Below are 57142 nucleotides of genomic sequence, written 5' to 3'. Positions count from 1 at the left end.
TGCTGGCCGCGCTCGTGGTCGCCGTCGCCCGGAGGTTCGGCCGGCTGCGGTTCTCCCGCCGGCCGCGACCGGGGGCCCCGCTGCCCGCGGCGCCGCCACGGCCCGGGGACGTCCTGGCCCTCGCCCTGGTCACCGGACGGCGCGCCCTGGTCGGCGACGACGCCCGGGCCGCCGTGATCGCCTGTTACGCGGCGATGGAGGGCTCGCTGGCGGTCTCCGGGGTGTCCCGGCGCGACTGCGACAGTCCGACGGAGCTGCTGGACCGTGCCGTTTCCCACGACGGGGTGGACCCCTTCCACACCCGGGCGCTCACCGCCCTGTTCCGCGAGGCCCGTTACTCCACCCACCCGATGGACGACACCCACGTGCAGCGCGCGCGGACGGCCCTCGACGCCGTCGCCGCGGGCCTGGAGAACCGGGCCGCCGCGCCCTCGGGCCCCACCGGACCGAACGGACCGAACGGGCCGGGCACGCCGGGCACGCCGGTCACGGCCACCGGGGCGGGCGTGACCGGTGCGCCGGGAGAGCACCGGTGAGCGCCGCCGGGCCCGAGCGGGCGGCACCGGAAGGACGACCGGAGGGCGCGCGGATCACGCCCGGCTCGATCCGGCACAGCCTGGTCGAGCTGGGCGCGGCGGCGGTCCTGGCCGAGATCCTGCTCGCCCTGGTCGGCGGCCTCCCCGCGGCCGGCGCCGGAGCGGTCGTACTGGTCGCGGCCGCCCTGGTCACCGCCCGCGTCGTCGCCGGCGCGGGCTTCGCGGAGGTGTCCCTGCGCCGCCGGCCCCGGCTGATGGAGAGCTACGGGCAGGGGCTCGGCGACTGGCGGTGGACCGTCCGCCAGGGGCTGGACCCGGAGGGGGACGGCCAGCTGCTGCGCCTGCGCCTCCAACGGCTGTTCGCCGCACGCCTCTCCGAGGCCCACGGTCTCTCCCTGGCCACCGACCGCGACCGGGTCGCCAAGTTGCTCGGGCCCCGGCTCTGGCCCTGGATCGACCCGGAGTCCCCGGCTCCGGCCCCGACCGTCCCCGCACCGGTCCTGCACGCCCTCGTCGACCGGCTCGAATCCCTGTAACCGCGCGGCGTCCCGGGCCACGGCCACACCCCGGGGCGCACCGTCCCCCCGGACCGGCGGCGGCGCCGCCGACCCGCCCCCACCACGACACCGCACCCATCAGCCTCTCAGGAGAGTCATGACCGCCGTTCCCCAGGCCACCGCCGACCCGGACGCCGCGCACGACCCGAACGGCCGCACCGGGACGGCCGTCCTGACACCGCACCAGGCGGGCGAGCGCGCACGCGAGGTGCTCCAGGAGGTCAACCGGGCGGTGGTGGGCAAGCCGGAGGCCCTCCAGCTGGTCATGCTGGGCGTCCTGGCCGGCGGTCACGTCCTGATCGAGGACCTTCCCGGCCTCGGCAAGACCCTCCTGGCGCGATCCTTCGCGACCACCCTCGGCCTGGACTTCCGCCGGATCCAGTTCACCCCCGACCTGCTGCCCTCCGACGTCACCGGCGCCCCGTTCTACGACCGGCGCAGCGGTGAGATGGTCTTCAGACCCGGCCCGCTCTTCACCCAGCTCCTGCTGGCCGACGAGATCAACCGCACCCCGCCCAAGACCCAGGCCGCGCTGCTGGAGGCGATGGCCGAGGGGCAGGTCTCCGTCGACGGCGCCACCCGGCGCCTGCCGCAGCCCTTCACGGTGATCGCCACCGCCAACCCGATCGAGTACGAGGGCACCTACGCCCTGCCGGAGGCCCAGCTCGACCGGTTCCTGCTGCGCGTCCGCATGGGCTACCTGTCCACCGGGCTGGAGGCGGACATGCTCCGGGCCCGCCTGGACCGGGCCACGCCCGAGCCGGTGCTGGAGCCCGTCAGCAGCCCGGCCGAGCTGCTCGCCATGCAGGCGGCCCTGGAGCGCGTCGAGGTGGACGACGACCTCGTCGCGTACGTGGTGGCGCTGGTCGACGCCACTCGCAGTGACCAGCAGGTCCAGGTCGGCTCCTCGCCCCGCGGCGGCCTCGCCCTGGTCCAACTGGCCCGCGCCCGAGCGATGTTGGAAGGCCGCGACTACCTGACGCCGGAGGACGTCAAGGCGCTCGCCGTGCCCGCCCTCGCCCACCGCCTCACGCTCCGGCCCGAGCTGTGGGTGCGCCAGGTCGAGGCGGACGACGTGATGGCCCGGCTGGTCGACTCGGTACCGGCCCCGCAGACCGTGCCGCGTGCGGCCGCAGGCCCGGGCGAGGGCCCGGGGCCCGGCGCCGTGGCCGCCCCCGGCGGCACGCGATGAGCGCGGCGCCACCCGCCGGCGGCCGGACCGGCACCGCGCGCACGTCCGCCGCCTCCCACGCCGCCGGCCTCCGGGTACTGGCCCGCAGCACCCGGGCCACCCTGGCCGGTCTGCCGAAGTCCCCGCCCTCCCCCCACTGGAGAGCCGGCGAGCGGACCCTGCGCCTGCTCACCGTGGCCGCCGCCGCAGCCGTCGCCGCCCTGGCCACCGGCCGCCCCTGGCTGCTCGCCCTGGCCGCCGGCCCCGCCGTCCTGCTCGTCCTCGCCGCCCCCGGGCCCGCCCGCCCCACGGAGCTCACCGCCGAGGCCACCGCCGAACCGCGCCGCTGCTTCGAGGGCGAGCAGGTCACCGTCCGGATCACCCTCCGGCACGACGGGCGGATCGGCCCGCTCGACCCGACCTTCTCCTTCGGCACCGGCCTCACCCCGGAAGCCCTCACCGTCGGCACCGACGGGATCGACCTGGTCCTCCGGACCGGCGCCTGGGGCCGCTGGACCCTGGGCGCGGTCGACCTCGACGTCTACGACGCCGGAGGACTCACCCGCCGCACCGTGCGCGCCGAACTGGGCGAGGTCGACGTCTTCCCGGTGCCCAGCGCCTCCCGGCTGACCCCGATCCCGGTCCGCCTGCCCGAGCGGATCGGCGAACACATCACCGCACACGAGGGCACCGGCGTCGAGGTCGTCGGCGTGCGCCCGCACGTACCCGGCGAGCGCCAGCGGCGCATCCACTGGCCGTCCACCACCCGCCGTGACGCGATCCAGATCAACCAGTTCGCCGCCGAACGCGCCGCCGACGCGGTCGTCCTGCTGGACACCCTCACCGACCTCCACGACGCGGCCACCGGCCTCTCCAGCCTGGACGAGACGCTGCGGGCGGCCGGCGGCCTCACCCGCGCCTACCTGCGGCGGCACGACCGCGTCGGGCTGATCGCCGTCGGCGGCCGGCTGCGCTGGCTCACCCCGGCCGGCGGGGACCGCCAGTTCTACCGCATGGTGGAGAGCGTGCTGGAGGTCCGCCAGGACCGGCGCCACCGCGGCCCCACCCTCCCCCGCCTGCCGCTGCCCGCACTGCCGGGCCACGCGCTGGTGTACGCGTTCACACCGCTGGCCGACCAGCGCATCCTCGACGTGCTCGGGCAGGTCCGCGAACGCGGCAACCCGCTCGTCGTGGTCGAGATCCCGTCCGGCGAACCGGCGACCGACCCCGGGGACGAGGTCGACGCCCTCGCCCTGCGCCTCTGGCACGCCGAACGCGAGGCGATGCGTTCGGCGTTGCGCGGCCGGGGCATCCCCGTGGCCCGCCACACCCCCGGCGAGGCACTCGACCTGGCGCTCGCTCCGCTGCTGCGCCGCAGGATCGGAGGACCCGCCCGGTGAACGCGTCCCGGACCACGCTCACGACCGACACCACCGCCGACACCACGACCGACGCGATGCCCGGCGCCGCGACCGGCCCGGCCCCGGGCCTCGACGCGACGGGGAGCGCGGCGGGGAGCGCGACGGCCGACCGACCGGGCCCGTTCGCCGCCTGGGCCCCCCGGCTCCAACGAGCCGCCGCCCGCTGCACGGGCGCGGCCCTCGCCCTGGCCGCCGCGCTCGGTGGCGCGGCCGACCGGTTCGGTCCCGCCGCCCCGGTGGCGGCCACCGCCCTCGCCCTCTGGGCCGCCGTTCCTCCCGAGGCCCCGGCGGCCCGACCGCTCACCTGGGCCGCCCGCCTCACGGAGGCCCGCACCACGGTGCTCGCCACCGGGTGCGTCCTGCTCGCCGCACTGGGCGAGCCGCCGTTCTGGCGGGCCCTGGCCGTCACCGTGCTGCTCGTCGGCCACCTGCTGCTGCTCGACGTCCTCGGCCCGCACGGCCGGGTCCTCGCACCGGCCCGCGCCCTGGTCGCGGTGGCGTCGTCGTGCCTGGTGCTGCCGGTGGCGTTCGCGCCGACGGCGGCGGGCGAGTGGTCCCGCCCCATCGCCCTGCTCGGCCTGTTCGCCGCCGCCTGGGGTGTCGGACTGGCCCTGTGGCCGCACCGCCACCGGCGTCCGCGCCGGTCCGGAACCCAGGACCGGGACCGGGACCGCGACCGGCCCGAAGGCCCGTGAACGGCGGCCGGTGGACGGCGGACGGCGCGTCAGGCGTCCACGCCCTGCCCGCCTGCGGAGCCCGACCCGGCCGCACCGGGGAGCCGGTGTGACGTCTGGCACCCGGTCCGGGGCGAACCCGGGCTGCCGCCTCCTCGTCGTGGTGCACGAGGACACTCCAGTGATGTGACGGACCGTGGGGGGACCATGGAGAGCAAGGCATCCGGTTCGAGAGCCGGTCTGGCCTGGACCGAGGACGAGGACGAACGGCTGCTGGAGGCGGCGTGCCGGGGGGAGTCCCTGGAGGACCTCGCCGCCCGGCACGGCCGTACCGTCGGCGGCATTCGCGCGCGTCTGAGCCGCTTCGTGCCGCTCACCGACGCCGGTGACGAGGAACTGCTGCAGTGGCTGCGGACCCATGCGGGCCCGGTCCGCGCGGCCGATCACACCGCTGGTCGCACCGCCGAACGCACCGCCGAACGCACCGGTGGTCGCGCCGGTGGTCGCGCCGCCCGCCGAACACCGGCCGCGCCGGACCCCCGCGCCGCCGACGTTCTCGCCGAGTGGCAGCACCTGACCGGGCACGAGCTGCGTCCCGATCGGCAGACGGCCTTCCTCGCCCGCCCCGTGGTCGGCACGCTGGCGGCCGCGGACCCGGCCGTCCGCCGGGACACCGGCCGACGGCTGTGGCAGGACACCCGGCAACTGCTCCTGGAGGACTGGGCGCTGGAGTGCCGGTGCCCGGGCGCCACCGCGCCGGCCCCGCCCTGGAGCGCCGTCGCCGGGCACGACGACGACACCGCGATGGCGCTGCGGGAACTCCTGGCGGCGGCCGTCGACGAGCTCCCCCGCGAGCGCCACCGCCGGATCATGACCCTCCGGCTCGGCGTGGGCGACCACGAAGCACAGACGCTGGAGACGGTCGCCGACGCCTTCGGCCTGTCCCGCGAACGCATCCGCCAGCTGCAACAGAAGGCCGTGAGCGCGCTGGCCCGCGCCACCACGCCCGCGGCCCGCAGGTTCCGGAGCCTGCTGTCCGAGCTCGGCCGCCCCGACGGGACCCCGACCGACGGCGAGGACGGACCGCCCGACGCCGAACGCCTCCTCGACCTGGCGCGGGTGCTGCTGCCGTCCGTCCCGCCGCGCCGGGCGGTCGCCCTGCTCGCCACCCTCGCCGGGGCCGGCAGGCTTCCGGCGGACAACCTCGCGGCCCAGGCCATGACGATCCGCACCCTGCGCCACGGCGCGGCCCGCCGCGAGGCCGCGCGGCAGGGCCGTACCGAGCGGGCCACCGTGCGGTGGAGCCGTCTGGAGGCCGACGTCCGGTGGGCCGGTACGGGCGGGAGCGCTCCCCCGCGCGCGGAGCTGGAGGCGCTGCGCGAGGCCGACGACGAGGATCCCCGCTCCGGGTCGTGGGAGTGCCCCAAGCTCGGCCGCGCGGTGGCGTACGAGTCGGAGACCGAGCTCCAGGTGATCCAGCTCCTCTCCTTCGCCTCGCAGGTCGCGTACTACCAGGAGCAGCCCCTCGCCGTCGGCTACGAGTTCGACGGGCGGGCGCGCACGTACTTCCCCGACCTGCTCGTCGCCACCACCGACGGGCGCTGCGTCCTCGTCGAGGTCAAGCCGGTCTTCGAGATGGCCACCGCCGTCAACGTCGCCAAGTACCGTGCCCTTGAGGCGCTGTGCCGCGACCACGGCTGGGGCCTGCTGGTCACCGACGGGTACCGCACCCGCTCGCTGGTGGAGAACCACCCGGTGGACCCGCGTCTTGCCGAAGCCATCGGCCCGCTGCTGACGGATGGCACGGTGCTGGGATGGCCGCACGTGCTGACCGCCGCGGGTGCGCAGCGCCCGGGTTCGCTGGACATCGCGGCCCTGGCCCTGCGTCACGGGTGGGAGTGGCGCACCCGGCCGTTCCGGCTCTCCGCCGGCCGGGCCGCGCCCGCACCGGTTCCCGTCGCCGTCCCGGAGCTCGCGCCCACGCCGACGCCCCTGCCCGTTCCGGACCTCGCGCCCGCGCCCGTTTCCGTTCCGGGCCCGGTACAGGAACCGGAACCGGGCCGCGGTCCGGCGGCCGTCCCCGGGCCCCGTCAGGAGACGCTTCCGGGGCAGGACGACCCGGCGCCCCCCTTTCCCGGCGAGCCGGTGTGCCCGACGCCCGAGGAGATCGAGGCGGCCCGGACCCCGGCCGGCGGGTGGCGTCGCAGCCAGCTCGCGGCCTGGGGCGTCCCGTGGCCTCCCCCGAAGGGCTGGAAGCAGCGGCTGACCGCCCGGTCGCGCTCCGGGAGGTCCTGACGGGACGGCCGCCCCGGTTCAGGGGTGCGGCCGGTCCGGGCCGGTCCGCAGGTCCTGCCGGTCGGTGGCGAGGTCGACGAAGAGGGCCGCGGACCAGCCGAAGCCGGAGGTCGCGCGCCTGCCGCGGGCACCGGTCAGGGGGTTCCAGTACTCGTAGAGGCCGCCGGCGCCCGCGACCATCGCCAGGGTGCGGCTTCGGAGCTCGTCGGCGGTCTCGGCGAAGCCCGAGCGGCGCAGGCCCTCGACGAGGAGGTAGTTGACGTTCAGCCAGACGGGGCCGCGCCACATCGCGTCCGGGTCGAAGGCGGGATCGTCGAACGCGACCGTCGGGACGGGGCGTTCCCCCCAGAAGGCGGCCGAGCGGAGGGTCCGCTCCAGGTGGGCGGCGATCTCGGCGGGCAGGCGGCCGGTGAACAGCGGCATCAGGTCGAGGACGGTCCGGGCGGGCACGTCCGCACCGTCGGCGAGGGTGCGGAAGCGGGTGCCGTCCCAGCGGCGTGCGACCAGCAGGTCGGTGTGGGCGGCGGCCCGCGTGCGCCACCGGGCGGCGTCCCCGGGCCGGCCGAGGGCGTCGGCGATGTCCGCCAGGCAGTCGGCCTCGTGGATCAGGTAGGAGTTGAGGTCGGGGGGTTCGGCGCGGGGGCCGTAGTCCCAGACGGGGCTGTCGTCGAGGCCGGACGAGTAGGGGTGCAGGTATTCGGGCAGCCCGTCGCCGTCCGGGTCGGAGGCGGCGAACCACCAGTCGTGCGCGCGCACGAGCCGGGGGTAGACGGAGGCGAGGAACGGGACGTCCGGGTGGCTCCGGTGGAGCTTCCGCACGGCCCAGGCGGCCAGCGGCGGTTTGGTGACCGGGACCGGATCCGCGGAGGGCAGGGCGCCGTTGGCCCGGCCGACGTGTTCGCTCAGGCGGGCGTGGTCCGACCGGGGGAGGTCGGTGGTCTCGGCGAGGACGCCGTGGTCGTGGACGACGTCCGGGAGGCGTCCGTCGGGGAGCTGGTGGTCGAGGACCAGGAGGATCTGGTCGCGGGCGAGGGCGGGCGAGGCGTGGCGCAGGCCGACGGCGTGGAAGAGGGCGTCCCAGTTCCAGACGCCCACGTAGCCGTACTTGGAGGGGACGAGTCCTTCGCGGCCGGCGATCGGCAGCAGGTTGACGGCCAGGGTCCACCAGGCCGTCCGGGCGCGTTCCGCCAGGTCCTCCGGGACGGGCGGCATCCGGGCGAACCACGCGTCCCAGCGGGCCTCGGACGCGGCGCGCACGGCCGCTTCCGACCACCGGCCGGGCGGGCCGACGAGGACGTGGCAGCCCGCCAGGGCGAGGGTGTGCTCCGTCCCGTCGGGCCGCCGCCAGGAGGCCCGGGCGCGGTGTCCGGCGATCACCAGCGTGGCGGGGTCGGCGAACAGCAGCGACACCCCGCCGGCGAACACCACCTCGGTGGGCGTCGCGGAGACGACGGGGAGGTCCTTCCCGGCGGGGTCGCGGACGACCAGGGCGGACAGCTCGGTGGTGCGGGCGAGCGGGGTCTCGTACGCGGCGCGGGCGATCCGGAGGCCGTCCGGGTGGGCGGTGACGAGCAGGCGCGAGCCGCGTTCGGTGAACGGCCGCTCCACGAGGTCCAGCGTGAGCATCAGCGTCCTCCCAGGCCCGAGGAGGCCATGCTGTTGAGGATCTTGCGCTGCCCGACCAGGAACGCGATCAGCATCGGCACCACGGTCATCGCCGACAGGGCGGCGGTCAGTCCGTAGTCGACGCCGCCCCGCTGGGAGTGGAAGGAGTCGAGCAGCAGGGGGATGGTGAACAGGTCCGGCGTGTTCAGGAACACCAGCGGGAAGAAGTAGCTGTTCCAGCTGGCCAGGAAGACGATGATGCCGAGGGTCCACAGGCCGGGCCTGATGTTGGGCAGGATGATCCGCCAGAAGATCGTCCACCGGCTCGCGCCGTCGATCCGCGCCGCGTCCTCCAGCTCGACCGGGACGGCCCGGATGAACTGGCGCAGCAGGAACACCGCGAACGGGTTGGCGACGGCCGGCAGGATCAGCGCCAGGTGCGAGTCGATGAGTTGGAGCTTGGCGAGCATGATGTAGAGCGGCACGATCGTGACCTGGGCGGGGACCATCTGGGTCGCGAGGAAGAGGCCGAACAGCGGCCCCGAGCCGCGGAACGGTATCCGGGCGAAGGCGTAGGCCGCCATCGCCCCGGTCAGCAGGGTCGCGACGACGGTGACGGCCGCGATGTACATGCTGTTCCAGTAGGCGCGCCCGAGCGGCACCTCGCCCAGGACGTCCGGGTAGTTCTGCGGGCGCCACGGCCCGGGGAGCCAGGCGAGCGGGTCGTTGATCATCTGGGTGGCGCCCTTGAAGGAGGTCAGCATCATCCAGATGAACGGGAACAGCATGACCAGGCCGCCGGCGGTGAGGCCGGTGTGCAGGAGGATCCGTCTGCGGTTGCTCATGGCGGCCTCACGACTCGTAGTGGACGAAGCGCTTCTGCGCCTTGAACTGGACCGCCGTGACGAGGAGTGTCAGGAGCAGCAGGATCAGGGCCGCGGCGCTGGAGAGGCCGAAGTGGAACTCGCGGAAGCCCTGTTGGTAGACCTTGTAGACGATGGTCTGGGCGCCCTCGTTGTGGTCGGGGTTGACGAGGACGTAGATCAGGTCGAAGGCCTGGAAGGAGCTGATCACCGAGACCACCACGGTGAAGAAGACCGTGGGTGAGAGCATCGGCAGGGTGACCGAGCGCAGGGTCTGCCAGGGGCCGGCGCCGTCGATCCGGGCGGCTTCGAGCAGGTTCGTCGGGATGGTGGCGAGTCCGGCGAGGAAGATCACGACGTTGAGGCCGAGGGACGACCAGATCGTGACGACCGCGATGGCGGGCACCACCCAGGTCGGGTCGGCCAGCCAGTCCGGCAGGGTGATCCCGAAGACGTCCTGCACGGTGCCGTTCAGGATGCCGTCGGCGCCGCCGCCGAGGATCATCTGCCAGATCACCGACACCGCGACGGAGCTCGTCACGACCGGCAGGAAGTAGACGACCCGGTAGGCGGTGCGGCCTCGCACGCCGTGCAGGGCCAGGGCGAGCAGGAGGGCCAGGACGAGGCCGCCCGGCACGGTGATCAGGCCGATCTTGACGGTGTTCCACACCGCGCGGCCGAAGGCGGGGTCGGTCAGCTGGGCCCGGAAGTTGTCCAGTCCCACCCAGCTCGCGTCACCGAGCCCGTCCCACTCCATGAAGGACAGGACGACGGCGAACCCGAGCGGGCCGACCAGGAACACCAGCAGGCCGAGCAGTTGGGGGGCGAGGAAGACCACGGCCCACCGGCGGTCCCGGCGCCGCCAGAGCGGCTCGCGGCCGCTCCGTGCGGGGCGGGACCGCCGGCGTGCCACGGCCTGGGAGACGGCGCTCAACCCTTCGGGCCCTTCATCCCGTCGACCAGGCTCTGGAGCTGGGTCATCCCCTCGTCGAACCCGACCTTGCCCTCCCAGATCTTCATGAGGTGGTCGTTGATCGCCTTGGTCAGGCCGGGGACGGCGACCTCGTCGGGGTAGTTGGCGAAGCCCTTGTCGCGGACGTCGAGGAAGGTCCGGGCGTGCGCGGGGTAGTTCCCCTCGGTCACCAGGTTCTCGGCACCCTTGATCGACGGCACGGCGCTGCCGCCCTTGAGCCGCAGCTGCTGGCCCTCCTTGCTGACGAACTCGCTCAGGAAGGTGAAGGCCTCCTTCGGGTGCTTGGTGTCCTTGTTGAGGGTCAGGTAGGACGCGGCGACCGCGCCGGGGATCGGTTCCCCGGTCTGCGAGGGGAACGGCACGACGTCGTAGCTCTCGCGGTCGCCGCCCTTGTCGATGCCCTCGATGACCCAGCGGCCCCCGGCGTAGAAGCCGGCCTTGTGCTTGACGAACTGGGTGGCCGCGCTGTTGCCCTCGGGCAGCAGGTCCGCGGAGGCGAAGGTCTTGTCCCGGTAACCGTCGGCGAGGGTCCTGAGCGCCTGCCGGGCCTTGGGGTGGGACGGTGCGACGAACGTGCCGTTGTCCCAGACCTTGCCGCCGAAGCCGTTGACGAGGCTGTAGTTGGCGCCGTACCAGTTCCAGAATATGGAGCCGTACCGGCCGGAGTCCTTGAGCTTGGCGTTCATCTCCAGGTACTTGGCCATGGTCCACCGGCCGGCCTCGTTCAGGGCGGCCGGGTCCTCGGTGATGCCGGCGGCGGCGAGGGCCTTCTTGTCGAACCACAGGACCTCGGGGTTGGTGTCGTTCGGGACGCCGAACGTCACACCGCCCTTCTTCGCCCCGCCGTAGATGCCCTCGAAGAAGTCCGTCGGCCTGCTCTTGCTGAGGGGGCCGGCGAGTTGCTCGTCGAGCGGGGCGAGCACGCCGTCGGCGACGAGCTTGCCGATGTAGTCGTCACCGACGTAGAACACGTCGGGGGCGGTCCTGGAGGTGAGCTGGGTGATCAGCTTGGGGTGGTAGTCCTCGTAGGAGGCGACGGGCTCCAGCTTCAGCGTGATGTTCGGGTACTTCCTGGTGAACTCGTCGGTGAACGCCTTGAAGACCGCCATGTCCTCGGCCGAACCCCAGGTCGACCAGCGCAGGGTGACCTTGCCGTCCTTCGCGTCGCCGGTGGAGCCCGCGCCGCCGCTCCCGCTGCACGCGGACACGGACACGGACAGGGCGACGGCGGCGGCGACGGCGGCCAGGACCGTCCTTCTCTTCACAGCAGACATCAGATGCCTCCGAGGAGCTTTCGCGGGGGGGTGGGTGGGTGGAGCGCGCCGGAGCGGTACGGAAAGGTGGAACGGGGGTGGTGGAGCGGGGTGGAGCAGGGGGGTCAGGCGAGGCCGCCGCCGTCGACGACGAGGGCGGACCCGGTGATGTAGCTGCTCGCGTCGCCGGCGAGGAACAGCACGGCGCTCGCGATCTCCTCGGGCGACCCGGCCCGGCCCATCGGCCGGTCGGCGGCGTCCTTCTCGAAGGCCGACCACTCCACCTGCAGCTGACGCGCCTCGTCGCGGAGCATCGACGTCATGGTGTCGCCGGGGTTGACCGAGTTGACCCGGATCCCCGCGGCGGCGTGGTCGATCGCCAGGGCGCGCGTCATGTTGACGACCGCGGCCTTGGAGGCGCAGTAGGACAGGGCGTTGCCGCCTCCCTTCAGCCCCCAGCCGGAACCGGTGTTGACGATCGAGCCGCCCTGCGTCATCGCCGGGATCGCGAAGCGGCACATCAGGTAGACCGACCGGACGTTGACGGCCATCACCCGGTCCCAGTCGTCGGCGGAGATCTCCAGCGCGGTCTGGCGCCGGATGATCCCGGCGTTGTTGAACAGGACGTGCAGCCCTCCGAACCGCTCGACGGCGATGTTCACGATCCGCTCGCAGTCGACCTCGGAGGAGACGTCGGCCCGTACCGACACGGCCCGCCCGCCGGCCGCCTCGATCTCGCGGACCACGGCGGAGGCGTCCGCCAGGTCGGCGACGACCACCGCCGCTCCCTCGGCGGCGAACAGCCGGGCGGTGGCCCGGCCGATGCCGGAGGCTCCGCCGGTGACGACGGCGACCTTGTTCTGCAACGTGTTCATAGCTCCTCGTTCGCTGACTGGATGCGGTACATCACGGACTCGCGGTACCCGGTGACGACCCGGGTGTGGCCGCCGAACGCGGCGTCGGCCGCGGCGTCGCCGCTGTCCACGAGCAGCGGCCGGCCGCCGAGGGCGGCGAGCTTCTGCTGGGTGGCGAGCACGACGATCCCGGCGAGCCGGTCCAGCACCCGGGGGCTGAACTGCTGGTTGCCGCGACCGATCACGAACCCCTGCCCGCCGATCACGGACAGCACGCCATGTGTCACCTGTGACATGGCAAGGGTGTGCAAGGTCCGCTCGGTGACGTCGGGGGCGAGCAGGACGCCGTCCCGGACCACGTCGACCCCCAGCGGCGTCAGGTCCAGACCCAGCGCGCGGCCCACCGCGAGCGTCGTCGCCCCGGGGCCGAGCGCGTAGGCCTCGCCGGGCACCATCGACGCCACCACCTCGCGCGCGATCGACTCCGCCGATCCCGGCGGCGCCCCCGACGACCCGCTCTTGCGCCCGCTGAGCCGCGTCCTGGCCGCGGGCACCCGCAGGGTCCCGTACAGCCGGGCGCCCACCCGCCCCGACCGGTACGCCTCCTCGTCCAGGTCGACGACCTCCGCGTCCAAGGTGGTCCCGTCGAACGCGGCGGCGGTCGCGGCGGCGGCGAACGGGCTGACCGCGAAGCAGCCGGAGTAGACCTTCACCCCGGCCGGCACGCCGAGCACCGGCCCCCGGGGCCGGGCGTCCAGCACGTCCCGCGCCGTTCCGTCCCCGCCCGCGAACAGCAGCAGGTCCGCCCCGCCGAGCACCGCCACCGCCGCCCGGGTGTCCGCCGCGCCGGTCGTCACGGTCACCGCGCCGCCGGCCGTGGTGGCGGCCCCCGCACCGGCCCGGGGGCGGTGGACGACCTCGTGGGGGACGCCGGCCGCCCGCGCGCTGTCCTCCCCCATGGCCCCCGCCACGGTGCGCACCCGGACGTCCGGGCGCAGGCGGTGGAGCGCCGCCAGCGCGGCGGCCGCCCGCTCCCCCGCACGCGGGACGGCGCCGAGGGCGAGCGCCCTGGCCTGGACGTCGGGGCCGTCGCTGCCCTTGAGCGCGGCCGGACCCCCGAGTCCCGCCACGGGGTTCACGACCAGGCCGACGATCACCGGCGGTGCTTGCGACAGTAGGCGCGCCAGCTCGGCGACCACTGCGCGGGATCGTCCAGCGAGGTGGGGTCGATCCGGTGGACGGTCTGGTGGTACGGCGCGTTCTTCACGAACTCGGGGTCCTCCCGGGCCTCGGAGGCCACCTGGGCGAGGATCGCGGCGTACTCGTCCAGGTCCTCGCGGGAGTAGGACTCCGTCGGTTCCAGGGTGAACGGCTCGGGGACCACGTACGGGTGGTGGCTGGTCCAGTAGTGGACGCCGAAGTCGGCGGCGCGGATCCCGATCTCCTCGGAGTGCACCCCGGTCTCCTCCGTGAGGTCCTGCCAGGAGTAGCGGACCTGCTCCACCCGCCGCCGGTCCGCCCACGGGACGGAGGCGCCGGGGATCCGCAGGACCTTGTGCATCAGGTAGTTGTTGTTGAGGACGGCCGTCTCCGCGACCTCCCGCAGACCGTCCGCGCCGAGCGCCATCACCCACGCGTAGGCGCGCACCACGTTCGGCGTGACCCCGAGGAACGGCCGGATCTTCCCCACCGACCGCTCGGGGGAGGCCAGCGTGTACGACGCCCCGGCGCGCTCGACGACCGGTCCGGGCAGGAACGGCGCCAGCGCCTCGGAGACGCCGCACGCCCCCGCCGCGGGCCCGCCGCACGCGTGCGGGGTCGAGAACGTCTTGTGCAGGTTGAAGTGGCACAGGTCGAAGCCGGCGTCACGGGCGCGGGTGATCCCGAGGATGCCGTTGGCGTTCGCCTGGTCGTAGCAGGCCAGGCCGCCCGCCTCGTGGACGAGGTCGACGAACTCGCGGATCCTCGGGTTGAAGATCCCGGTGTCCTCCGGGTTGGTGATGAGCAGCGCCGCGGTCCGCGGGCCCACGGCCGCCCGCAGCGCCTCGATGTCCGGGTTGCCGGCGGCGTCCGGCATCAGGGTGATCACCTCGTACCCGGCGACCTTCGCACACGCCGCGTTCGAGGGGTGCGAGAACATCGTGGTGACGACCTGGTCGCGCTGGCCGCCCTCGCCCCGGGAGGCGTGGTAGGCGCGGATCATCGCGATGTTGGCGTAGATCGCCGCGGAACCGGCGCCGGGCTGCAGCGACACCCGGGCCATGCCGGAGATCTCCTTGAGGATCTGCTCCAGCCGCCAGTAGATCTCCAGCACGCCCTGGACGGAGTCCTCGGGCTGCAGCGGGTGCAGTTCGGCGATCTTCGGATCCCGCACGAAGGTGTCGTTGACCTTGGGGCTGTACTTCATCGTGCAGGTGCCCTGGCCGACGTCGATGTTCAGGTCGGCGCCGAGGGTCTCCTGCGACAGGCGCAGGTAGTGGCGGACCACCTGGTTCTGCGACAGTTCGGGCAGCGCCGGCGGGGTGCGGCGGCCGACGCCCTCGGGCAGCTCGACCGGCGGCGCGTCCGGGGCGGGCACGCCCACCCCGCGCCGGCCGGGCCGGGACAGCTCGAAGATGATCTCCTCGTCCCAGCGGGCCTGGTGGAAACGGCGCAGCGCGGGCTTGGGTGCGACGGGCAGGGTGGCGAACGACTCTCCGTGCGAGCTCACTTGGTGCCTCCGATGGCTGAGAGGGCGTCCTTGGCGGCCGCCGCGAGGGTGTCGATGTCGGCGATCGAGTGCCGCTCGGTGACGCAGACCAGGACCTCCCGGGAGCCGAGCCGCACCCCGCCGAAGATGTCCCGGCGGCGCAGCGCCGCGAGGAACGCGTCGGCGTCCGGCACCTCGACGGCGAACTCGCGGAAGTGGAAGGCCTCCTGGTGACGGACCCGGGCACCGGCCGAGGCCAGGGCCCCCATCGCGTACCGGGTCCGGGCCAGGATCGTCTCGCCGATCTCGCGCATTCCCTGCGGGCCCATCAGCGAGAGGTAGACGCCGGCGGTGATGCCCCACAGGGCGGCCGCGGTGCCGACCCACTCCTTGCCCTCCTCGCGCAGCGCGAAGGAGGTCCGGTCGTAGAAGACGTCACCGAAGCCGTACTCACCGGGGACGGCGGTCGGGGCGATGCCGAACAGGCGGGAGGGGAACTCCGCGACCAGGCGCTCGTCGTCCCGGCTCGCGATGAACCCGGCCTGGCCGCCGCCGTACTGCTGGTGCATGCCGAGCGACTGGATGTCCCCGCAGACCAGGTCCGCGCCGAAGGACGCGGGGGGCGCGAGCACGCCGAGCGCGATCGGGTCCGTCCCCACGACCAGGAGGGCGCCGGCGCCGTGGGCGAGGTCCGCCAGTTCGCGCCCGCGCGTCTCGATGACGCCGTAGACGTTGGGCGTCTCCAGGTAGAGCGCGGCGAAGGTGTCGTCCAGGTCGATCTCGCCCACCTCCCCCGAGCCGGCCACCGGGGCGAGCACGACCTCGACGTCCGGGGCCAGGTAGTCCCGGATCTTGGCGAGCTTGTCCGGCGCGATCGCGCCGCTGACGAGCACCCGGCCGCGGCCCGTGTGGCGGGCGGCCATCCGCAGGGCCGTCCCCGCCGCCTGGAAGCCGTCGTAGGTGGGCACGTTGACGACGTCCATGTCGAGCAGCTCGGCCATCATCGAGACGTACTCGAAGAGGGCCTGGAACCGGCCGTGGTCCTCGTAGGGCTCCCCCGCGTAGGCGGTCAGGAACTCGCCGCGCCCGTTCACCTCGTCGCACACCGCCGGGACGTGGTGCGGGTAGCAGCCGTGCCCGAGGAAGCTCAGCACCTCGGTGGTGTCGGTGTTGCGGGCCAGCAGGCCGCGCATGTGCCGCACCAGGCCGGGCTCGTCGGCGAACGGGGCGGGCAGGTCGAGGGGGCGGCCCGGCCGCAGGTCGGCGGGGATGTCGCCGTAGAACTCGGCGACGCTCGACGCACCGATCTCGGCGAGCATCGCCGCCCGGGCCTCGGGCCCCGCGTTGGGGATGTAGGGATGGGTCACGAGATCTCCTCGGGCTTCAGGACCACGGCGTCGCGGGGCGCGAGCACCACGTGGCCGTGCAGGGGACGGCCGGTCAGCAGGTCGGTCCCGGCGGCGGGCAGGGTGACGGTGGCCGGTGCGGCCCCGTGGTTGAGCAGGAACAGGTACGCGCCGCGGCGGCACGCCTCGACGCCGGCGGGCAGGTCCGTCCCGGTGACGCCGGTGACGCCGGCGCCGGCGAGCACCTCGTCGAGCACCGGGGTCAGGTCGTCGGGCAGGCAGCCGAGGTAGGTGGCGTGCCCGCGCCGGGTGACCGCCGCGCGCCCGTCCAGCGGACCGCCGCGGTAGCGCGCGACCACCTGCGCGTCGTCGACGGTCAGCCACTCGCTCCAGGTCCGGGCCGTCAGCCGGGTGCCGTCCGGCGTCACCACCTGCTGGGTCAGGCCGTCGGGGATCGGCCAGAACTCCTCGACGCGCACGCCCAGCAGCTCCCGCAGCGGCCCGGGCGCGCCGCCCTCGTGGACCTGGTCGGCGGCGTCGACGACCCCGCTGAACGGGCCGACGACCAGCCGGCCCGGGAAGGAGGCGAGGTTCGCGGCCTGCTCCGCGGTGCACAGGTAGAGGTTGGGGACGACGACGACCTTGTAGGAGGAGAGGTCCCGGCCGGGCGGCGAGAGGTCGACGGCGATGCCGCGGGCGTGCAGCGGCCGGTACCAGGCGAGGAGGAGCGCGTGCAGCGCGAGCCGGTTCGACGGCAGCGACTCCGGCGCCTCCAGCCCCCACCAGCTGTCCCAGTCCAGGACGAGGGCGACGTCGGCCGACGTCGTGGCCCCCGCGACCTCGGCCAGCCGCCGCACGTCCGCCCCCAGTTCGAGCGTCTCGCGCCACTGGCGGGTGTCCGTCCCGCCGTGCGGCAGCATCGCCGAGTGGAACTTCTCCGGCCCGTACGCGGCCTGGCGCCACTGGAAGAACATCACCCCGTCCGAACCGTGGGCGACCGCCTGCAGGCTGTGCAGGCGCATGAGGCCCGGCTCCTTGGGGACGTTCACCTCCCGCCAGCTCACCGCGCCGGGCGCCGATTCGAGGAGCAGCCACGGCTGCCGCTTCAGCGAGCGCATCAGGTCGTAGCTGAGTGCGGCCTTCACGTGGGACGCCGGGTCGGCGGGGTCGGGGTAGGCGTCGTCGCTGACGACGTCCTCGGCCGCCGCCCACGTCCAGTAGTCGAGGTGGTGCAGGATGCTCATGAAGTTCGTCGTCACGGGGATGTCCGGGGTGACGTCCTTGAGCACCCGGCGCTCGGCCTCGAAGCAGGCGAGCAGCGCGTCGCCGGAGAACCTCCGCCAGTCCAGGACCTGGGCCGGGTTGACCGGACCGGGTGCCTTCCGGGGCGGTTCGACCTGCGTCCACTCCGTGTAGTGCTGGCCCCAGCAGGACGTCCCCCAGGCGGTGTTGAGGCCCTCCAGGCTCCCGTGGCGGTCGGCGAGCCAGCGCCGGAAGTCCCGCGCCGACTCCTCGCAGAAGCACTCGACCGTGTGGTCGCCGTACTCGTTGCCGACGTGCCACATGACCAGCGCCGGGTGCTCCCCGTAGCGCTCCGCCATCGCCCGTGCCAGCCGCACGGTGCCCGCCCGGAACACCGGCGAGGAGGGGCAGTAGCCCTGCCGGGAACCGAACCCCAGGCGGGTCCCGCCCGCGTCGACGGGCTGCATCTCGGGGTGTTCCCGCACCAGCCAGGGCGGCGGCGTCGCCGTCGCGGTGGCCAGGTCCACCGCGATCCCGTGGGCGTGGAGCAGGTCCAGGACCCGGTCCAGCCAGCCGAAGTCGAAGACCCCGGGCGCGGACTCCAGCCGCGACCAGGAGAACACCGCGACGGTCACGACGTTCACCCCGGCCTCGGCCATCAGCCGGACGTCCTGCTCCCACACCTCCTCGGGCCACTGTTCGGGGTTGTAGTCACCTCCGAACAGCATCCCCGGCACCCGCGTCAGGCTCATCTGCCGCCTCCCGTCCACCCGGTTCGCATTTTGTATTCAGAATGCATAGTGCAGTACTCTGCATCCGGTCAAGGGCTATGGTGGAAATCCGAGGATTGGGGACCCGATGGCGATCGAGCGCCGCCCGCTGCGAGAACAGATCCGCGACGAGCTGATGGACCGTCTGACCCGCGGCGAGTTCGCCCCCGGCACCGACGTCAACGAGGCCGTCCTGGCGGCCGAACTGGGCGTCAGCCGCACCCCCCTGCGCGAGGCGCTGATCACCCTCACCGGCGAAGGGGTCCTGGAGAGCAACCAGGGCCGCGGCTTCCGCTTCGCGCCCGTCAGCCGTACCGAGTTCCGTGAACTCGTCGCGATCGTCGCCTCGTTGGAGTCCCTCGCACTGGAGTCCTCCGACCCCGCGCACCTGCGGGGCATCGCCCCCCGGCTCCTGGAGATGGCCCGGGAGTTCCCCGACCCCGTCGCCGACCACGCGACCGTCGACCGGCGCGACGACGAGTGGCACGGCCTCCTGCTGAGCGGCTGCCCCAACGAGCGCCTGCTCGACCTGCTGGCCCGCATCAAGGCCGGCATGCGCCGCTACGAGAACCTCGTCGTCGCCGAGGACCAGCCGGTCGCCCGCGAGGCCGAGGAGCACTGCGAGATCGCCCGGAGACTCCTCGACGGCGACCTCACCGGCGCCACCGAGGCGCTCAGGGCCAACTGGGTGGGCGGCATGGAACGCATGCTCGCCCACATCCCCCCGGACCGGTGACGCGCGCACCCGTCACGCCGCGGCGGCGTGACGGGTGCGCGGGGCGGGTCGGTGTCGACCTCACCAGCCCGGGTCCTCCAGGACCTCGATCACCGAGCAGGCCAGGGAGATGCCCGCGCCGTTGCCCATCATCAGGACGTGGTCGCCCGGCGACACGGCGCCGGTCTCCACGAGGTGGGCGAGGGAGAGGAACTGGTCGCCCGCCCCCAGGTGACCGTGGGCACGGCCGAGGTCGAGCATGCCGCGGCCGGGGTCGATCCCCAGCGGCTCCAGCAGGGTCTCCAGATAGCGGGGGTGACCGGAGAACACGTGGGTGACCCGGGTGACGTCGGCCGGACCGATGCCCGCCTCCTCCATCGCCTGCCGGGCCAGGGCCGTCCGCGCCCGCACCAGGTCACCGGCGACGGCCCGGCGCGCCCCGCCCTCCGCGTCGTGGCCGCCGTCCCGGTCGAGCCGGTCGGCGTGGGCGGCCATCCGCCGCCCCAGGGAGGTCTCGACCGTGAGGCCCGGCCTGGGCGGGAACACCGGGTCCTCCCCCCGGTAGAGGTGCTCCCACCTCGAGAGCGACGACAGCGCCAGCGAACGGATCCGCAGCGGCCCGCCCTCGGTGGAGACGACCGCCGCGCAGCCGGCGTCACCGAGCACCGAGCCCCGGCCGGCGGTCCAGCCGTCCGCGTACTTCCACCGGTCGACCAGCGGGGCACCGAAGTTGTCGGCCGCCGTCACCAGCACCGCGCCGCCGCCGGGACCCACCGCCAGGTGGCCGTGGGCGAGGTGGAGCGCGTCCAGCATCGCCGTGCAGCCCTGGTCCAGGCCGATCGCCGGCACCGCGGTGCCGACCACCTTGTCCTGGACGTAGTTCGCGGCGTACCAGCCGTCGGGTCCCTGGTGGAAGGTGCCGGCGTGCAGTACCAGCGAGATCCGGTCGGCGTCGAGGCCCGAGCGCTTGAGGGCCTCCACGCCCGCCCCGGCCGCGAGTTCGGGCGCCGACACGTCCCCGGCGAACGCCACGCCGGTCCAGCCCTCGGCCCGCGCCCGCTCCCCGTCGTACCGGCCCTCGCGGACGGCTTCCGCCACCGGTTCGAACCCCGGGACCCAGGTGCCCAGGCCCGCGATGTACAGGTTCTCCGTCCTCATGCCGTGACCCCCATGCCGATCAGCAGGTAGCAGGTGAAGGCGGCCGGCAGGTAGCCGACCACCGCGCGCAGCGGCCAGCGCGGCGCCCCGCCCCGGACGAAGCTCCACGCCGCCCGGAGGACGACGGCCACCGGAAGGACCACCAGCCACCCCCAGGCCGCCCCGGCCCCCGCCTCCCACGGACGGAGGACGGCCAGCGCGGCCACCGCGGAGGCGACCGCGAACCCCACCGCCAGCGCGGTGGTGGCCCGGACCCCGAAGGCGTGGACGTAGGTGCGCTCCCGCTCCCCGGGGGCCCGGACCAGCTTGCGGGCCAGCTCGTGGTGGGTGGCCGCGAGCATCACCACGGCGAGCACCGCCAGGACGTGCCGGTCCGCGGACAGACCGGTGTCGCCGAGGAAGACCGCGTACAGGTAGAGGTTGAGCAGGATCTGGACCGGAGCGCTCAACAGCACGCTCAGCACCACCGCGTCCCCGGGCGGCCAGCCGAACCGCAGCTCCGCCCCCACCAGCAGGACGAGGTACCCGAACTGCGCGGCGAGCAGCAGCTGCGCGGGCCGGTTCCCCGTGTTGAGCAGCAGCAGGACGGCCGCGCCCACGCCCAGCAGCACCACCAGGTCGCGGGGCAGCACCGCGCCGCGCGCCAGCGGGCGGCCCGGATTGTGCCGCCGGTCGTACGGCAGGTCCCGCAGATCGTCGGCGGCCCGCAGCAGCAGCAGGTCGACGACGACGGTGACCGCCGCGAGGACGGTGCCCCACCCCGGCCGCCAGTGCTGGGCGTGCGGGTGGACGGCGGCGTAGAGCCCCGTCACCCCCACCGCCCAGAGGGCGCCGAACACCACCGACAGCGGCAGGGGGAAGCTGCCCCGCACGAAGAGGCCGAGACGACGGATCACGCCGGCGGCCCCGACGGCTTCGACGGCTTCGGCCGCGCCGACTGCCTCGGACGGATCGACCAACGGACGGGCAACTCCCAGACGCCGTTGATGAACATCGTCCGGCGCCACTTCAACTCCGCCTCGGGCACGGCGAGTTCCAGCACCTCGAACCGGCGCAGCAGCGCGGCCATGCCGATCTGCAGCTCGGCGCGGGCGAGTTCGGCCCCCGGGCACAGGTGCCGGCCGTGGCCGAACGCCAGGTGTCCGGTGGCGTCCGGCCGGTCCGGGTCGAAGGTGTCCGGGTCCTTGAACCTCGCCGGGTCCCGGTTGGCGGCGGCCGTGACCGGCACCACGATCTCACCGGCCCGGACCGGGCGGCCCCCGAACTCCGTGTCCTGCGTCACCAGATGGGGCGCGCCGCCGGTGTTGTTGAGCGAGCTCCAGCGGAGCATCTCCTCGATCACGGCCGGTATCCGCCCGGGCTCCGCCCGCAGCCGTTCGGCGAGACCGGGATGCCCGAGCAGTAGCAGGACGCACATCGCGAAGGAGTTGCCGGTGGTCTCGTAGCCCGCCATCAGCATGCCCGAACCGAGGGACACGATCTCCTTCGGCGAGAGCCGCAGGGCCGGATCCTCCTCGGGCCGGGTCGCCATCCTGGTCAGCAGGTCCTCGGCCGGTTCGCCGCGTTCCACGGCCCGCAGCTTCCCCGCGACGAGCTCCTCGAAGTACGCGTCCATCCGGGCCTGCGTCGCGGCGACCTCCTCCGGGGTGTGGCCGGAGGTCGACATGAGGACGTCCACCTCGCGGCGCAGCCGGGCGCCGTCCTCGCGCGGGACGCCGAGGAGCTCGCAGATCAGCTGCATCGCGAACGGCACGGTGTACCCGTCGACCAGGTCCGCCTCGCCGTGGTCGGCGCCGGCGGTCAGACCGTCCAGCAGCTCTTCGGCCAACTCCTCCAGTCGAGGCCGTAGTTGCCGGACCCGCCGGGCGGTGAAGTCGGGCAGGATCGCGCGGCGGCGGCGGGTGTGGTCCGGCGCGTCGGCGGTGGCGAGCAGGATCGAGTCCGCCTTGCGGGCCAGGAGCGGGCGGGCGAGTTCCACGTAGCGGGCCCGGCTGAAGCGGTCGTCGTTGAGGACGGCGGCGACGTCCTGGTGACGGGTGATCACGAGGGCCGGCCGGCCGCTGGAGAGCCTGACCGGGTACGGCTCGCCGGTGGCCAGGAGCTCGCGGTACTCGGCGGCCGGACAGACACCGGCCTCCGGGGGGAAGGGGAAACGTACCGGGTCAGTCATCGTTCTCGGCCCCCTCGGTCTTCCGGGCGCCCGCCGCGTTCGCGGGGCCCGTCGCATGATCGGCGTTCGCCACGTCTTCGGCAGGCCCGTCGGGCCCGGTGTTCTCAACGGGCTCGGCGGGCTCGGCGGGCTCGGCGTTCGCCGGGTCGGGGAGCAGCCGGACCGTGCCGGCGCTCCCGTCGATCTCGATCCACGCACCGTCCGGGATCGCCCTGGTGGCCTCCGGCACGGCGACCACCGTCGGGACGCCGAGGAGGCGGCCGGTGATCGCGGTGTGCGACAGCAGTGTGCCGCGTTCGACCACCAGGCCCTTGGCGGACATCATCAGGAACAGCCAGCCCGGGTCGGTCTCCCGGGCCACCAGGATCCGGCCGTCGACGTCCGTACCGGCGCCGGGGTCGAGCACCACCGTGGCGCGGCCCCGGACCACACCCCCGCTGGAGCCGATCCCCCGCAGCACCCGGTCGTCGCGGGCGTCGTCGCCCAGGACGGGCGCGGCGTACGGGAGTGCGCGGACCAGCGGCAGGTTGCCGGGCACGCCCAGCAGGCTGGGTCGTTGCTCGGACTCCGTCCAGCGCAGGCGGTCCGCCCGGCGCAGCGCCGCCAGGGCGCGCAGGTCGGAGACGGTCCCGGTGCCGTCGAAGGCGCCGATGACCTCCTCCACCGTCAGGTCCGCCACGTCCAGCCGGTCGTCCAGCACGCCGGTGCGGGCGAGTTCCGCGCCGAGGCGCCACATCACGTCGCGCGAGATCCCGAAGAGCTGGGTGCGGCAGAACCGGGTGTCCTCACGGATACGCACGAGGTCCCGGGCCACCGCCGCGTGCGCCAGGAGCACGGCGCGGCGCACCGGACGGGGGCAGACCTCCCGCAGGTTCGCGCGGGCCCGCTCGGCGGCGGCCCGTTCCTCCGCCCGGTTGGCGGCGACGGTCGCCCCCTGGCGGACCAGCGGGCGTATCAGCGGCACGACGGCCCACGGGTGCTGGCGGGGGGTGGGCTCCTCCAGCTTGAGGTCGTGCAGGGCGCGGTCGCCGTAGCGCGCGACGTACGACCGGGCGGCGTCGGCGACGGGCTCGCCGTAGCGGCCGGCGGTCAGGTCCGTCCACACCTGCCGCGGGTCGTCGTTCTCGACGACGGCGCGGCGCAGCTCGGGAATCGTGCCCACGAGCTCGCCCAGGGCCATGGCCGCGCGGACGGCCTCCAGCGACCGGTTCTCCTTGCCGCCGACCAGCAGTGCTACGAACGCCTGCGGCCCGAGGCCGGTCCACCGGCGCAGCAGGGCGGTGCCGGAGCGCAGGACGAGCAGGGCGATGAGCGCGTTGACCAGGGTGACGCCCCACTTGCGCTCGGCCCGGTCCCAGATCCGCCGGTAGAGGGCGATCAGCTCCTCGGGGGTGTCACCGACGGCGTTCGCCTCCGTCATCTGCCGGTCCCACCAGTGGAGGAAGCGGCTCACCTCCCACGGGTGGGCGGCGGTGCGCCACAGCAGGCCCGGCACCGAACCCACCACCCGGGCCCGCGACCGGCGGCGGGTGCCGCGGGCCGGGCCCGTGATGCCCATGCCCTGCTCCCAGAGGCCGCGCACGATGTCGAACATCGGCATCTGGCCGTGCAGTTCGTGCCAGTCGTCGAGCCGGTAGTAGACCTGGCCCTCCAGGTAGCCGACCATCCGGGTGAGCCGGTGCGCGTTCTCCCGCAGGAGCCGTGCGGGAACGCCCATCCGCCGGTAGAGGTCGCCGAAGGACCGGCGGTAGAACTCGCGCGACTGGGAGTAGGTGAGCGCGCCCGACACCCCGGGGAAGCTCTCCGTGATGTTGTGGTTGCCCCAGTACACGGTGGGTCCGGCGCCGTCCGGCGCGGCGGGCGCGCCCGCCGCGGGGGCGGTCACCAGCGGCCGGGCCTGCACCAGGTGGATGACGCCGTCGGGGGTGATGGCGCCCTCGATGTCCTGGGGGGTGCCGAACAGTTCCTCCACCCGGGCGGCCAGTTCGGCCACCGTGCGGGCCTCCGCGTCGTCGAGGACCGGCGGGTCGGCCAGGTCCGCGGGCACCGCCAGCAGGACCGGCGCTCCGGCGACGGCGTCCTCCGGCAGGCCCATCGACCAGCGCTTGTGCACGGTCTGCGCGGTCACCCGGCCGGTGGCGGGGTCGTGGAAGAAGTGGTCGATGTCGGCCTTCTCCTGGACGACGCCCTCGCCGATGCCGTGCGCGGCCGCGATCAGGTGGCGACGGGAGCCGTCCCGGGGGTCGCGGGTGAACGCGACGAACGAGCGGGTGCCGAGCACCATCCGCTGGACGCCGACCGCGACGCGGGCGCGCGTCGGGTCGAGTCCCCGGAACGCGCGGTAGCGCACGGCCTGCGGGTTGAAGGCGGACGCCCAGCAGCGGACGGCGGCGTCGGCGAGCCCGGCCAGGTCGACGTAAAGGAAGCTGTCGCTCATCCCGGCGAACGGGTCGACGGCGCTGTCCTCCCCGACGGCGTCGTCCGTGGTGCCGCCCGCGCCGGCCCCGGCGCCCCCGGAGCCGGCGACCGGGACCACGCAGGCGCGGACCGCGACCAGGCCGTCGGCGCCGACCAGGGAGGTGAACTCCGCCCGGATCCGCTCGGCCAGGGCCGGCGGGACGCTCAGGTCGGTCAGGGCCTTGTGGGCGGCCGCGCACCAGTCGACGACCGCGGACTCGTCGCCGGTGTCCGGCGGCAGGTCCGGAAGGAGCGGCCGGACTTCGTCGAGCGCCCGGTCGAAGGCCGTGGCGGACAGGCAGAAGAACTCCGGCACCCGGAAGCCCGCCCGGCGCAGCAGCTCCTGACGGGCGAACTTGTTCCCCACCGCGGCGGCGTCGGCGAGGACGTCGCCGGCCTCCGCCGTGACCACGAGGTCAGTCATCGGATCCACCGCCCCACGCTCGACCGGCCCAGCCGTCCAGATGCAGCACACTCTCCACGGGCCGGCGCGCAGCCGGCCGGAAGCCCTCCCCGAGGACGTGCGCGGTCGGGATCAGGGCACCCTGGCGCACGTCGTCGGGGAGTCCGAGGAGGGCGGCGACCTCCTGCTCGGCGTCCAGGTGCACGGTGGTCCACGCGGTGCCCAGCCCGCGGGACCGGGCGGCGAGCATGTAGCTCCAGGCCGCCGGCAGCAGGGATCCCCACAGACCGGCCTGGCTGCCGGCCGGAAGGCGCCCGCCTCGCAGCCGCAGGCACGGGATCACCAGCACCGGCACCTCGTGCAGGTGTACGGCCAGGTGACGGCCGCTGGCCACCATGCGCGCGGTGGCCTCCTCCTCCGGGGTGGCCGGGGGGCGTTCGCCGGACGGGTAGCGGGCGTCGAACACCCGGCGGTAGACGGCGGCGATCCGCCTCCGCAGGTCCGGGTCGGTGACGACCAGCCAGTGCCAGTGCTGGGTGTTGCCGCCGTTCGGTGCCTGGAGGGCGATCTCCAGGCACTCCTTGACGACCGCGAGGTCGAGCGGGCGTGACAGGTCCAGCCGCCGGCGGACGGTCCGGGTCGTGGTGAGCAGCTCGTCGGGCGTCAGCAGCAGCCGGCCCTCCCGCACCTCCGTGGGCGCGGTCACCAGAGCCCCGGGACCAGTCGGGCGTGGCCGGCCGCGTAGGCGCCGTAGCCGGGGATGTTCATGAGCATCCGTTCCTCGGTGCGGATCCGCCAGGTGATCGCGGCGGCGAGCGCGACCAGCAGGACGGCGCTCGCCGGGTTCAGGAAGAAGCCGACGAACCCGACGTGCGCCAGCAGCATCCCCGCGTACGCGGGGTGCCGGATGAACCGGTACAGGCCGTAGGTGACGATCTGGTGGTCCTGCTGGCGCATCACGTGGTGCGAGTAGAAGCGGCCGAGCGTGTGGATCGCCACCTGTCGCAGGGTGACGCCGCCGACGAAGACGAGGGCCGGCACGAGCAGCGCCCACGACCAGCCGTCCCACGGCACGGGGCCCAGCACGGCGGTGCCGGCGGTGGCGATCCGGGCCGCGGCGTAGAGCAGCAGGGTGGCCGACTCGCTGGGCGGGGCCGCGGACCTGCGGAACGTCACGGGGATCTCGACCGCGAGCCACGCGAGGTAGCAGACGGCGAGGAGGCCGGCGACCAGGTCCACCGTGCGGTCGAGGTGGCGCAGGTGGACCACCGCGCCGGTGCCGACCGCGGCCACCGCGCAGAGGAAGAGCAGACGGGGTGCCTGGACGGCCAGGGAAGGGCCGTGTCCGGCAACGGACTTCGCGGTACTCACTTGGCGGCCCTCCGCCTCTCGTAGCGGGCTCGGTCGAGGGAGTGGACGACGATCTCGATCCGGCCGTGCGGCTCGCCGCTCTCCGCGTCGACCAGCACCATCGGGTAGGCGGCCCGCGCGCCCCGGGCGGGGGTGAACTCCCAGTGCAGCGCCAGCGGGACGGACGTCGGGAGGTCGGTCGGCACGTCGGCTTCGAGGCTGAGCCAGAGCATCTGGGCGTCCGGATCGCGTCCGTGCGCCGTGTGCCCGAGCATGGTGGCCATCTGGCGGGCGGACTCGATCAGCGCGTCCGGGGTGTGCAGGCCCTCGGCGTCCCCCTGCAGCCGGTGCCCGTCGGACGGCACGAGGACGGCGGCCCGCTCGGTGCGCACGGCCGTGCCCAGCAGGATGTTCTCCGGCAGGCGCCGGTGCACCAGGGCGGCGTCGGCGGGGAGGTCACCGTCCGGCCCGGCAGTGCCCGTGGCGGTGCGCCGCCCGGTGGGTGCCGCGGTCCGGCCGAGGCCGACGACCGCCTGGCAGACGGTCTCGCCGTCCTGGTCGGCCAGCAGCCGCCAGGCCGGTCCGTCGTCGGCCGGGACCGGGTCGCAGTGCAGCAGCACCGGCCGGTCGCGTTCGCAGATCCGGTCGAAGCTCAGCGAGATCCGGAGCCGTCCGAAGCCCGCGTCCGCCTGTTCCCGCATCCGGGCGCGGATCAGGTCGAGCAGGGCCGCCACCAGCAGCATGCCGGGGACGTGGTCGAGCGGATGATCGAAGAAACAGGGGTCGTCCTCGTCCACGTGCAGCGGTACCGGACTCCCGCTCGCGCCGAGAACCGGCACGTCAAGGCGGCCTGATGATGCATCAGTTGCCAAAGAGGCTCTAGGTGCTAACGATTTCACGGAGGTTGACGGTAGCCATCGTACAGTTGCCCGATCAAGGGACATCGGGAAATTGCCGGGCCGAACGTGACATAAGAGCCGACAATTGTCCCGTACTGTACGGTTTTTGAGCTTCCGTCAGATGAGCGGAGGGCGAGCGTCCGTAAAGCCGTCCACCCCGGGGCCCTGCCTTTCGCCCCGGCGTTCAGCGCTGCGGGTCGGGCGCCCGGCGGGAGGGCCGCTGCCGCCACAGCAACGGCAGGACCACGGCCGCGAGGATCGCGAGCAGCCCGGACAGGCCGATCGCCCGGCCGGTACCGACCGCCTGGACCTCGCGGAAGGCCGCGGTGATCGCCTGTGCCGTGGCCTGGTCGACCGAGGCGAGGATCTGGGAGGCGAGCTTGGAGTCCGTGACGGCGTTCCCCAGCTGCTGGGCGTCGGACTCGGAGAGCCCCGCCGCCCGCGCCCGGCTGATCGCCTGGTCGGTCTCCACCGCCTGCTGGACCGCCACCGTCGCGGCGACACCGAAGGCGCCGCCCAGCATGCTGGTGACCTTGAACATCCCGGAGGCGGTCCCGGCCAGTTCCTCCGGCGGACCGGCCACCGCGGTGTCCGACAGCGGGATCGACATCAGCCCCAGACCCGCGCCGAGCACCAGCAGCCCGGCGACCAGGACCGCGTAGTGGTAGGAGTGGCCGAGGACGGCCGCCACCAGGGTGCCGGCACCCAGCAGGAGCAGGCCGAGGACCACCGGGAGCCGCGCCCCGCGCCGCGCCGACACCCGGCCGCCGAAGGGGTTGAACAGCAGGATGGTGACCGTGGACGGCAGCAGCAACAGGCCGGCCGCGACGGGGCCGTACCCGCGGACCTCCTGGAGGTAGAGGGTGAGCAGGAAACTGACACCGGCGAAGACGATGTTCATCACGGAGTTGGCCACCAGCGCCCCGCAGAACGGCCGCGACGAGAACAGCCGGAGGTCGAGCAACGGGTCCCGGACCCGCCGCTCGACCAGCACGAACAGCGCCGCCAGGACGACCGACCCGACCAGCAGGCCGATGATCACCGGGTCGTCGAAGCCGTCCTCCTGGCCGGCGGTGCACCCGTAGAGCAGGCAGAACGCCGCCGCGGCGCTGATCACCAGGCCGACCAGGTCGATGTGCCGGCCGGCGTTCGGGTCGGTCGACTCCTCGGCCGACCGGCGCACGAGCCACCAGGCGACCACCGCCAGCGGAGCGTTGATCCAGAAGGTCGAGCGCCAGCCGAGAAGTCCCGTCAGCACCCCGCCGACGGCCGGTCCGGCGGCCTGGCCGACCCAGGCGACCGCCATCCAGGCGCCGAACGCGCGCGGCTGCTCGCTCAGGGGGAACATCGGCGGGATCAGCGCCAGGGTGGCGGGCAGGATCAGCGCCGCTCCGACGCCCATCGCGGCCCGCCCGGCGATCATCCCCTCCACCCCGGGCGTGAACGCGGCCAGCAGGGAGAACACGCCCAGCAGGACCAGGCCGATCTCCAGGACGCGCTTGCGGCCGAACACGTCGCCCAGCTTCCCGGCCGCGAGCACCAGGGCGCCGGTGGTGAGGCTGAAGGCGTTGTTGGCCCACTGCAGTGCGGGAAGCGAGACCGACAGCTCGTCGGAGATCGTCGGGACGGCGACTCCGAAGTCCGCGAACGACAGCCAGACCATGCCGGCCGCGACGCACATACCGGTCAGGGCGGTCCACCGCCGGGGGGACCCGCCGTTCGATTCCGCGGGCGTTCCGGCCATGCGTCCGCTCCCCTCCTGCGCCCGGCCCGGTGCCGGACGGACCAGGCCACTATCCGGGCGGCCCCCCGCACGGGCCCGGGCGACACGCACCGGACGTCCCCCGAACGGCTCCCGCCCGAGCGCCGTGACGGCGCTCGGGCGGGGGCTCGGGCGGGGGCTCGGGCCCAGGCCCGAGCGCGAGGCTCAGGCAGGGGCCCCGGCGGGAGCCGGAGCGGGGACTCAGGCGCGGGCGAGGAGTTCGAGCGAGTCGACGACGCGGTTGGAGAAGCCCCACTCGTTGTCGTACCAGGCGACGACCTTCACGTGCTTGCCGTCGACCCGGGTGAGGGCCGCGTCGAAGATCGCCGACGCCGGCTCGCCGGTGATGTCGCCCGAGACCAGCGGCTCGTCCGCGTAGTCGAGGATGCCCTTGAGCCGGCCGTCGGCGGCGGTGCGGTAGGCGGCGAGCACCTCGTCCAGGGTCACGTCCCGCGCGACCGTCGTGTTCAGCTCGACGATCGAGCCGACCGGGACCGGCACGCGGATCGAGTCGCCCGACAGCTTGCCGTCGAGGTTCGGCAGGACCAGGCCGATGGCCTTGGCGGCGCCGGTGGTGGTGGGCACGATGTTCACGCCGGCGGCGCGGGCGCGCCGCAGGTCGCGGTGCGGGCCGTCCTGGAGGTTCTGCTCCTGCGTGTAGGCGTGCACGGTCGTCATGAAGCCGTGCTCGATGCCGGCCAAGTCGTCCAGCACCTGCGCCAGCGGGGCCAGGGCGTTGGTGGTGCACGAGGCGTTGGAGACGATCACGTGCGAGGCCGGGTCGTAGGCGTCGGTGTTCACGCCGTAGGCGAGCGTGACGTCGGCGCCGTCGGACGGCGCGCTCACCAGGACCCGCCGGGCGCCGGCCTCGATGTGCGCGCGGGCGGCGTCGGCCGCGGTGAACCGGCCGGTGGCTTCGAGCACGATGTCGACGCCGAGCTCGGCCCACGGCAGGGCGGCGGGGTCGCGCTCGGCGAGCACCTTGATACGGCGGCCGTCGACCACGAGGTCGTTCCCGTCGACCGCGACCGAGCGGTCGAAGCGGCCGAGCGCGCTGTCGTACTTGAGCAGGTGGGCGAGCGAGTCGGGCGCGGTGAGGTCGTTGACGGCGACCACTTCGAGGTCGCTGCCGCGCCCCAGCAGCGCGCGGAGGCTGTTGCGTCCGATGCGGCCGAAACCGTTGATGGCGATGCGGGTCATTGCGGCTCCCTTGTCGTTTCGTTGCTCCTCCATGATCGGATCCGGGGACCCGGCCGGACAGGGGCCTGATCGACACGGTACGCAAGGATCTCGCCACGATCAGCGCCACCGGGCGCAAGGATCCCGCCACCCCCGCTCCGCCGCCTCTCCGCCGCCTCTCCGCCGCCGGAAACGCGGCCGGAATCGCTTCCGGAGACCGCTCTCAGGCGTCGCGGGCCGCGAAGGTGTGGCGGTACTCGGTGGGCGAGGTGCCGAGGACCCGGTGGAAGTGCAGGCGCAGGTTCGCGCCCGTGCCCAGCCCGACCCGGTCCGCGATCTGCTCCACCCCCAGGTCCGTGCGTTCGAGCAGCTCGCGGGCCACGTCGAGGCGGGCCCGCAGCACCCACTGCATCGGCGTGTAGCCGGTGTCCTCCACGAAGCGCCGGGAGAAGGTGCGCGCCGACACCCGCGCGTTGCGGGCGAGCGCTTCGAGCGTCAGCGGTTCGGCGAGGTGGGCCAGCGCCCACTCGCGGGTGCTCGCGAAGAGGTCGCCCAAGGGCTCGGGCACGCTGCGCGGTACGTACTGCGCCTGCCCGCCGCTGCGGTAGGGCGCGGCCACCAGCCGCCTCGCCACGTGGTTGGAGAGCCCGACCCCGTGGTCGCGCCGCACCAGGTGCAGGCACAGGTCGATCCCGGACGCCGCGCCCGCCGACGTCAGCACCTCGCCCTCGTCCACGAACAGCACGTTCTCGTCCACCCGCACCCTCGGGTGCCGCTCGGCCAGGGCCTTCGTGTAGTGCCAGTGGGTCGTCGCCTTCTTCCCGTCGAGCAGGCCCGTGGCCGCCAGCGCGAACGCCCCGGTCGAGATGGCCGCCAGCCGGGCGCCCCGCGCGTGGGCCGCAACCAGCGCCCCGACGACGGCCGGCGGCGGCTCCGTGGTCACCGGGTCCCGGTAGCCGGGGACGAAGACGGTGTCCGCGTCCGCCACGGCCTCCAGACCGTCGGCCACGTGGTACGAGAGGCCGTCCCCACCGGTCACGAGCCCGGGGGCGGCGCCGCAGACCCGCACCGTGTACGGCATGCTCGGCCGGCTGGAGAAGACCTGCGCGGGGATGCCCACGTCCAACGGCTTCGCGCCCTCCAGCACGAGGACGGCGACGTGGTGGTTCCTGCGGCCCATCGGGCCTCCTTCGCTTCCCGGGACCGCCGTGCGCCCCGCACGGGCCTGACCCGGACGACACCGGACGCAAGCATCCTGCCACCGCGGGCCGGCGCGGCGGGACACGGGACCGCTCCGGGACCGACGGCGGCCCCGAGGCCCCCACCGCCGGGACCGCGGGCTCGCAGCCTCCCCCGGCCGTGGGCAGGATGGAAGGGACGGGGGCCTCAGCCGATCCGAGGGGCAGGCAGCCGATGTCCGAGGACGCCCCGCCGCCCCGTGGCCCGCTCCGGGCGGTACGCCGGGCCGTCGACGGGTTGCGCACCGGCGGCGGGGAGGCGGCGCTCGCCGGTCGGCGGGCGCTGCGGGTCACGCTGGCCGCGTCCACCGGGTTCCTCGTCTGCCTGTACGGCCTCGACGAGCCGGTCGCGGCGCTCTACGCCCTGTTCTCCTCGGTGGCGATGGCGGCGCTCTCCCGCATCCCCGGCACCGGCCGCCAGCGGGCCGCCGTCCTGCTCCGGGTCCTGCCCGTCGCCTGGCTGCTGGTGGCCGCCGGCACCGCCCTCGCGGGCCGCACCTGGACGGCCGTGGCGGGCATGCTGGCGGTCGGCTTCGTCCTCGCCTTCGCCGCGGTGGCCGGCCCGCGCCTCGCCGGCGCCGCCCCGGGGCTGCAGCTGATGTACATCCTCCCGTGCTTCCCCCCGTACGCGCCGGACGAGCTGCCGGCCCGCCTGGTGGGGACGGCGGTCGGGTTCGGGCTGCTCGTCGCCGCCGAGGCGGTGCTGCTGCCCGAGCCCCGGGCCCGGCCCTACCGGCTGCTCACCGCGGACGCCGCCGCCACCGCCGCCCGGACCGCGGCAGCGCTGGCCCGGGACCCCGGGCCGCTCTCCGGTGCGTCGGCCCGCGCCGCGACCGCCGCCGGAGAGTCGCTGCGCGCCCGGCGGGTGCCCGCGGCGGAACGCCCGGCCGGCCCCGGCCTGCGCGACCGCGCGGAGGCCCACGCCGGCTGGGCGGCCCGGGCGCTGCTCGCACGGCTGACGGCCGCACCCCGGCCGCCGGCCGGCGCCGGGTCCGTGCCGAGGGCCGAGGCCGGACTGCTGGCGGAGATCGCCCGCAGCGCCGCCCAGTCGTCACACCTCCTGGCCACCGGCGAGGAGCCGGCCCCACGGCGCCTGGAACGGTCGCTGCGCGCGTTCCGGAGCACACCGCCCGACGCGACGGACGCGGGGGGAGCCCCGGACGGGGCGGGCGGCCCGCGCGGCCGGGACGGCGCGGACACGGCCGCGGCGCCCCGTCGCCGCGCCGCGCTCGCGGAGACCGCCGAGGCCGCGGTGGCCCTGTCCACGGCGGCCCGCCTGGCCGTGTGCGGCCGGAGCGCGGTGACCGCCGGGTGGGTGGGGGGACCGGCGTTCGCGTACGCCGGGCAGAGCACCGGGAGGCTGTACTGGCGGCGGATCGCCGGTCACGCCGGCCCCCGGTCGGTGTACTTCCAGAACGCGCTGCGGATCAGCCTCGCCCTGGCGGTGGCGCGCGCGGTCGCCGGCGCGGTCTCCCTCCCGCACGGCTTCTGGGCGATGCTCGCCGCGCTCAGCCTGACCCGGACGACCTTCGTCCAGACCGGACGGACCATCCGGCTGGCCCTCACCGGCACGGTGGTCGGGGCGGCCGCCGCCGGGGCGCTGCTGGCCGTCGTCGGCCACCACGGCGTCGTGTACGCGGTGCTCCTGCCACCGCTGATGGCCATCACGTTCTTCCTCGGACCGCTGCTCGGGGTCGGGTGGGCCCAGGCGCTGTTCACGGTCGTCGTCGCCGCGATCTTCGGCCAGCTCGCCCCGGCCTCCTGGCAGCTCGCCGAGGTCCGCCTGCTCGACGTCCTCACCGGCAGCCTGATCGGTCTGCTGTGCGGCCTGCTCGCCTGGCCGCACGGGGCGCGGACGGTCCTGCCACGGGACACCGCGATGCTGCTCGACGCGGTCGCGGCGGCGGTGACGGCCACCACCGCGGCCCTCGCGGGGGCTCCGGCGACGGCCACGCTCCCGGCACCCGGGGCGACCCCGGGGACGGCGCGGGACCCGACCGCGGCGGTGACGCACGCCCTGCCGGTCGTGGAGTCGGCGTACGCGCAGTTCCAGGACGAGCCCCGGCCCGTGGCCGACCTGCCCGGACCCGACTGGCAGGCCGCGCTGATCGCCGGCCACCACGCCCGTCGCGGCAGCACCCGGCTCCTGGAGCGTCCGGTCCGGCCCGGGCCGGACGCGGCCGAGCGGGCCTGGCTGCTGCGGTCCGGTGACCACGTGGCGGGCGCGTACACGGCCGCGGCGGCACGGCTCGCGGACCGGCGCCGCCGGGGCACACCTGCACCGGGCCCGGCCACCCCTCCCCCGCCACCACCGCCGCCACCGCCCGGTGGCGCGCCCTTCCTGTACGAGGTGGCCGCCTGGCTCGAAGGCCTGACCCACGACCTCGCACGCCTGGACCCGCACCCGCTCCCCGCCACCGCTCCCGCCCCGGACCGCGACGGGAACCGGGGTGCGGGGCCGAGCGCGTGACCGTACGGCCGATCCGCCGCACGGATGACATCCCCGCCACCGGAACGCGGCGCAGCGCCCCACCGGAGCGCCGCCCGGGCATGGTCGGTGTTCGGCCCGGACGGCAGCCCGGGCCCGACCGGTGACGGCCGGAGCGACAAGGATCCTCCCCCGCCCCGCCACCACGACCGGTCCCGCGCACCACCAGGCCCGAGCGCCGGAAGGCCCGTAGGGCGGAAGGACGGAACGGATGGGAAGCCAGCGGCCCGACCCCACCCCGGCGGATCCCGCGCCCGCCGCATCGGCCGTGCCCGCCGAGACGAGCCGGCGGCTCGCGCTGGCGGCCATGCTGTTCGCGGTCTCGATGACCTTCATCGACCAGACGATCGTCTCGATCGCCGCACCCGACATCATCCGCGAGCTGGGCCTGTCGGCCGTCGGCATGCAGTGGGTGGTCAACGCCTACCTGCTCTCCCTGGCGGCGTTCTTCGCCCTCGGCGGCCGGCTCGCCGACGTCCTCGGCCACAAGCGGATGATGCTGATCGGCACCCTCACCTTCGTGATCGCCTCCGCACTGTGCGGCGCGGTGCCGTCCGGCGGCGCCGCGGAGTCCTGGTTGATCTGCTTCCGCGCGGTCCAGGGACTCGGCGCGGCGCTGATGTTCCCGGCGGCGCTCGCGGTGGTGGTCGAGGTGTTCCCCCTGGAGCGGCGCGGCCGGGCGCTGGCGCTGTTCTTCGGGGTCGCGGGCGGCCTCACGGCGATCGGCCCGGTGCTCGGCGGCTGGCTGACCTCCTGGACCTGGCGGGCGATCTTCTGGGTGAACGTGCCGGTGGCCGTGATCGCGATCGTGCTCACCGTGCTGGCCCGGATCCGCAACACCCCGCGCCGCGAGCCCGTCGACTGGACCGGCGCGCTCCTGGTGGCCGCCGGGATGGGGCTGAGCGTGCTCGGGCTCCAGCAGGCGGCGACCTGGGGGTGGGGCAGCTGGGCGACCTGGCTCTGCATCGTCGGCGGGCTGGCGGTGCTGGTGGTGTTCTGCGTGCTGGAGCTGCGCACCGAACACCCGCTGATCAAGCTTCGGGTCTTCGCCGACCGCGCCTTCGCGGCCGACAACGCCGTGCTGTTCTTCGCCATGATCGCGTTCGTCCCGGTGTTCTTCTTCGCCTCGGTCTACGCCCAGGTGGCGCTGGACCAGTCCCCCAACGAGGCCGGCCTCTACCTGCTGGTGTTCTTCGCCGGCTTCGCCCCCGGCTCGCAGATCGGCGGACGGATGCTGGACCGGCGCGGCGCGCGCCCGCCGATGCTGCTGGGCACGGCGGTGTCCGCGGTCGGGTTCGCCCTGTGGGCCTCGAAGATCACCGACCTCTCGCTCGGCGCGCAGTGGCCGTACATCGTGCTGGCGGGCGCGGGCATCGGGCTGCTGCTGACGCCCGCGTCGACGGACGCCGTCAACCGCTCGATCGACGCGTCCTACGGCGAGGTCACCGGGATCACCCAGACCGTGCGCAACTACTCCGCGAGCCTGGGGCTGGCCGTGCTGGGCACCGTGCTGCTCCACACCACCACCAGGAACGTGCGGGAGACCCTCGTCGCCGACGGTGTCCCGGCCGACACCGCGCACCAGGTCGCCGACACGGTGACCGCGGGCATCACCGGCCACGGCTCCGGCGGCCAGTCCCCCGCCGGTGTCGGGGCCGCGATGACGGACGCGATCCGGGCGGACTTCGCGGAGGCGAACGGGCCCGTGCTGTACGGCATGGCGGCGGCGCTCGCCGTCGCGTTCCTGTGCGCGCTGCTGCACCCCGGTACCCGGGTCACCGAGGAGACCGGCCCGCAGCGGGGCCGGTGACCGCTCCGGCCGGCGGACCCGGCGGCTCACCGGCTTCCCTGCGCGGGCGGCGCCGGGCCCCTCCGAGGGGAGCGCCCTCCGGCGGGGTCGTCGGCCGACCGTCCCGCACCGGCGGGAGGGCGGTGGGAGGGTGCCGTCGTTCCGGTGCCGTCGTGCCGGTGCGGAGCCCGACGGACGGAGGTGACTCCGCGGAGGCAACTCCAATGGGCCAGCAGCGTTCGTCGCCCGGCCGCCCGGAGCCGAGCATGGGAACGGCCCCCACCGGCGGCCGAACGGACGGCTGAAAGGTTGCACGGGATGCGAACGCTCTACCCCTGCCGCATCAGAGGAAGCAGGCCGGCGCGAACTGCGGCGGCCCTCGCGGCCGTCACGGGAGCGGTCGTCCTCACCGTGGCGTCGTGCAGCAGCTCGTCGGCGCCCGCGACGCCGACCGACACCGCCCGCCCCACCCTGACGGAAGCACCGAACCCGTCGACGTTCTCCGGCGAGCCGCCCTCCGCACTCGCCTCGAAGGCGGAGTCCGCCCTGGCCGAGGCCTCCTCCCGCTCGGCCTCGGCCCAGGCCGCCGCGTCGTCCTTCCAGGCGTCGGCGGACGCCCAGGCCGCGCAGAGCCGCCAGAAGGCCACCGAAGTCCTCCAGGGCGTGGCGGGCAGCGGCAACGCGCTCTCCGACGTCACCCTCACCGGTGTACCGCGGAGCACCACCGGCGGCCTCCACGCGGCCGTGGTGACGATCGTCAACAGCACGCGCGAGACCGCCTCCTACGCGGTCCGGGTGGACTTCACCGACGCGTCCGGCAACACCGTCGACACCGCGGTGGTCGGCGCCGAGAACATCCCGGCCGGCGGCAAGGCCGACCCGATCGCGTTCAGCCGCCAACCGGGCGACCTGTCGCTGACCCCGGTCGTGGTCAAGGCCCAGAGGTACTGAGTCCGCGGCGGACCGCGGACAGCGGACCGCAGCGCGCGTACGCCCGCCGGACGGGTTCTGACGAAAGGTACTCCCCCATGCGTTCCGATCTCACCACCGCGACGCTCGCCGAGCTTCGCCGTCCCCGCCCGTACCCGGCGGTCTCGATCCTGATGCCGACCCACCGCCGGGAGCCCGACAACGCCCAGGACCCGGTTCTCCTGCGGAACCTCGTCGCCGAGGCGAGGGCCAGGATCGACGAGGACCAGGCGATCTCCCGGGCCGACCGGCTCGACGTGACCGGCCAGCTCGACCAGGCGCTGAAGGAGGTCGACCTCGTGCACGCGGAGGACGGCCTCGCCCTGTTCGTCTCGCCCGGCGAGCACCAGGTGTGGTCGCTGACCCGGGCCGTGCCGGCCCGCACGGTCGTGTCGGACTCCTATCTCACCCGCAACCTGGTCGCCGCCCGTGCGGCCGACCGCCCCTACTGGGTCCTGGCGCTCGCCGCCGACCGCATCAGCCTGTGGGCGGGCACGGGCGACCGCCTGGAGGCGCAGTCCGGCAGCTTCCCCTTCACCCGGAGCCTGGAGGACCCGGACGCCGAGCGCAAGGAGCGGATCGGCGACCTGCCGAGCACCTTCAGCGACGAGGCCACCCGCCAGTTCTTCCGTGAGGCGGAGGCGGGCCTGCGGGACGTGCTCGCCGAGGACCCCCGCCCGTTCCACCTGGTGGGCGAGGCCCACGCGCTGTCCCTCTTCCAGGACCTCTGGACCGCCACCCCCGGCCCCGTGGCGACGGTCGCGGTGGGCGGCCTCGCCGAAGGGCCCGCCCAGGCGCTCCGGGAGGCGGTGCGGCCCGCCCTCGCCCAGCAGGCCGACCGGGCCGCCGCGAACGCGGAGGCCGAGCTGGACCAGGCCCGCGGCCGCCAGCTGCTGGCCGCCGGGCTCGACGAGGTATGGCAGACCACGGGCGACGGGCGGATCGGTCGGCTGGTCGTCGAGGACGACTACCGCGCCACCGTCCGCGACGACGGCGAACACCTCGTGCCGGCCACCGACGGAGAGGCCGGTGCCCGTGAGGACATCGTCGACGAGATCATCGAGAAGGCGCTGGACGGCGGGGCCCAGGTCGACTTCGTCCCGGACGGGAAGCTGAGCGGCATGGGGCACATCGCCGCGGTCCTGCGGTACTGAGCTCCTGAGGTTCTGAGGTTCTGAGGTTCGTGCCGCTCCCGGCCCCGTCCTGCCCACCCGCAGGGCGGGGCCCGCGACGTCGTGCCCGTGCACGGCCTCCGCCCTCCCGTCCGCCGGCGTCACCGGCCGGACGTGACCGCCCTACGGCGTCGGCCGCGGCGGGAACGGACCCGCCGCCGGAGCACCCGCCTGCACGGAGGTCCGGGCTGTGGCGAGGGCGGCGCCCGCGGTGCGCAGGTGGTGGGCGATCAGGGGCAGCAACGCCGGAGAGAGCGTGCGGGCCGTGAACTGCCGCGCCGCCTCCAACGGACCGGCGGCCCGCTCCAGGAGATCCGCGACGCGGAAGCGGTCCGCACCGAGGGCCTCCGCCCGGAGACCGTCCGCATGGAGGGCGTCCGCCCCGGCGTCCGACCGCAGCTCCCCCACGGTACGGCGCAGCAGGATCAGCGAGTCCTCCGCGTCTGGTGGTCCGTCGGGGAACTCATGCCCCCACCGGGCGAGTTCGAGCTCGACGGTCCGGGCGTGGTGGTCGCACCGCCCGGCCCAGAAGACCAGGGAGGCGGTCGGGGGCGGCGGGGACTGGCTCTGGGTCGACACCCTCCGATCATGTCCCAAGACCGGGCCGCCCGTCTCCCGTTCCCGCAGCTTCACCATCCGGAGCGCAGGCCCGGTGGACCGGCCGGTGGACCGACCGGCCGGGGCGTCGACCGCACGTTCGACGGTCGGGGCGGCGTGCGGGCGCCACGGGGCAGGCCGACCGGGGCCCGCTCGGCGCGCCGCGGACGCGGTCGCACCGGCACGCCCGCGCGACATCGTCCGTAGACGCACCCCCCGTACAGCCCTTGACCGGTGGGTCGATAGTATGTACCCGCACGTGAGGCCCGGCAGACGGCTTCCCGTCACGGCGCCCGTCCGACGACGAACGTCGCACCGTGTCCGCTCCGTACGTTCCGGAGCCCGCTCCCGCCTGCCGACACTCCGCGGCGCTCGTGACCCTCGACGCCTGACGGGCCGCCGGGGTCATCAGCGTCGTCGAGGAGAACCGTGCCCGGATCGCAGCCTGCCGGACGCCTGCGCGCGTCCGGCCCCGCTCCACCGGCTGCCGGTGGACCGCCCCGGCCCGGACCGGATACCGGCGCCGGTACCGGTGCCGGTGCCGGTGCCGACTCCGGTTCCCTTCGGGATTCCCGCCCTTCCCGTACGCCTCCCTCGCCTCCCGCGCCTCTCCGGTCCCCCGGAACCGCCGGGTCGCGCGCCGCGCGTGCCCTCCCACCATCCATCAGCGACACGTCAGTTCAGGTACCGCATGCACCTCCACACCGCCCCCATCGACGGTTTCCATTACGGCTGGATCAACCCGGTCCTCTCCTACCTGGTCGCCTGCACCGGAGCCGCTCTCGGCCTTCGGTGCACCGTCCGCGCCCTCGACCTGCCGCCGCGCCGGCGCCTCGGCTGGCTGCTGCTCGGCGCCACCGAGATCGGCTGCGGCATCTGGACGATGCACTTCCTGGCGATGCTCGGATTCAACGTCACCGGATCGACGATCCTCTACAACGTGCCCCTGACGCTGTGCAGCCTGCTGCTGGCGATCGGCGTGGTCGGCCTCGGCATCCTCTACGTCGGCTACCGACCGCGTAGTGCCGGGACCCTGCTGATCGGCGGGACGGTCACCGGTCTCGGCGTCGCGGCGATGCACTACCTCGGCATGGCCGCCATGCACGTGCAGGGGCAGGTCTCGTACCAGCCGCTCGTCGTCGCCGCCTCGATCGCGATCGCGGTGTTCGCGGCCACCGCCGCGCTGTGGATGACGCTCAACATCACCGGCCTGCTGGCCTCGCTGGCCTCCGCGCTCATCGCGGGCGTCGCGGTGGTCGCCATGCACTACACCGGGATGGCCGCCGTCTCGGTCGTGCTGGACGGCCGCACGCCGACCGCCGGCCTGCCCGCCTCGCAGTTCATCACCCCGCTCGCGGTGGCGGTGCTCGTCCTCCTCGCGCTCGGCGGGATCGCCCTCATGCTCTCCCCGCAGGAGTCCTCCCTCTCGGGTCGCCCGGCCCCTCGGCCGGAACCCATCCCGGTCCGGCTGTTCGACCGGCGCGACTGACCCGGAACCGGGCGCACGGCGGTTCGACCCGTCGTGCGCCCGGACGCCGGTCCCCCGCCGGCACCGGTCGATGCGCCGCACCGGACTGAAGTCCGTACCGAGCAGAGTCCGTACCGAGCAAAGCCCGTACCGGGCGAGGTCCGTACCGGCGGAGGAGATGCCGGGCCGTCGTACCCGACGGTGCTGTCCTTCCGGCCGCAGAGCCGGACGGCCTCGGCTCGGGGCGTCAGGACGTCCGGGGCACCGCGCCGGACGCGGCCGGGGCCGGGAGGCCCTCGCCCGGGGAGGCCGGGGCGGCGTGTTCGCGGAGGAGGGCGGCCAGGGCCCCGGCGTACGGGTGGGGGCGGCTGCGCCGGGCCCGGGCGATCCCGAAGTGGCGGGCGGGACGCGGCGGTCTCACCGGAACCACCCGGGTGCCGGGGAGTGCCGGATCGAGCGCGACGTACGGCACCAGGGACCGCTCGCCGTTCTCCTTCGACCGCTGGTACCCGATGGACAACCGGCGCGCCGCCGGCCTCGGGCTGCGGTTCTCCCCCACGGCGCAGTGGCTGGACGGCGCCGTGGGCGAGGTCCTCGGGGCACTCGGAGGGCTGGGGGAGTTCGGAGGGCTCGGGGACCGCGGGGATTTCTACGCTCCCGAGGAGCGCCACGGCCGCGACGGCCACGGCGCCGGGGTGTCCGGCGGAAGGGCGGCGTGACCGTGCGACAGCGCTCCCTCGGCGACCGGACGGTCGGCGCGATCGGGCTCGGCGCGATGCCGCTCTCGGTCGAGGGCCGGCCCGACACGGACGCCGCCCTCACCACCCTGCACGCCGCGCTGGACGCCGGCGTCACCCTGCTCGACACCGCCGACTCCTACCACTGGCACGCCGACGAGGTCGGCCACAACGAGCGGCTGGTCGCCCGGGCCCTGGCCGCCCGGCCGGCCGCCGACCGGGCGGCGGTGCTGGTCGCCACCAAGGGCGGACGCGGCCGGCCCGGGGACGGCTCGTGGAGCGTCGACGGCCGGCCCGAACACCTCCGGCAGGCCTGCGAGCACTCGCTGCGCCGCCTCGGTGTCGAGGCGCTCGGCCTCTACCAGCTGCACAAGCCGGACCCCCGGGTCCCGTGGGCCGAGTCGGTGGGTGCCGTACGTGAACTGCTGGACGCCGGAAAGATCAGGGCCGCGGGGATCTCCAACGTCGACGAGCGGCAGATCCTGACGGCCCGGGACATCCTCGGCCCGGACCTGGTCTCGGTGCAGAACCGGTTCTCGCCCGCCGTGCGCGGCAGCGAGCCCGAACTGCGGCTCTGTGAACGGCTGGGCCTGGCGTTCCTCCCCTGGAGCCCGCTCGGTGGTCTCGCCCGCAGCGTCCTGGACGACCCCTCGGAGGACACCGCCGCCCGCACCGCCTTCCACCGGATCGCCGCCGCACGGCGGGTCTCCCCGCAACAGGTCGGCCTCGCCTGGCTCCTCGCGCTCTCCCCCGTCGTCGTCCCGATCCCCGGTGCCCGCCGCCCCGCCAGCATCCGCGATTCCGCGGCGGCGGCCGACCTCGTCCTCCACCCGGACGAACTCGAAGCCCTCGCCGGACCGTTCACGGGCCCGGAGCAGCCGCCCGCAGCGACGGCGGGAACAGGGTGAGACCGCGTTCGGAGCGCCGCCGCGCCCCGGACAGGCTCGTCCGACCGCCGGTCCGTGGCGTCCGAGAAGTCGTGCGGGAACTCGGTGCGGGCGGCCGACGGGTGAGGTTCCGGCGGAGTCGGGCGGCGGACGGAGGCGTCGGGGCGCGCCGTGGAAGACTTTCGGACCATGGACGAGGACGACACGGACGAGGGCAGCGGGCAGGTGCCCCTGCTGGTGGTGGACGCCGCCAACGTCGTCGGGTCGGTGCCCGACGGCTGGTGGCGTGACCGGCGGCGCGCCGCGGAGCGGTTGCGCGACTCCCTGACCGGCATCGCGGACGGCGGGCTGGTGTCACCTGCCGGCGGCCCGGCGTGGGCGCACTCCGGGCCGCTGGAGGTGGTCCTCGTCGTGGAGGGCGCCGCGCGCGGCGTCGCCCCGGTCCCCGGGGTCCGGGTCGAGGCCGCGTCCGGCAGCGGCGACGACCGGATCGTCGACCTCGTCGAGAACGCCCTGACCGACCGGACCCGGCGAAGGTGCCTGGTCGTCACCGCGGACCGCGGACTGCGAGCCAGGGTCACCGCGCTCGGCGCCGACGTCGTCGGCCCCCGGGCGGTCCGCCCGGCGTGAGCCCCGTGCGGCCGACGCCACCGGCCCGACGCGCGACCGCCGCCTGTCGGCGGCACGGCGACACGGCGACACGGCGACACGGCGACACGGCGACACGGCGACACGGCGGCACGGCGACACGGCGGCACGGCGACACGGCGGGGAATGCGAGGTCACCGCCACCGGGGGTCAGCCCGGCGCCGGTCGGCGGCGACATAGTCGCCCTCGGCACCGCCGACAACCGCGTCCTGACCGTCGACCGCCGTGCGGACACCACCTGGACGGCGCCGCAGGGGCGCCGTTCCCGTGGCTGCGACGCGGACGGGCACACCCGTGCGCCGGCGGTCGCACCGTCGGCGCACGCGCCGTCCCCGGTGCGGGCCGTCCCCCGCGCGGGCCTCCGGATCAGAACACCGACCAGCCGGTCGCGGTCGTCAGCGCGTCGAGGGCCGCGACGCCGAGCACCGAGTTCCCGGCGGCGTCCAGGCCCGGGCTCCAGACGCAGACCGTGCCCCGGCCCGGCAGCACCGCCAGCACCCCGCCGCCGACCCCGCTCTTGCCCGGCAGGCCGACCCGGTAGGCGAACTCACCCGCCGCGTCGTAGGTACCGCAGGTGAGCAGCACCGCGTTGATCCGCTTGGCCTCGCTGCGCGACAGCAGCCGCGAACCGTCGGCCCGCACCCCGTGGCGGGCGAGGAAGAGTCCGGCCAGCGCGAGGTCGTGGCAGCTGGCCTCGATCGCGCAGTGCGCGTAGTAGTGCGCGAGAACGCTGTCGACCGGGTTGCGCAGGTTCCCGTAGCTCGCCATGAAGTGTGCCATCGCGGCGTTGCGGTGACCGTGCTGCGCCTCCGAGGAGGCCACCGAGTCGTCCACCGCGACGGCCGGGTTCCCGGACTCGGTGCGCAGGAAGTCCCGGACGGCCCCGACCGCGTCCCCGGTCAGCTTCAGCAGCCGGTCCGTCACGACCAGGGCGCCGGCGTTGATGAACGGGTTGCGCGGGATGCCCTGCTCGGACTCCAGCTGCACCAGCGAGTTGAACGGGTTGCCGGACGGCTCGCGGCCCACGCCGGTCCAGAGTCCGTCGTCGCCCTCGGCCAGTGCCAGCGCCAGGGTGAAGAGCTTCGACACCGACTGGATCGAGAACGGGTGCCGCCAGTCCCCCGCCCCGAACACCTCCCCGTCGACGGTGGCGATCGCCATCCCGAATGCCGCCGGGTCGGCCTTCGCGAGGGCCGGAATGTAGTCGGCGACCCGCCCTCGCAGGGGCGACCGCCGGGCCGCCTCCATCGCCTCGTGCAACAGCACCTGGTAGTCCACTTCGTCCACACCGCCATTCTGGTCGACCTCGTCGACCTGCGGGAACCCGGGTCCACCCGGTCCGGGGCCGACCGCCGGAGGAGGGGGTATGGCAGGCTGTGCGTCACCGACGGAGGGGACGTACCACCATGCACAGGCCGAGCCGGCCCGAGGACCTGCACCACGCGGACGCCGTGTGGGCGCGGGCCGTCGCCCTCGCCCTGCTGGAGGCCGCCCAGGGCGACCCCGAGGGCTACTGGCTGGACGAGCACGGCGTGTGGTGCGACGCCACCGGCGGGTCCTACTGGTGGCGTGTCACCGTGCTCGACGACGGCCACGCGGTCTTCTGCGGCCAGGACTCCGACGGGAGCGTGACCCACGTCGACGGCCGGCAGATCGACTTCCTCGCCGGAGGCCCGGACTGGCTGCCCTCGGAGCAGCTGCGCGAGGACGCCCGGGGCAACCTCTTCGGGTTCCTCTACTGGTGGGAGGACGGTGCCTGGCACCGGATCCCCTACCCGGCCGCCGTCCACGACGACGGGCTGTCCGGGGCGGCCGCATGGCTGGGCTCGGAGGAGGCGTTCGTCGACGAGGCGACCGGCCTGGCCGGCGTGCAGCGCGCGGACGAGCCGGTGTTCACCGCCGCCCTCGTCCGGTACCTGCGGCGCGCCGAGGTCCGTACCGTCGACACCTCCGTGGTGGCGGAGTTGCTGGCCGCGGCGGGCACCGGGGACGACGGGCGCCCGCCCCTGCTGCTGGAGCCGGCCGTGGACGTCGCCGTCCGCGCCGGGCTGACCCGGTACGCGGCGCAGGTCTGACCGCCGCGGCACCGACCCGAGGGGCGGCGCGGTGTTCACCGGCTCGTGCCGGTGCCGGGCGCAGAATCGTCCGGGACAGCGCGTCCGTCACCGGCACGAGGAGCAGCGTCATGGCCCGCTACGAGACCGATCCCCGCGTGGATGCCTACATCGACGCCCTGCCCGGCTGGCAGCAGGAGATCTGCCGGCGGGTCAGGGACCTCGTCCACGAGGCCGATCCGGAGGTCGCGGAGACCGTCAAGCGGACGGTCGTCCCGTACTTCGTGCTCCAGGGCAACATCTGCGCGCTGCTCGCGGCCAAGGACCACGTCAACGTGTTCCTCTACGACGGCGGCATCGTGCCCGACCCGGAGGGCATCGTCACCGGCGGCCACGACAACAAGACCGCCCGCACGGTGGCCGTCCGGGAGGGCGGGGCGGTCAACGAGGCGGCGCTGCTGGCGATGTTCCGGCAGATCGTCGCCGACAACCGGGCCGGTGGCTGGCGGGTGCTGAAGCGCGACCGGTAGGAGCCGGCGTGGCGGGGTGGCGGGGTGCCGGCGTGGACTCAGTAGCCGCCGAAGCCCCCGAACCCGCTGAGGCCGTGGCCTCCGGAGTAGCCGCCGGATCCGGACACACCGGTGCCTCCGATGCCGTGGCTGCGGCTCGACCCCCTCGTGCCGGGACTCGCGACCACCGGTTGCGGGCCCTCCGGACCCGTGCGCCAGTGGTTCCCGGTGACCTCGCGCCACCAGTCGTGGAAGGTGACGGCGACGTCCTGGGCACGGCACTCCTCCTCGGTCGCGGCGCGGGCCCGTTCGTCCCAGCGGAAGTCACCGCTGCCGTCGGGGGCGCGCACCAGCTCCCGCAGAGCCGTCGCCAGTTCCCTTGCGGTCAGAGGGCCCCGGGAGGGGCTCGCGGAGCCCTCCGGGCCCTCGGGTGCCGCAGGTGACTCCGCCGCCGGCAGGTCGGAGCGGTGGATGTCGGAGCGGTGGATGCGGACGGGCTCGCCCCGGCCCGCCGGCCGGTAGAGCCACACCTCGCGGGCGGCGACCCCGTCGAGCACCGCCCGTCTCCGCCGCTCCTCCCGCCGGCGGGCCTCCTCGGCCGCCTTCCGCGCCACCAGCGCCTCCGCCACCCGCTGTTCGAGCTCCGCCCGCACCGGCCGGTACAGCTCGGTGACCCGGTGCAGCTCCAGCGCGAAGACCTGTTGCGCGTGCACCGACCGCTCGGTGGCCCGCCGCTGCCGGCCCGGCCACCGGCGCGGGCGGCCGATGCCGTGCCAGGCGCGTGAGCCCTCGGCCAGGTCGATGACGGCGCTGCGGCCACCGTGCGCCCGGTACACCTCCTCCAGGGCCCGCGACAGGCGGTCGAGGAAGGTGCGCAGGGCACCCTCCCAGCGCGCGCGGTCGGCCTCCGAGCAGGGAACCGGCTCGCCCCAGCCGACCCCGATCCGGTAGACCTCGACGTGCTCCGGCAGCACCACCGAGCCGGTCGGCGCCAGGCGGGCACCGCAGAGCCCCTCCACGTCCAGCCTGACCCTGTCCCGACCGACCCTGACCTCCGTGACCGCCACTGCCGCACCCTCCCGCCCTCTTGGTCCTCCCACCGGCACACGACCCGAATGTCACTCACCATAACCGTGCGACCACGTTCGGCGACAGGGTTTTTCCGCCGGTCCGCCGCGCCGGGTGCCCCCGAACGTCGGCCGGGAACGGGAGGCGGGCAGTGGAGGCCGGAGAGGGAGCGGGGGGAACGTTTCCGCAGCGCAGGGGGGCGGCTGCCGTTGTCAGTGGCCCCCGATAGGTTCCTCCGTACAGCGCCGCTCCGGCGCGAAAACCCTCTCAGTGCAAGGAGTTGGTGTGTCGTTTTCCCGGGAGGAGTCGAGCACGGCCCAGGTGGTCGCGCCCGCCCGGCCGCGCAAGCTCGCCAAGGTCCCGTTCGTGGAACTGACGGACGGTCGACTGCAAGGCGTGGTGTCCAGCGGCTCGGACATCGGGCGGGTCTACGTCTCGTCGGTCGCGGCCGGCGACTTCGCGTTCACCTGCAGCACCAACAACAACCGGCCCTGCGGCGGCGCGTACGGCAGTTTCTGCAAGCACCTGGCGGCTTTGGTCGACGAGGCGGTGCTGCAGTACGGCGGCGAGCGCGTCGCCCGCTACCTGCGGGTCGACGCGGGCACCCCGGAACCGGGCGGCCCGGAGATCACCCGCACCATGACCGGCACCCGCCCGCCGAAGGCCGACGGATCGGCCGCCGCGAGCGTGTTCAGCCGCTTCCTGCGCCAACTGGCCTACCTCGAACTCGCGCCGACCACCGCGCCGCTGCCGGAGCTGCACTGGTTCCCGTCGAGCCGGGCGGTGGCCTGATGCGCATCGACCTGCTCACCGAACCGGTCGCCGGGCTCCAGGAGGCCCTGGCGGCGGTCGACGCCTTCGACCGGGCCCTGGTCGGCGGCCTGCGCCGGCCCGGCCCCGCCCAGGCCGCCGGCCTGGCCGCACTCGCCGACGCGGTCACCGGATCGCCGCTGGCCGACCGGGTCGCCGAAGCGGCCGGGAAGGCCGCCGCCGGTGCGGCGGGCGAGGAGCACCTCACCGTCCTCGCCGCGGCCCGCACCGCACTGCTGGGCGCCGTCCACGACGCCCTGACGGACCGGATCGGCGAGGCGACCGGCCGGCCTCCCGCCGGCGATCCGGCCGCGGGCCCGGCGGCGGTGTCCCCGGCGGGCTCGGGCCCGGCCGCCAACCTGCTCGCCGCCGCCCGCTCCTGGCTGGCCGACCTGGTCCGCGCCGGGTGGCAGGGCATCGACCACGAGTCGGTCGCCGGCGCCGCACCGGTGGTCTCCGCGCTGCTGCCCGACCCTGGGCTGCGCCGCCTCGCCGCACTGCTGGACGGCTTCGCCGCCGAACTCGCCGCGTCCTGCCCCGGCGCCGCCCTGGACCAGGTGCCGTTGCGCCGCTGGGCCGACCTGTGGTCCCGGGCGGTGCTGCTCACGCAGCCGGGCGCCGTCGGCGCCCCGTCGGCCGCCGCACCGCCGGCGGTCGTGACGGGCCGGCTGCTGCCGCTGGGGGTCGACCTGCACGCCCACGCGACCGCCGCACAGGTCCAGGTCCACGCGGTGTTCGAACCCGCCGACGGAGGCGCGCCCCGCCTGGTCCGCGCCGGGGTGTCGGTCCCCAAGCCGGACACGGTCGTCGGTGCCGGTGTGTGGCAGCTCATTCGCCCCCACCTGTCCCTGCTGGCCGCCGCGGGCGAAGGGCTCTCGATGGACCTGACCGCCATGCCGGTCACCGCCGAGGGGGATCTGCTCTGGGACGACGCGGCGGCCCGGCCGGGTACGGGCGCCGACCCGTTCGCCACCGCCCGCGTCGTCCTCGCCACGGCGCTCGTCGCGCCCACCGCGCCGCTGGACCGGCACCCCGCACGGATCGCGGCGCCCGTCCTCCTGGAGGGCTACGCCGTCGAGCAGGACGGCGAGACGCTGACCCTCGCCCTCGCCGGGCACCGGATCACCGTCGACACCGACCGCATACCGACCGCGGGGCCGCTCACCCCGCAGGCCGTCGCGGCGTCGAGCGCGTGCATCGGGCTGCTGCGCTGGGACGCCGGAGAGTTCAGCGTCCAGCCCCTCGCCGTCGAGACCACCGTGAAGCGGAAGACCGTCGCGCTGCACGCCGGGGCGTGGGCGGGCGGAACGGCCGACAAGACCGGCCTCAAGGGGGAGAAGGCCGCCCTCGACGCCGTCCAGGCCCTGCGCGAGCGGGCCGGAAAGCTGCTGCGGAAATGACCCGACCCACGACCGAACCCGCCCTCGGCCCGGACCGTACGCCGGACTCCGGGGCGGACGGTGACGCCAACCGCCGGCAGGTCCTGTACTGGCGCCTGCTCGCCCGGCTCTTCGACCCCGAGGAGCAGGCCGCGCTGGAGTCGGCGAGCCTGGCCGTCGTCGAGGAGTCCGGCCTGCCGGCCGCCCTGCTGGACCCGGCCGCCTCGGTCGACTCGATCGTGCAGCGCCATCCGGAGCTGGCCGGCGAGTTCGACGGCCTGATGACGCCCGAGACCGCGTCCGAACCCGACGGGCGGGACCGTGCCGCCGAGGTCCGCCGCGCGGCCCTGGTGTCGAAGGTGCTGCTGAACGTCTTCGCGACCGGTTCCGGTACCGTCACCGCCGGACAGCTGGCCGGCTGGCAGGCCGACGCGGGCTGGCTGGAGCGCGCGCTGGGCTGCCGGCCCGGCGAACTGCGCGGCACCCGCCCCGGCGGGACGGCGGCGGGCACCAACCCCGGCGGCCGCGGTGGCACCCCCGACCTGTCCACGCTCATCCCGTGGATCGGCCCCGAACTCGCGGACATCGAGGCGGGCCTGGTCAAGCGCATGCGCCTGCGCGAGGTCCTGGCGGACCCGGGGCTCGCCGCACGGCTGACGCCGAGCATGTCGCTGATCGAACAGCTGCTGCGCGACAAGGACAACCTGTCCGGCGTCGCCCTCGCCAACGCCAAGGCGCTCATCCGCAGGTTCGTCGACGAGGTCGCCGAAGTGCTGCGCACCCAGGTCGAGAAGGCCTCGGTCGGCGCGCTGGACCGGTCCGTCCCGCCGAAGCGGGTCTTCCGCAACCTCGACCTCGACCGGACGATCTGGAAGAACCTCACCAACTGGGACCCGGAGCAGGAACGGCTCTACGTCGACCGCCTGTACTACCGTCACACCGCACGCAAGACCACGCCCCAGCGCCTCGTCGTGGTCGTGGACCAGTCCGGATCGATGGTCGACTCCATGGTGAACTGCACCATCCTGGCCTCCATCTTCGCCGGGCTGCCGAGGGTGGACGTCCACCTCGTCGCGTACGACACCCGCGCGGTCGACCTCACGCCGTGGGTGCACGACCCCTTCGAGACGCTGCTGCGCACCAACCTCGGCGGCGGCACCGACGGCACCGTCGCCATGGCGCTCGCCCAGCCGAAGATCGCCGAGCCCCGCAACACCGTGGTGGTGTGGATCTCCGACTTCTACGAGTGGAACGGCGAGCAGCTCTTCGAGCAGATGGCCGCCGTGCACCGCTCCGGAGCGAAGTTCATCCCGGTCGGCTCGGTGACCAGCGCCGGCCGGGCCAGCGTCAACCCGTGGTTCCGGGAGCGCTTCAAGGACCAGGGCACGCCGGTGATCTCGGGTCACATCCGCAAGCTCGTCCACGAGCTCAAGAACTTCCTCGGGTAGCGCCGAGCGCCTCCCCGCTCCACCGGCACCACCCCCGCACGACCCCGTACCGACACCCCGGAAAGGCAGTCCGCTGATGTCCGACCTGCTCCGCGCCCCCGCCGAGATCAAGTACGCCGACGAGCTCGACTGGCTGGAGTCGATCGACGACGGCCCCAAGCCCTTCACCTGGCGCCTCTCCCCGAAGATGGTCCGGCTGTTCGTCCTCGGCTCCGAGCCCTCCGACGGCCTCGACCGGGAGGTCAGGCAGAAGTGGTTCGGCGAGCGCAGCATCGTCGAGCGCGCCGTCGTCACGCTCGCCTCCGACCGCGGACTGCTGCTGATCGGCGACCCCGGCACCGGCAAGAGCTGGCTGGCCGAGCTGCTGGCCGCCGCGATCTGCCGCAACTCCACGCTGGTGGTCCAGGGCACGGCCGGCACCACCGAGGACCACATCAAGTACTCGTGGAACGTGTCCATGGTGATCGCCAAGGGCCAGTCCCGGGAGTCGATGATCCCCTCGCCGATCATGAACGCGATGGAGACCGGCGCGATCGGCCGCTTCGAGGAACTGACCCGCTCCACGAGCGACGTCCAGGACGCGCTGATCTCCGTCCTGTCGGAGAAGTACGTCTCGGTGCCCGAGCTCACCGGCGACGCGGGCATCGTGTTCGCCAAGCCCGGCTTCTCGATCATCGCCACCGCCAACAGCCGCGACCGCGGCGTCAACGACCTGTCCTCGGCCCTCAAGCGGCGTTTCAACTTCGTCCGCATCCCGGTCGTCACCAACCGGAAGAGCGAGGCGGAGATCGTCCGCTTCCGCACCGAGGAGCTGCTGCGCCGGCACCAGATCGACCTGGACGTGCCGCCCACCCTGCTCGACGTCCTGCTGCAGTCCTTCGCGGACCTGCGCGCCTCCGCGGCTGCGGCCGGCAGTGACGACGAGAAGCTGGAGTCCGCGCTGTCCACCGCCGAGCAGATCGGTGTGCTGGAGGACGCCGTCCTGCACGGCACCTTCTTCGGCGAGCGCACCCTGACCGCCCGCACCCTCGCCTCCTCGCTCGTCGGGTCGCTCGCCCGGCGCGAGCCGGAGGACCTCGCCATCCTCAACAAGTACCTGCACGGTGTCGTCGAGCCGCGCAGCAAGGCGGAGGGCGGGGCCTGGCCCGAGTTCCTCGAAGGCGGCCGCGACACGATCGCCACGCTCGCGTGAGCGCCGCGAAGACCGCCGCGACGACCAGGGCCGGGGCGGGGGCCGGCACGCCCGCCCGGGGCGGGGGCTCCGCGGACGAAGGGACCTTCGACGCACTGCGGTCCCAACTCCAGGACGCCGCGGCGTCGTTCGCTGGCGGACCGGACGCCCTGGAGGGCATCCTGCTCGGCCTCGTCGACGACATCGACCGCGCGGTGCGCGAACCCCTGGAGATCTTCCCGGTCTGCCACCACTCCCCCGCCTCGGCTGTCGCGATGGCGCGGCGGCTCCGGGAGAAGCAGCCCAAGGTGGTCTACCTGGAGCTGTGTGAGGACATGGCGCCGTTCCTCGCCGAACTGCGCAACTGCCGGCTCCCGGTGGCGGTGCAGGCGTTCGCGAGCGAGATCGAGGGCTTCCCCGCCGACTGGGCGCCGCTGTCGGTGGTCGCCCCGATCACCGAGGCGTCCGCCGAGTACCAGGCCATCGCCTACGCCCTCGACACCCCCGGTGTCGAACTCGTCCTCGTCGACCGCTCCAGCGACCACGTCTTCCAGTGGGAGCCGCGCGACGCCGCCGACGGGCCGGCCGACCCGGACGCCCCGGCGGCCGAACCGGAAGCCGCACTGCACGGCGACGCGGTCGGCGTGGAGATCGGCGACCTGCGGCCCCGGTTCGCCGAGCTGGAGGAGCACCTGCTGCGCCACGGCAAGGTCCGGCACTGGTCGGAGTGGTGGCACCAGTACGTCGAGCTGCCGCTCGGCGACGCCGACCACGACACGTACCGGCAGGTCATGCTGCTGATCGGCAGCCTGTTCCGGCGCCTCGCCCCGGGCGACGTCCGGCGGGTGCGGGTGGACGAGGACCGCGAGCGCTACATGTGGACCAGGATGCGCGAGCACCTGGCCGCCACCGGCACCGACCCCGCCGACTGCCTGTACGTCTGCGGCGCGTTCCACGCGGCCAGCCGCGTGGCCGAGTTCGGCGTCCACGGCAGTGCCGGGTTCGAGATCGGCCCGCGCACGGCCACCACGTGGCGGCACGGCCTCATCCCCTCCAGCCACGCGGCGATCGAGGCCCAGTTCGGCCTGGCCGCGGGCTCGGTGTCGATCGCCGCGACGGTGTGGACGAAGAACCTCAAGCGCACCCGGGTGCAGCCGTACCGCCTGGCGGGCGGGCCCGGCGCGAGGAAGTCGACCGCCAAGGCCCGCGGGGTCGCACCCGCGCCCGCCGTTTCGGCACCGGCCTCCGACCAGCTGTCCGGCTTCCTGCAGCGCCCGCCCGTCCTCGACGCCCTGGACGAGGCCGAACTCCTCGGCTGGTCCGTGGAGATCGTGCGCGCGGCCCGCCGCAACGGCTACCTCGCCTCCACCGCCGACGCGATCGCGGTGTTCGAGACGTCGATCCTGCTGGCCGGGTTGCGCGACCGGGCCAGGCCCACGCCGTACGACTTCCAGGACGCGGCGGTCACCTGCATCGAGAAGGACACCGTGCCGGGCCGGCGCGACGTCGCCCGGCTGGTCGAGATCATGATGGGCGGCGACCGGGTCGGCCAGGTCGGCTACGACGCGCTGCCGCCCCTCGCCCGGGACGTCCACGACCGCCTCGCCCCGCTCGGCCTCAACCTGGAGCAGCGGGGCGTGAAGCGGGCCCTGCTGGACGTCGCGTCCCGCCCCGAGCTGGAGCGGTGTTCCGACCTCCTCTGGATCCTGCGCCAACTGCTGCCGCACGAGGCCGCCCGACCGATCATGGGCGAGCGCCGGCTCGGCGAACGGCCCATCCAGGAGTCCTGGGACGTGGCGATCGGCACCCACCAGCGGGCGCTCATCGAGCTCGGCTACGAGGGCGTCAGCGTCGAACAGGTCCTGGAACAGCGCCTGCGGCGCGCCGCCAACGCGCCGCAGGCCACGGCGGGGACCGTCCTGCGGACGGTCGAGGACGCCACCCTCTACCTGCGCAGCCGGCGCCTCGCCGAGGAGTTGGGCACCCGTGCCCTGGAGGTGCTGGCCACCGAGCGCGGGGTCGACGGCGCACCGGAGGTGCTGCGCCGGGTCCGACGGCTGCTGGCGCACTACCGGACCGCCGAGCCGGTCCTGCCCGGGTGGATCGAGTCCTTCGTCAGGACCGGGTACGCGCACTACTGCACGCTGCTGCCGACGGCGTTCGTCGACGAGGACGCGACCGTCCGCCAGGTCGCGGCGATGCTGGGCTTCCTGCTCAGCATGGAGGACCTGGCCCTGTCCCTGGGCTGCGACCGGACGCAGCTGGAACTCGCCGTCGCGCAGTCGCACCCGCAGGACCCGTCCAGGACGGCGCTGCTCTGGGCGGCCCGGGTGCAGCTCGGCGGGCTGACGCGGGCCGAGCTGCGGGAGCGGTGTGACGAACTGCTCGCCAACCCGCTGGTGCTGCCCTCCTATCCGCGGTACCTCAGCGGGTTCCTGCACGCGTTGGAGCCGGCCCCCGGACTGGCCGACTTCGTGGTGGAGGCGGTCTCCAACGCCTTCGCACGACTGCCCGACCCGGTGCTGCTGCCCTGGCTGCCGACCCTGATCGGCACGTTGCGCGCCGACGGCGCCGACCTCGCACCGCTGCTGATCCGGGAGGCCGGGCGGATCTTCCCCGGCCGGCCGGGGGCGCTGGACACCTGGGTCCCGCCGTGGCGGGCGCAGCCGGTGCCGCCCGCGGCCGGGCTCTCCCGGCGCGGCGGCCCGGTCGGCGCCGCGCTGCTCGCGGCGCACCCCGGGACGTGTGACGCGCTGGCCGGCCTGCTGGGCTGCGACGGGGGGTGGGCGCCCGCGGAGTCCGGCCCGGCGGGCGCGGCGCTGCTCGGCCGCCACCCGGACACGGCCCTCGCCCTGGCGGCGCTGCTGTCCGGGAGTTGAGCGGCCGGCGGGCCCGCCGGCCCCGGGGAGGAGGTCGGCGGGCCCGGTGGTGCAGGTTGGATCAGAACAGCACGTCGGTGCAGGAGTAGAACGCGTTCGCCGTGTCGGCGACGTCCCAGACCGCGACGATCACGTGGTGTCCGGTGCGACCGGTGGGGAGGGTCGCGGTGTGCGTGGTGGTGGCGGCCGGCTGCCGTCCGTTGTACGGGACGGTCAGGAACGGGGTGAGGTCCAGACCGGCCCGGGTGATCTTCTGGGTCGCGCTGTAACCGGGCTTGGTGAGGAAGTACCGGAAGTTGGTGGTCGAGTGCCTGGCCTCGATCTCCCAGGTGAACGTGAGCTGCTGGCCGGCCGTCACCTTCGTGGTCGGCCAGGCGCCGTTGCGCGGGTTGTCCAGGGGCGCCCAGCGCGAGTCGGCGCCCGCGCAGATGGTGTTGTCGGCGGGTCCCCTGGTCGGGAAGCCCTTCGGGCCCTCGACGCTCTGGGGCTCCCACTGGATGTCACCGCAGTTGGTGACGACGCCCGCACCGCAGAGCGCGGCGCGGCTCGGCGGCAGGTTGATGAACCCGTGCGACTGGGCCGGAACGGCCATCGCGAGCGGGACGGCGAGGGCGGCCAGGGCCGCGCCCACCATGTGGCGTTTGCGCATGGTTCTCCTCCGTGGGGGGTGGGGAGTGCGCCCGACGCAGGAAAGCGCGTGTGGGGGGTGCGCCAGCCGTGCGGATCTTGGCATGCCTGCGCCAGGTAAGTGCCCCATACCGTAGGCATCGCCCCGCCGACCGTCAATGGTCTGGACCAGATTCACCTGTGGTCTGGACCAGCACCCCGCCGCAGGAGTCCGCCGACACGCGGCGGCCGGCCCTGCGGAACCGGCTCCGGGGTGCTCCGGGCGGCTCCGGGCCGCGCCGGGCCGCTCCCCGGGGCCGGTGTCAGTGCCGGATGGCGGGGGTGGACTCGCCGAGGGCCCGCAGCCGGTTGCGGGCGTGGAACCAGCGAAGTTCCGTCCCGCAGGCCCCGAGGATCGTGCCGAGTGCGTGGAGCATCGCCGCGTGGACGGACGTGCGGGCGACCGCCGCGAGCCCGGCGGCCGGGGAGCCGCTGTCGGCAAGGTCGGAGAGCCGGCGCGAAGGGTTCCAGCCGATGTCCGCACCCCCGTCGCCACCGGTTCCGTCCTCCCCCGTCGGCCACGGGCCGAGGGTGACACCGGCGGCGCCGAGGTGCCCGGCGACGGGGAGCCCCGCCAGTGCGGCGCTGCGGCGGACGGCGTCGACGAGCTCCGCGTCGAGTCCGAGCTCGGCCGGTGTGGCCCCCGCAGGACGCCGGACCAGGACGTCCGGCGGCACGCGCAGTCCGCTGTCCGCCGCTCCGCCCACCCGCAGCTCGCGGCCGGAGCGGTCCCGGCTCACGTCCAGCCCGAAGGCGGGGAGGAACTCGGCGAGCGCGTTCACCATGCTCACCCCGACCACCTGCCGGGCCGAACCCGCCGCGTGCTGCGGATCCTCCATGGCGGCCGCGTCGGCCAGGCGCCGGGACGGCAGCCAGTCGAGGGCCGCCAGGCCCTCGCACCGGTCGGCGGCGTCGACCCCCTCCGCGGGACGGATGCGGACACCGGGGCCCTGGTCGCCGAACGCGACCGGCAGGCCGGCGAACAGGACCGCGTCCGTGACGCGGTCGACCAGGGCGGCGTCGAGCACGCCCCGGCGCGGGTCGCCGCCGGCCGGGGAGGAGGGATTGCGGTGGGAGGGAAGAGTCATCGGAGGGCGTCCTTCCGTGCGTCGGACCGCATGTCCCGCCAAGTGCCGGCCCGCCTCGGGACGGTGAACGGCCTCGGAGTGCCGGGCGCGCCCGACTGCGCGGCCGACCGAGGCCGGGGGTCCACCCGCCCTGCCGAAGTCCTCTCCACGGACGCCTCCTCGAACCTGTGCGGATGCGCGGGGCACCTGCCGGACACCCGTCGAGAGGCTACCGGCGCGCACGGACGGTTCGGCGCCGAATCCCCAAGTTGCCCCGGCCCGAAGCACACCCGCCCGACCGGTCGCCCGACCGCCCCCGACCGCCCGGCGGGACGGCGCCACGTCCCGCCCGCGCCGTCCGCGCACGCCGGGGCGCCCACGAAGCCGATCGACGGCGCACGAAGCTTCGTGCACCACGGAACCGTCACCCCGCGACCGCTGCCCACCGGCCCGGCCGGCCCGGCACCCGCCCGCCGCCGGCCCGATCCCACGAAGAAACGACCAGGTCACAGGCTCAGCCGGTGGACCTGCACGCCCGGCACCGGAGAACCGCCCCGTCAAACCGGCGTGCGGGGGCCCGACGACGGAGGCCCGTACCACGGGGCGCCGGTGCCCCACCCTTGGCGCCGACCCCACCGGCCCCGGACGATCTCAGGTGTCCGGCCGATCACCGGCCCGCAGCAGGGCCCGCACCTGGGAGAACCCCATGTCGATCAAGCGTTTCCGCACGACCGCCGTCACCGCCGTCGCCACCGCCGCCGTCGCCGCCCTCCTCGCCGGAAGCGGGACCGCCTCCGGCGCCACCCGCGCGCTCAGCCGTTTCGACGACGGCAGCTTCGAGACGCCCAAGGTCGCGGCGAACACCTTCCAGGCCCTCTCGGCCGGACAGACCATCGGGCCGTGGCAGGTCACCGCCGGTTCGGTGGACCTGATCGGCGCCGGGTTCTGGCAGGCCGCCGAGGGCGACCAGTCGGTGGACCTCAACGGGTCCAACGCGGGGACCGTCTCGCAGACCTTCACGACGACGCCCGGCACGGCCTACACGGTGACCTACTCCATCGCCGGCAACCCGGACGGCGCCCCCGTCCTGAAGACCGGTCAGGCGCGCGTGGACGGTCAGGAGTTCCAGGCGTTCTCCTTCGACGTCACCGGGAAGACGCGCGCCGCCATGGGGTACGTGACCCGGCAGTTCACCTTCGTGGCGACCAACGCCTCGACCACGCTGGCCTTCCGGAGCACCACCGCCGGCAGCAGCGCCGGACCCGTCGTGGACAACGTCCAGGTCCAGGCCTGCCAGCCCTGTCCGACCTGCGGCTGACCGGAGCCGGGGCGCGGTGGAGCCGACGGCCGGCGCCGCCGGCTCCACCGCGCCCGCGGCGGGCGGCCCGCGACGGGCGGCGGACCGTCAGGCCTTCAGGCGGTACTTGGTGGCGGTGGAGGTGATGCTGTGGCTGCAGTCCCGGTCGGTCACGGTGGCCGAGTAGGTCCACCCGGCCGGCACCTTGCACGCCCAGAGGCCGTCGACCGGAGTGCGGAGCCGGTAGGCCGGGTTGGTCGACCCGGGGCTCATGCTGCACTCCGCGCGCGCGGTGACCAGGTCGTGGACGAAGCCCGTGGCGGTCACGCAGGAGGTGACCAGGTCCCCGGGGATCCGCAGCCGGTAGGAGGCCGACTTGGAGCTCTTCACCATGCTGCAGTTGGACGTCTGCGAGGCGGTGTCGTAGACGAAACCACGCTCGGTGACGCACGAGACGAG

General features: G+C 74.6%; 49 protein-coding genes (2 of these 49 cut by a window edge). 23 read left to right on the top strand and 26 right to left on the bottom strand.

What is annotated here, in order from left to right; genetic code table 11:
- The 6 genes from PUR56_RS30000 to PUR56_RS29975 form a co-directional block, all read left to right on the top strand.
- A protein-coding gene (locus PUR56_RS30000) for a DUF4129 domain-containing protein (protein ID WP_329951254.1) crosses the window boundary here: on the top strand, window positions 1-536 show its 3' portion. It extends 517 nt beyond the left edge of the window; only the last 536 of its 1053 coding nucleotides appear in the window; its start codon lies off the left edge, out of view; its stop codon occupies window positions 534-536.
- On the top strand, window positions 533-1072 hold the full coding sequence (locus tag PUR56_RS29995) for a hypothetical protein (protein WP_329951253.1): 540 nt from the start codon (window positions 533-535) through the stop codon (window positions 1070-1072). Before PUR56_RS30000 ends, PUR56_RS29995 begins: the two co-directional genes overlap by 4 nt.
- A 118-nt stretch (window positions 1073-1190) precedes the next feature.
- Window positions 1191-2285: an AAA family ATPase gene (locus PUR56_RS29990; protein ID WP_329951252.1), complete on the top strand. Its 1095-nt coding sequence runs from the start codon at window positions 1191-1193 to the stop codon at window positions 2283-2285.
- Window positions 2282-3664 carry a DUF58 domain-containing protein gene (locus PUR56_RS29985; RefSeq protein WP_329951251.1) on the top strand — a complete coding sequence of 461 codons (1383 nt, stop codon included), beginning with the start codon at window positions 2282-2284 and terminating at the stop codon, window positions 3662-3664. Before PUR56_RS29990 ends, PUR56_RS29985 begins: the two co-directional genes overlap by 4 nt.
- Entirely contained in the window at window positions 3661-4380 is a 720-nt protein-coding gene (locus tag PUR56_RS29980; protein WP_329951250.1) for a hypothetical protein, read from the top strand. The genes PUR56_RS29985 and PUR56_RS29980 overlap by 4 nt, the downstream gene beginning before the upstream one ends.
- Before the next feature lie 186 nt (window positions 4381-4566).
- Window positions 4567-6654 carry a TnsA endonuclease N-terminal domain-containing protein gene (locus tag PUR56_RS29975; RefSeq protein WP_329951249.1) on the top strand — a complete coding sequence of 696 codons (2088 nt, stop codon included), beginning with the start codon at window positions 4567-4569 and terminating at the stop codon, window positions 6652-6654.
- A gap of 18 nt (window positions 6655-6672) precedes the next feature.
- Here PUR56_RS29975 and PUR56_RS29970 read toward each other — a convergent pair whose 3' ends face one another.
- The 9 genes from PUR56_RS29970 to PUR56_RS29930 form a co-directional block, all read right to left on the bottom strand.
- Window positions 6673-8280 carry an amylo-alpha-1,6-glucosidase gene (locus PUR56_RS29970; RefSeq protein WP_329951248.1) on the bottom strand — a complete coding sequence of 536 codons (1608 nt, stop codon included), beginning with the start codon at window positions 8278-8280 and terminating at the stop codon, window positions 6673-6675.
- On the bottom strand, window positions 8280-9104 hold the full coding sequence (locus PUR56_RS29965; protein ID WP_329876545.1) for a carbohydrate ABC transporter permease: 825 nt from the start codon (window positions 9102-9104) through the stop codon (window positions 8280-8282). Before PUR56_RS29965 ends, PUR56_RS29970 begins: the two co-directional genes overlap by 1 nt.
- A gap of 7 nt (window positions 9105-9111) precedes the next feature.
- Window positions 9112-10056 (bottom strand): carbohydrate ABC transporter permease, encoded by a 945-nt coding sequence (locus tag PUR56_RS29960; protein WP_329951247.1) that lies wholly within the window; start codon window positions 10054-10056, stop codon window positions 9112-9114.
- Window positions 10053-11369: an ABC transporter substrate-binding protein gene (locus PUR56_RS29955; RefSeq protein WP_329951246.1), complete on the bottom strand. Its 1317-nt coding sequence runs from the start codon at window positions 11367-11369 to the stop codon at window positions 10053-10055. The genes PUR56_RS29960 and PUR56_RS29955 overlap by 4 nt, the downstream gene beginning before the upstream one ends.
- Window positions 11370-11473: 104 nt before the next feature.
- A complete protein-coding gene (locus PUR56_RS29950) occupies window positions 11474-12223 on the bottom strand; it encodes an SDR family NAD(P)-dependent oxidoreductase (protein ID WP_329876539.1) in 750 nt (249 codons plus the stop codon).
- Window positions 12220-13401 carry an ATP-NAD kinase family protein gene (locus tag PUR56_RS29945; RefSeq protein WP_329951245.1) on the bottom strand — a complete coding sequence of 394 codons (1182 nt, stop codon included), beginning with the start codon at window positions 13399-13401 and terminating at the stop codon, window positions 12220-12222. Before PUR56_RS29945 ends, PUR56_RS29950 begins: the two co-directional genes overlap by 4 nt.
- Window positions 13356-14912 (bottom strand): aminomethyl-transferring glycine dehydrogenase subunit GcvPB, encoded by a 1557-nt coding sequence (gcvPB, locus tag PUR56_RS29940; RefSeq protein ID WP_329951244.1) that lies wholly within the window; start codon window positions 14910-14912, stop codon window positions 13356-13358. Before gcvPB ends, PUR56_RS29945 begins: the two co-directional genes overlap by 46 nt.
- The gene (gene gcvPA / locus PUR56_RS29935; RefSeq protein ID WP_329876533.1) at window positions 14909-16258 is read right to left on the bottom strand and encodes an aminomethyl-transferring glycine dehydrogenase subunit GcvPA; all 1350 of its coding nucleotides are present in this window, start codon (window positions 16256-16258) and stop codon (window positions 14909-14911) included. Before gcvPA ends, gcvPB begins: the two co-directional genes overlap by 4 nt.
- Window positions 16255-18231: a beta-galactosidase gene (locus PUR56_RS29930; RefSeq protein ID WP_329951243.1), complete on the bottom strand. Its 1977-nt coding sequence runs from the start codon at window positions 18229-18231 to the stop codon at window positions 16255-16257. The genes gcvPA and PUR56_RS29930 overlap by 4 nt, the downstream gene beginning before the upstream one ends.
- Before the next feature lie 106 nt (window positions 18232-18337).
- Between PUR56_RS29930 and PUR56_RS29925 the strand changes: the two genes are divergently transcribed.
- Window positions 18338-18985, top strand: a complete 648-nt coding sequence (locus PUR56_RS29925; RefSeq protein ID WP_329951242.1) for a GntR family transcriptional regulator — start codon at window positions 18338-18340, stop codon at window positions 18983-18985.
- A 60-nt stretch (window positions 18986-19045) separates the two neighbouring features.
- On the opposite strand, the gene PUR56_RS29920 is transcribed toward PUR56_RS29925, so the two are convergent.
- From PUR56_RS29920 to PUR56_RS29875, 10 genes are all read right to left on the bottom strand, one after another.
- Window positions 19046-20122, bottom strand: coding sequence for a ketoacyl-ACP synthase III family protein (locus PUR56_RS29920; protein ID WP_329951241.1), 1077 nt, complete (start codon window positions 20120-20122; stop codon window positions 19046-19048).
- Window positions 20119-21018, bottom strand: a complete 900-nt coding sequence (locus PUR56_RS29915) for a hypothetical protein (RefSeq protein WP_329951240.1) — start codon at window positions 21016-21018, stop codon at window positions 20119-20121. Before PUR56_RS29915 ends, PUR56_RS29920 begins: the two co-directional genes overlap by 4 nt.
- Window positions 21015-22292, bottom strand: a complete 1278-nt coding sequence (locus PUR56_RS29910) for a cytochrome P450 (protein ID WP_329951239.1) — start codon at window positions 22290-22292, stop codon at window positions 21015-21017. The genes PUR56_RS29915 and PUR56_RS29910 overlap by 4 nt, the downstream gene beginning before the upstream one ends.
- Window positions 22285-25173 (bottom strand): PEP/pyruvate-binding domain-containing protein, encoded by a 2889-nt coding sequence (locus tag PUR56_RS29905; protein ID WP_329951238.1) that lies wholly within the window; start codon window positions 25171-25173, stop codon window positions 22285-22287. The genes PUR56_RS29910 and PUR56_RS29905 overlap by 8 nt, the downstream gene beginning before the upstream one ends.
- Window positions 25166-25858, bottom strand: coding sequence for a nitroreductase family protein (locus PUR56_RS29900; protein WP_329951237.1), 693 nt, complete (start codon window positions 25856-25858; stop codon window positions 25166-25168). Before PUR56_RS29900 ends, PUR56_RS29905 begins: the two co-directional genes overlap by 8 nt.
- On the bottom strand, window positions 25855-26523 hold the full coding sequence (locus tag PUR56_RS29895) for a methyltransferase family protein (protein WP_329951236.1): 669 nt from the start codon (window positions 26521-26523) through the stop codon (window positions 25855-25857). Before PUR56_RS29895 ends, PUR56_RS29900 begins: the two co-directional genes overlap by 4 nt.
- Complete coding sequence (locus PUR56_RS29890; RefSeq protein WP_329951235.1) at window positions 26520-27341, bottom strand: AfsA-related hotdog domain-containing protein; 822 nt, start codon at window positions 27339-27341, stop codon at window positions 26520-26522. The genes PUR56_RS29895 and PUR56_RS29890 overlap by 4 nt, the downstream gene beginning before the upstream one ends.
- A 244-nt stretch (window positions 27342-27585) precedes the next feature.
- The gene (locus PUR56_RS29885) at window positions 27586-29145 is read right to left on the bottom strand and encodes an MFS transporter (protein WP_329951234.1); all 1560 of its coding nucleotides are present in this window, start codon (window positions 29143-29145) and stop codon (window positions 27586-27588) included.
- A gap of 219 nt (window positions 29146-29364) precedes the next feature.
- Window positions 29365-30363 carry a type I glyceraldehyde-3-phosphate dehydrogenase gene (gene gap / locus PUR56_RS29880; RefSeq protein ID WP_329951233.1) on the bottom strand — a complete coding sequence of 333 codons (999 nt, stop codon included), beginning with the start codon at window positions 30361-30363 and terminating at the stop codon, window positions 29365-29367.
- Between the two features lie 202 nt (window positions 30364-30565).
- Window positions 30566-31522, bottom strand: a complete 957-nt coding sequence (locus PUR56_RS29875) for a GlxA family transcriptional regulator (protein WP_329951232.1) — start codon at window positions 31520-31522, stop codon at window positions 30566-30568.
- 233 nt (window positions 31523-31755) lie between these two features.
- On the opposite strand from PUR56_RS29875, the gene PUR56_RS29870 reads away from it, so the two are divergent.
- From PUR56_RS29870 to PUR56_RS29855, 4 genes are all read left to right on the top strand, one after another.
- A complete protein-coding gene (locus PUR56_RS29870) occupies window positions 31756-34050 on the top strand; it encodes an FUSC family protein (protein WP_329951231.1) in 2295 nt (764 codons plus the stop codon).
- Window positions 34051-34279: 229 nt separating this feature from the next.
- Window positions 34280-35878 carry an MFS transporter gene (locus tag PUR56_RS29865; protein ID WP_380520045.1) on the top strand — a complete coding sequence of 533 codons (1599 nt, stop codon included), beginning with the start codon at window positions 34280-34282 and terminating at the stop codon, window positions 35876-35878.
- A gap of 297 nt (window positions 35879-36175) precedes the next feature.
- Complete coding sequence (locus PUR56_RS29860; RefSeq protein ID WP_329951230.1) at window positions 36176-36808, top strand: hypothetical protein; 633 nt, start codon at window positions 36176-36178, stop codon at window positions 36806-36808.
- Window positions 36809-36885: 77 nt separating this feature from the next.
- Window positions 36886-37980, top strand: a complete 1095-nt coding sequence (locus PUR56_RS29855) for a baeRF3 domain-containing protein (RefSeq protein ID WP_329876502.1) — start codon at window positions 36886-36888, stop codon at window positions 37978-37980.
- A gap of 141 nt (window positions 37981-38121) precedes the next feature.
- Here the strand turns inward: PUR56_RS29855 and PUR56_RS29850 are convergent, their stop codons facing one another.
- On the bottom strand, window positions 38122-38577 hold the full coding sequence (locus PUR56_RS29850; protein WP_329951229.1) for a hypothetical protein: 456 nt from the start codon (window positions 38575-38577) through the stop codon (window positions 38122-38124).
- A 709-nt stretch (window positions 38578-39286) separates the two neighbouring features.
- Here PUR56_RS29850 and PUR56_RS29845 point away from each other — a divergent pair.
- Window positions 39287-40084, top strand: coding sequence for an MHYT domain-containing protein (locus PUR56_RS29845; protein ID WP_329876493.1), 798 nt, complete (start codon window positions 39287-39289; stop codon window positions 40082-40084).
- A 226-nt stretch (window positions 40085-40310) separates the two neighbouring features.
- On the opposite strand, the gene PUR56_RS29840 is transcribed toward PUR56_RS29845, so the two are convergent.
- Complete coding sequence (locus PUR56_RS29840) at window positions 40311-40484, bottom strand: hypothetical protein (protein ID WP_329951228.1); 174 nt, start codon at window positions 40482-40484, stop codon at window positions 40311-40313.
- A gap of 13 nt (window positions 40485-40497) precedes the next feature.
- Here PUR56_RS29840 and PUR56_RS29835 point away from each other — a divergent pair, with 13 nt between their 5' ends.
- From PUR56_RS29835 to PUR56_RS29825, 3 genes are all read left to right on the top strand, one after another.
- Window positions 40498-40782: a hypothetical protein gene (locus PUR56_RS29835; RefSeq protein WP_329951227.1), complete on the top strand. Its 285-nt coding sequence runs from the start codon at window positions 40498-40500 to the stop codon at window positions 40780-40782.
- 2 nt (window positions 40783-40784) lie between these two features.
- The gene (locus tag PUR56_RS29830) at window positions 40785-41708 is read left to right on the top strand and encodes an aldo/keto reductase (protein WP_329951270.1); all 924 of its coding nucleotides are present in this window, start codon (window positions 40785-40787) and stop codon (window positions 41706-41708) included.
- Between the two features lie 168 nt (window positions 41709-41876).
- A complete protein-coding gene (locus tag PUR56_RS29825; protein WP_329951226.1) occupies window positions 41877-42317 on the top strand; it encodes an NTP pyrophosphohydrolase in 441 nt (146 codons plus the stop codon).
- 384 nt (window positions 42318-42701) lie between these two features.
- Here PUR56_RS29825 and PUR56_RS29820 read toward each other — a convergent pair whose 3' ends face one another.
- A complete protein-coding gene (locus tag PUR56_RS29820; protein ID WP_329876610.1) occupies window positions 42702-43613 on the bottom strand; it encodes a glutaminase in 912 nt (303 codons plus the stop codon).
- Between the two features lie 128 nt (window positions 43614-43741).
- On the opposite strand from PUR56_RS29820, the gene PUR56_RS29815 reads away from it, so the two are divergent.
- Together PUR56_RS29815 and PUR56_RS29810 are read left to right on the top strand one after the other, a co-directional pair.
- Window positions 43742-44410 carry a hypothetical protein gene (locus PUR56_RS29815; RefSeq protein ID WP_329951225.1) on the top strand — a complete coding sequence of 223 codons (669 nt, stop codon included), beginning with the start codon at window positions 43742-43744 and terminating at the stop codon, window positions 44408-44410.
- A gap of 110 nt (window positions 44411-44520) precedes the next feature.
- Entirely contained in the window at window positions 44521-44919 is a 399-nt protein-coding gene (locus PUR56_RS29810; protein ID WP_329876487.1) for a DUF1801 domain-containing protein, read from the top strand.
- Between the two features lie 38 nt (window positions 44920-44957).
- On the opposite strand, the gene PUR56_RS29805 is transcribed toward PUR56_RS29810, so the two are convergent.
- Window positions 44958-45965, bottom strand: coding sequence for a hypothetical protein (locus PUR56_RS29805; RefSeq protein WP_329951224.1), 1008 nt, complete (start codon window positions 45963-45965; stop codon window positions 44958-44960).
- Window positions 45966-46251: 286 nt separating this feature from the next.
- On the opposite strand from PUR56_RS29805, the gene PUR56_RS29800 reads away from it, so the two are divergent.
- The 5 genes from PUR56_RS29800 (at window position 46252) to PUR56_RS29780 (ending at window position 53653) form a co-directional block, all read left to right on the top strand.
- Window positions 46252-46758 carry a hypothetical protein gene (locus PUR56_RS29800; protein ID WP_329876608.1) on the top strand — a complete coding sequence of 169 codons (507 nt, stop codon included), beginning with the start codon at window positions 46252-46254 and terminating at the stop codon, window positions 46756-46758.
- The gene (locus tag PUR56_RS29795) at window positions 46728-48176 is read left to right on the top strand and encodes a hypothetical protein (protein WP_329951269.1); all 1449 of its coding nucleotides are present in this window, start codon (window positions 46728-46730) and stop codon (window positions 48174-48176) included. The genes PUR56_RS29800 and PUR56_RS29795 overlap by 31 nt, the downstream gene beginning before the upstream one ends.
- The gene (locus PUR56_RS29790; RefSeq protein WP_329951223.1) at window positions 48173-49603 is read left to right on the top strand and encodes a VWA domain-containing protein; all 1431 of its coding nucleotides are present in this window, start codon (window positions 48173-48175) and stop codon (window positions 49601-49603) included. Before PUR56_RS29795 ends, PUR56_RS29790 begins: the two co-directional genes overlap by 4 nt.
- Window positions 49604-49679: 76 nt before the next feature.
- Entirely contained in the window at window positions 49680-50795 is a 1116-nt protein-coding gene (locus PUR56_RS29785; RefSeq protein WP_329876481.1) for an ATP-binding protein, read from the top strand.
- Between the two features lie 95 nt (window positions 50796-50890).
- Window positions 50891-53653: a hypothetical protein gene (locus PUR56_RS29780; RefSeq protein ID WP_329951268.1), complete on the top strand. Its 2763-nt coding sequence runs from the start codon at window positions 50891-50893 to the stop codon at window positions 53651-53653.
- 61 nt (window positions 53654-53714) lie between these two features.
- On the opposite strand, the gene PUR56_RS29775 is transcribed toward PUR56_RS29780, so the two are convergent.
- Window positions 53715-54302, bottom strand: coding sequence for a lytic polysaccharide monooxygenase auxiliary activity family 9 protein (locus PUR56_RS29775; protein WP_329876479.1), 588 nt, complete (start codon window positions 54300-54302; stop codon window positions 53715-53717).
- A 280-nt stretch (window positions 54303-54582) separates the two neighbouring features.
- Window positions 54583-55407 carry a hypothetical protein gene (locus tag PUR56_RS29770; RefSeq protein ID WP_329951222.1) on the bottom strand — a complete coding sequence of 275 codons (825 nt, stop codon included), beginning with the start codon at window positions 55405-55407 and terminating at the stop codon, window positions 54583-54585.
- A 685-nt stretch (window positions 55408-56092) separates the two neighbouring features.
- On the opposite strand from PUR56_RS29770, the gene PUR56_RS29765 reads away from it, so the two are divergent.
- Window positions 56093-56704, top strand: coding sequence for a choice-of-anchor C family protein (locus PUR56_RS29765; protein ID WP_329951221.1), 612 nt, complete (start codon window positions 56093-56095; stop codon window positions 56702-56704).
- Window positions 56705-56791: 87 nt separating this feature from the next.
- Here PUR56_RS29765 and PUR56_RS29760 read toward each other — a convergent pair whose 3' ends face one another.
- Window positions 56792-57142, bottom strand: the 3' portion of a protein-coding gene (locus PUR56_RS29760) for a hypothetical protein (protein WP_329951220.1). It continues 234 nt past the right edge of the window; 351 of the gene's 585 nt are visible here — the last part of the coding sequence; the start codon falls outside the window, past its right edge — the gene reads right to left on this strand; the stop codon is at window positions 56792-56794.

It is taken from the genome of Streptomyces sp. BE303, assembly GCF_036290945.1.
In the GTDB taxonomy this organism is placed as follows: domain Bacteria; phylum Actinomycetota; class Actinomycetes; order Streptomycetales; family Streptomycetaceae; genus Kitasatospora.
Note: the sequence above shows the minus strand (reverse complement) of the source record. Positions and strands in the feature narration are given on the sequence as shown.

Bases quoted from the DNA above. Each gene is read 5' to 3' on its own strand.
- PUR56_RS29905 (WP_329951238.1), bottom strand. From the start codon at position 25,173: ATGACTGACCTCGTGGTCACGGCGGAGGCCGGCGACGTCCTCGCCGAC.
- PUR56_RS29825 (WP_329951226.1), top strand. From the start codon at position 41,877: ATGGACGAGGACGACACGGACGAGGGCAGCGGGCAGGTGCCCCTGCTG.
- PUR56_RS29965 (WP_329876545.1), bottom strand. From the start codon at position 9,104: ATGAGCAACCGCAGACGGATCCTCCTGCACACCGGCCTCACCGCCGGC.
- PUR56_RS29885 (WP_329951234.1), bottom strand. From the start codon at position 29,145: ATGGCCGGAACGCCCGCGGAATCGAACGGCGGGTCCCCCCGGCGGTGG.
- PUR56_RS29985 (WP_329951251.1), top strand. From the start codon at position 2,282: ATGAGCGCGGCGCCACCCGCCGGCGGCCGGACCGGCACCGCGCGCACG.
- PUR56_RS29920 (WP_329951241.1), bottom strand. From the start codon at position 20,122: ATGAGGACGGAGAACCTGTACATCGCGGGCCTGGGCACCTGGGTCCCG.
- gap (WP_329951233.1), bottom strand. From the start codon at position 30,363: ATGACCCGCATCGCCATCAACGGTTTCGGCCGCATCGGACGCAACAGC.
- PUR56_RS29925 (WP_329951242.1), top strand. From the start codon at position 18,338: ATGGCGATCGAGCGCCGCCCGCTGCGAGAACAGATCCGCGACGAGCTG.
- PUR56_RS29975 (WP_329951249.1), top strand. From the start codon at position 4,567: ATGGAGAGCAAGGCATCCGGTTCGAGAGCCGGTCTGGCCTGGACCGAG.
- PUR56_RS29860 (WP_329951230.1), top strand. From the start codon at position 36,176: ATGCGAACGCTCTACCCCTGCCGCATCAGAGGAAGCAGGCCGGCGCGA.
- PUR56_RS29810 (WP_329876487.1), top strand. From the start codon at position 44,521: ATGGCCCGCTACGAGACCGATCCCCGCGTGGATGCCTACATCGACGCC.
- PUR56_RS29870 (WP_329951231.1), top strand. From the start codon at position 31,756: ATGTCCGAGGACGCCCCGCCGCCCCGTGGCCCGCTCCGGGCGGTACGC.
- PUR56_RS29855 (WP_329876502.1), top strand. From the start codon at position 36,886: ATGCGTTCCGATCTCACCACCGCGACGCTCGCCGAGCTTCGCCGTCCC.
- PUR56_RS29845 (WP_329876493.1), top strand. From the start codon at position 39,287: ATGCACCTCCACACCGCCCCCATCGACGGTTTCCATTACGGCTGGATC.
- PUR56_RS29775 (WP_329876479.1), bottom strand. From the start codon at position 54,302: ATGCGCAAACGCCACATGGTGGGCGCGGCCCTGGCCGCCCTCGCCGTC.
- PUR56_RS29910 (WP_329951239.1), bottom strand. From the start codon at position 22,292: ATGACTGACCCGGTACGTTTCCCCTTCCCCCCGGAGGCCGGTGTCTGT.
- PUR56_RS29970 (WP_329951248.1), bottom strand. From the start codon at position 8,280: ATGCTCACGCTGGACCTCGTGGAGCGGCCGTTCACCGAACGCGGCTCG.
- PUR56_RS29765 (WP_329951221.1), top strand. From the start codon at position 56,093: ATGTCGATCAAGCGTTTCCGCACGACCGCCGTCACCGCCGTCGCCACC.
- PUR56_RS29990 (WP_329951252.1), top strand. From the start codon at position 1,191: ATGACCGCCGTTCCCCAGGCCACCGCCGACCCGGACGCCGCGCACGAC.
- PUR56_RS29770 (WP_329951222.1), bottom strand. From the start codon at position 55,407: ATGACTCTTCCCTCCCACCGCAATCCCTCCTCCCCGGCCGGCGGCGAC.
- PUR56_RS29875 (WP_329951232.1), bottom strand. From the start codon at position 31,522: ATGGGCCGCAGGAACCACCACGTCGCCGTCCTCGTGCTGGAGGGCGCG.
- PUR56_RS29955 (WP_329951246.1), bottom strand. From the start codon at position 11,369: ATGTCTGCTGTGAAGAGAAGGACGGTCCTGGCCGCCGTCGCCGCCGCC.
- PUR56_RS29815 (WP_329951225.1), top strand. From the start codon at position 43,742: ATGCACAGGCCGAGCCGGCCCGAGGACCTGCACCACGCGGACGCCGTG.
- PUR56_RS29950 (WP_329876539.1), bottom strand. From the start codon at position 12,223: ATGAACACGTTGCAGAACAAGGTCGCCGTCGTCACCGGCGGAGCCTCC.
- PUR56_RS29785 (WP_329876481.1), top strand. From the start codon at position 49,680: ATGTCCGACCTGCTCCGCGCCCCCGCCGAGATCAAGTACGCCGACGAG.
- PUR56_RS29790 (WP_329951223.1), top strand. From the start codon at position 48,173: ATGACCCGACCCACGACCGAACCCGCCCTCGGCCCGGACCGTACGCCG.
- PUR56_RS29930 (WP_329951243.1), bottom strand. From the start codon at position 18,231: ATGAGCCTGACGCGGGTGCCGGGGATGCTGTTCGGAGGTGACTACAAC.
- PUR56_RS29865 (WP_380520045.1), top strand. From the start codon at position 34,280: ATGGGAAGCCAGCGGCCCGACCCCACCCCGGCGGATCCCGCGCCCGCC.